This is a genomic window from Burkholderia sp. Bp9143 (assembly GCF_003853645.1).
Taxonomy (GTDB): domain Bacteria; phylum Pseudomonadota; class Gammaproteobacteria; order Burkholderiales; family Burkholderiaceae; genus Burkholderia.
The window spans coordinates 1-57,671 of the sequence record NZ_QTPO01000029.1 but is presented as its reverse complement, the minus strand read 5'-3'; the positions used below and the strand labels follow the sequence as shown (position 1 = coordinate 57,671).

General features: G+C 59.2%; 47 protein-coding genes, 2 tRNA genes and 6 pseudogenes. 27 read left to right on the top strand and 28 right to left on the bottom strand.

Annotated features, from left to right (window positions below):
• Positions 1–493: 493 nt before the first annotated feature.
• The 7 genes and pseudogenes from DIE23_RS21930 to DIE23_RS21895 form a co-directional block, all read right to left on the bottom strand.
• Positions 494–981, bottom strand: a pseudogene (locus DIE23_RS21930) (GNAT family N-acetyltransferase).
• Positions 978–1,247 (bottom strand): DUF1778 domain-containing protein, encoded by a 270-nt coding sequence (locus tag DIE23_RS21925; RefSeq protein ID WP_057929526.1) that lies wholly within the window; start codon positions 1,245–1,247, stop codon positions 978–980. Before DIE23_RS21925 ends, DIE23_RS21930 begins: the two are co-directional and overlap by 4 nt.
• Before the next feature lie 316 nt (positions 1,248–1,563).
• The gene (locus DIE23_RS21920) at positions 1,564–4,020 is read right to left on the bottom strand and encodes a TOTE conflict system archaeo-eukaryotic primase domain-containing protein (protein ID WP_124614051.1); all 2,457 of its coding nucleotides are present in this window, start codon (positions 4,018–4,020) and stop codon (positions 1,564–1,566) included.
• Positions 4,021–4,830: 810 nt separating this feature from the next.
• Entirely contained in the window at positions 4,831–5,565 is a 735-nt protein-coding gene (locus DIE23_RS21910; protein WP_124614050.1) for a type IV toxin-antitoxin system AbiEi family antitoxin domain-containing protein, read from the bottom strand.
• Between the two features lie 669 nt (positions 5,566–6,234).
• Positions 6,235–6,311: transfer RNA gene (locus DIE23_RS21905), tRNA-Ile, on the bottom strand.
• A gap of 4 nt (positions 6,312–6,315) precedes the next feature.
• A tRNA-Gly gene (locus tag DIE23_RS21900) sits at positions 6,316–6,389 on the bottom strand.
• A 151-nt stretch (positions 6,390–6,540) separates the two neighbouring features.
• Positions 6,541–6,864 (bottom strand): H-NS family nucleoid-associated regulatory protein, encoded by a 324-nt coding sequence (locus DIE23_RS21895; RefSeq protein WP_124614049.1) that lies wholly within the window; start codon positions 6,862–6,864, stop codon positions 6,541–6,543.
• Positions 6,865–7,241: 377 nt separating this feature from the next.
• Between DIE23_RS21895 and DIE23_RS21890 the strand changes: the two genes are divergently transcribed.
• Entirely contained in the window at positions 7,242–7,517 is a 276-nt protein-coding gene (locus DIE23_RS21890; RefSeq protein ID WP_057926889.1) for an HU family DNA-binding protein, read from the top strand.
• 63 nt (positions 7,518–7,580) lie between these two features.
• On the top strand, positions 7,581–8,075 hold the full coding sequence (locus tag DIE23_RS21885; protein ID WP_260436134.1) for a hypothetical protein: 495 nt from the start codon (positions 7,581–7,583) through the stop codon (positions 8,073–8,075).
• A 128-nt stretch (positions 8,076–8,203) separates the two neighbouring features.
• Here DIE23_RS21885 and DIE23_RS39650 read toward each other — a convergent pair whose 3' ends face one another.
• Both DIE23_RS39650 and DIE23_RS40295 read right to left on the bottom strand, forming a co-directional pair.
• Complete coding sequence (locus DIE23_RS39650; protein ID WP_185646512.1) at positions 8,204–9,019, bottom strand: SET domain-containing protein-lysine N-methyltransferase; 816 nt, start codon at positions 9,017–9,019, stop codon at positions 8,204–8,206.
• Positions 9,020–9,562: 543 nt separating this feature from the next.
• A pseudogene (locus tag DIE23_RS40295) lies at positions 9,563–9,859 on the bottom strand (H-NS family nucleoid-associated regulatory protein); the annotation flags it as partial.
• A gap of 173 nt (positions 9,860–10,032) precedes the next feature.
• Between DIE23_RS40295 and DIE23_RS21870 the strand changes: the two are divergent.
• Entirely contained in the window at positions 10,033–10,284 is a 252-nt protein-coding gene (locus DIE23_RS21870) for a hypothetical protein (protein WP_124614047.1), read from the top strand.
• A 40-nt stretch (positions 10,285–10,324) separates the two neighbouring features.
• Here DIE23_RS21870 and DIE23_RS39645 read toward each other — a convergent pair whose 3' ends face one another.
• Positions 10,325–10,486: a hypothetical protein gene (locus DIE23_RS39645; RefSeq protein WP_185646511.1), complete on the bottom strand. Its 162-nt coding sequence runs from the start codon at positions 10,484–10,486 to the stop codon at positions 10,325–10,327.
• Positions 10,487–11,212: 726 nt separating this feature from the next.
• On the opposite strand from DIE23_RS39645, the gene DIE23_RS21855 reads away from it, so the two are divergent.
• Both DIE23_RS21855 and DIE23_RS21850 read left to right on the top strand, forming a co-directional pair.
• Complete coding sequence (locus DIE23_RS21855) at positions 11,213–11,416, top strand: hypothetical protein (protein ID WP_124614044.1); 204 nt, start codon at positions 11,213–11,215, stop codon at positions 11,414–11,416.
• A 517-nt stretch (positions 11,417–11,933) separates the two neighbouring features.
• A complete protein-coding gene (locus DIE23_RS21850) occupies positions 11,934–13,319 on the top strand; it encodes a hypothetical protein (RefSeq protein ID WP_124614043.1) in 1,386 nt (461 codons plus the stop codon).
• Between the two features lie 202 nt (positions 13,320–13,521).
• Here the strand turns inward: DIE23_RS21850 and DIE23_RS39640 are convergent, their stop codons facing one another.
• A complete protein-coding gene (locus tag DIE23_RS39640; RefSeq protein WP_185646514.1) occupies positions 13,522–13,668 on the bottom strand; it encodes a hypothetical protein in 147 nt (48 codons plus the stop codon).
• Here DIE23_RS39640 and DIE23_RS21845 point away from each other — a divergent pair.
• Together DIE23_RS21845 and DIE23_RS21840 are read left to right on the top strand one after the other, a co-directional pair.
• Positions 13,597–13,761, top strand: a complete 165-nt coding sequence (locus tag DIE23_RS21845; RefSeq protein WP_124614042.1) for a zinc ribbon domain-containing protein — start codon at positions 13,597–13,599, stop codon at positions 13,759–13,761. The two genes, DIE23_RS39640 and DIE23_RS21845, sit on opposite strands and share 72 nt — an antisense overlap.
• A gap of 237 nt (positions 13,762–13,998) precedes the next feature.
• Positions 13,999–14,202 (top strand): cold-shock protein, encoded by a 204-nt coding sequence (locus tag DIE23_RS21840; RefSeq protein ID WP_057926883.1) that lies wholly within the window; start codon positions 13,999–14,001, stop codon positions 14,200–14,202.
• Between the two features lie 105 nt (positions 14,203–14,307).
• On the opposite strand, the pseudogene DIE23_RS21835 reads toward DIE23_RS21840, so the two are convergent.
• The 5 genes and pseudogenes from DIE23_RS21835 to DIE23_RS21810 all read right to left on the bottom strand — a co-directional run.
• Positions 14,308–14,892, bottom strand: a pseudogene (locus DIE23_RS21835) (sigma-70 family RNA polymerase sigma factor); the annotation flags it as partial.
• 395 nt (positions 14,893–15,287) lie between these two features.
• Positions 15,288–15,485, bottom strand: coding sequence for a hypothetical protein (locus DIE23_RS21825; RefSeq protein ID WP_124614086.1), 198 nt, complete (start codon positions 15,483–15,485; stop codon positions 15,288–15,290).
• A gap of 176 nt (positions 15,486–15,661) precedes the next feature.
• Positions 15,662–16,012, bottom strand: coding sequence for a TIGR01841 family phasin (gene phaP, locus DIE23_RS21820; protein ID WP_185646510.1), 351 nt, complete (start codon positions 16,010–16,012; stop codon positions 15,662–15,664).
• 370 nt (positions 16,013–16,382) lie between these two features.
• Complete coding sequence (locus DIE23_RS21815) at positions 16,383–16,946, bottom strand: hypothetical protein (RefSeq protein WP_057929532.1); 564 nt, start codon at positions 16,944–16,946, stop codon at positions 16,383–16,385.
• A 408-nt stretch (positions 16,947–17,354) separates the two neighbouring features.
• Positions 17,355–17,582: a hypothetical protein gene (locus DIE23_RS21810; RefSeq protein ID WP_260436133.1), complete on the bottom strand. Its 228-nt coding sequence runs from the start codon at positions 17,580–17,582 to the stop codon at positions 17,355–17,357.
• A gap of 895 nt (positions 17,583–18,477) precedes the next feature.
• Between DIE23_RS21810 and phoU the strand changes: the two genes are divergently transcribed.
• Positions 18,478–19,185 (top strand): phosphate signaling complex protein PhoU, encoded by a 708-nt coding sequence (gene phoU, locus DIE23_RS21800; protein ID WP_124614038.1) that lies wholly within the window; start codon positions 18,478–18,480, stop codon positions 19,183–19,185.
• A 116-nt stretch (positions 19,186–19,301) separates the two neighbouring features.
• Positions 19,302–20,963, top strand: coding sequence for a Na/Pi cotransporter family protein (locus DIE23_RS21795; protein WP_124614037.1), 1,662 nt, complete (start codon positions 19,302–19,304; stop codon positions 20,961–20,963).
• Positions 20,964–21,413: 450 nt separating this feature from the next.
• Here the strand turns inward: DIE23_RS21795 and DIE23_RS21790 are convergent.
• Positions 21,414–21,976 (bottom strand): annotated as a pseudogene (locus tag DIE23_RS21790) (tyrosine-type recombinase/integrase); the annotation flags it as partial.
• A gap of 787 nt (positions 21,977–22,763) precedes the next feature.
• Between DIE23_RS21790 and DIE23_RS21785 the strand changes: the two are divergent.
• The 4 genes and pseudogenes from DIE23_RS21785 to DIE23_RS40855 all read left to right on the top strand — a co-directional run.
• Entirely contained in the window at positions 22,764–23,456 is a 693-nt protein-coding gene (locus DIE23_RS21785) for a type 1 glutamine amidotransferase domain-containing protein (protein WP_260436132.1), read from the top strand.
• Entirely contained in the window at positions 23,453–23,761 is a 309-nt protein-coding gene (locus tag DIE23_RS21780) for a putative quinol monooxygenase (protein ID WP_124614036.1), read from the top strand. Before DIE23_RS21785 ends, DIE23_RS21780 begins: the two co-directional genes overlap by 4 nt.
• 338 nt (positions 23,762–24,099) lie before the next feature.
• Positions 24,100–24,546 carry a heme-binding protein gene (locus DIE23_RS21775; RefSeq protein ID WP_124614035.1) on the top strand — a complete coding sequence of 149 codons (447 nt, stop codon included), beginning with the start codon at positions 24,100–24,102 and terminating at the stop codon, positions 24,544–24,546.
• A gap of 55 nt (positions 24,547–24,601) precedes the next feature.
• Positions 24,602–24,769, top strand: a pseudogene (locus DIE23_RS40855) (ISNCY family transposase); the annotation flags it as partial.
• A gap of 242 nt (positions 24,770–25,011) precedes the next feature.
• On the opposite strand, the gene DIE23_RS21770 reads toward DIE23_RS40855, so the two are convergent.
• Positions 25,012–27,051: an FUSC family protein gene (locus DIE23_RS21770; RefSeq protein ID WP_124614034.1), complete on the bottom strand. Its 2,040-nt coding sequence runs from the start codon at positions 27,049–27,051 to the stop codon at positions 25,012–25,014.
• A 936-nt stretch (positions 27,052–27,987) separates the two neighbouring features.
• On the opposite strand from DIE23_RS21770, the gene DIE23_RS21765 reads away from it, so the two are divergent.
• The 4 genes from DIE23_RS21765 to phbB all read left to right on the top strand — a co-directional run bounded on the left by DIE23_RS21765 (position 27,988) and on the right by phbB (position 30,270).
• Positions 27,988–28,185 (top strand): hypothetical protein, encoded by a 198-nt coding sequence (locus DIE23_RS21765; RefSeq protein WP_082664909.1) that lies wholly within the window; start codon positions 27,988–27,990, stop codon positions 28,183–28,185.
• Between the two features lie 157 nt (positions 28,186–28,342).
• Positions 28,343–28,903, top strand: coding sequence for a TIGR01841 family phasin (gene phaP, locus DIE23_RS21760; RefSeq protein ID WP_124614033.1), 561 nt, complete (start codon positions 28,343–28,345; stop codon positions 28,901–28,903).
• Between the two features lie 119 nt (positions 28,904–29,022).
• Positions 29,023–29,286 (top strand): hypothetical protein, encoded by a 264-nt coding sequence (locus DIE23_RS21755; protein WP_124614032.1) that lies wholly within the window; start codon positions 29,023–29,025, stop codon positions 29,284–29,286.
• Between the two features lie 240 nt (positions 29,287–29,526).
• A complete protein-coding gene (gene phbB / locus DIE23_RS21750; RefSeq protein WP_124614031.1) occupies positions 29,527–30,270 on the top strand; it encodes an acetoacetyl-CoA reductase in 744 nt (247 codons plus the stop codon).
• A gap of 108 nt (positions 30,271–30,378) precedes the next feature.
• Here the strand turns inward: phbB and DIE23_RS40850 are convergent, their stop codons facing one another.
• On the bottom strand, positions 30,379–30,609 hold the full coding sequence (locus tag DIE23_RS40850; protein WP_124614030.1) for an ankyrin repeat domain-containing protein: 231 nt from the start codon (positions 30,607–30,609) through the stop codon (positions 30,379–30,381).
• 130 nt (positions 30,610–30,739) lie between these two features.
• Between DIE23_RS40850 and DIE23_RS40280 the strand changes: the two genes are divergently transcribed.
• A complete protein-coding gene (locus DIE23_RS40280) occupies positions 30,740–33,796 on the top strand; it encodes a DNA methyltransferase (protein ID WP_260436131.1) in 3,057 nt (1,018 codons plus the stop codon).
• A 732-nt stretch (positions 33,797–34,528) separates the two neighbouring features.
• On the opposite strand, the gene DIE23_RS39895 is transcribed toward DIE23_RS40280, so the two are convergent.
• The 3 genes from DIE23_RS39895 to DIE23_RS21725 form a co-directional block, all read right to left on the bottom strand.
• Positions 34,529–35,512 (bottom strand): HNH endonuclease, encoded by a 984-nt coding sequence (locus DIE23_RS39895; protein WP_221623355.1) that lies wholly within the window; start codon positions 35,510–35,512, stop codon positions 34,529–34,531.
• Positions 35,513–35,668: 156 nt separating this feature from the next.
• Positions 35,669–36,067: a hypothetical protein gene (locus DIE23_RS21730; protein ID WP_124614029.1), complete on the bottom strand. Its 399-nt coding sequence runs from the start codon at positions 36,065–36,067 to the stop codon at positions 35,669–35,671.
• Between the two features lies 1 nt (position 36,068).
• On the bottom strand, positions 36,069–36,461 hold the full coding sequence (locus DIE23_RS21725; protein WP_124614028.1) for a hypothetical protein: 393 nt from the start codon (positions 36,459–36,461) through the stop codon (positions 36,069–36,071).
• Positions 36,462–37,679: 1,218 nt separating this feature from the next.
• Here DIE23_RS21725 and DIE23_RS21720 point away from each other — a divergent pair.
• The 4 genes from DIE23_RS21720 to DIE23_RS21705 all read left to right on the top strand — a co-directional run bounded on the left by DIE23_RS21720 (position 37,680) and on the right by DIE23_RS21705 (position 41,378).
• Positions 37,680–38,591 (top strand): hypothetical protein, encoded by a 912-nt coding sequence (locus tag DIE23_RS21720; RefSeq protein ID WP_124614027.1) that lies wholly within the window; start codon positions 37,680–37,682, stop codon positions 38,589–38,591.
• Positions 38,592–39,048: 457 nt separating this feature from the next.
• Entirely contained in the window at positions 39,049–39,873 is an 825-nt protein-coding gene (locus tag DIE23_RS21715; RefSeq protein ID WP_124614026.1) for a PGN_0703 family putative restriction endonuclease, read from the top strand.
• A gap of 499 nt (positions 39,874–40,372) precedes the next feature.
• The gene (locus DIE23_RS21710; RefSeq protein ID WP_124614025.1) at positions 40,373–41,137 is read left to right on the top strand and encodes a DNA/RNA non-specific endonuclease; all 765 of its coding nucleotides are present in this window, start codon (positions 40,373–40,375) and stop codon (positions 41,135–41,137) included.
• On the top strand, positions 41,112–41,378 hold the full coding sequence (locus DIE23_RS21705) for a hypothetical protein (protein ID WP_124614024.1): 267 nt from the start codon (positions 41,112–41,114) through the stop codon (positions 41,376–41,378). Before DIE23_RS21710 ends, DIE23_RS21705 begins: the two co-directional genes overlap by 26 nt.
• Before the next feature lie 564 nt (positions 41,379–41,942).
• Here DIE23_RS21705 and DIE23_RS21700 read toward each other — a convergent pair.
• Both DIE23_RS21700 and DIE23_RS21695 read right to left on the bottom strand, forming a co-directional pair.
• A complete protein-coding gene (locus DIE23_RS21700; RefSeq protein WP_221623354.1) occupies positions 41,943–46,961 on the bottom strand; it encodes a hypothetical protein in 5,019 nt (1,672 codons plus the stop codon).
• Positions 46,962–47,276: 315 nt separating this feature from the next.
• Positions 47,277–47,918 (bottom strand): hypothetical protein, encoded by a 642-nt coding sequence (locus DIE23_RS21695; protein WP_124614022.1) that lies wholly within the window; start codon positions 47,916–47,918, stop codon positions 47,277–47,279.
• A 674-nt stretch (positions 47,919–48,592) separates the two neighbouring features.
• Here DIE23_RS21695 and DIE23_RS21690 point away from each other — a divergent pair.
• Complete coding sequence (locus DIE23_RS21690; RefSeq protein WP_124614021.1) at positions 48,593–48,985, top strand: DUF2471 family protein; 393 nt, start codon at positions 48,593–48,595, stop codon at positions 48,983–48,985.
• 476 nt (positions 48,986–49,461) lie between these two features.
• Here DIE23_RS21690 and DIE23_RS39635 read toward each other — a convergent pair whose 3' ends face one another.
• From DIE23_RS39635 to DIE23_RS21675, 3 genes are read right to left on the bottom strand one after another with little or no spacing between them, the layout of a single operon-like run.
• A complete protein-coding gene (locus DIE23_RS39635; protein WP_185646509.1) occupies positions 49,462–49,734 on the bottom strand; it encodes a hypothetical protein in 273 nt (90 codons plus the stop codon).
• Positions 49,721–49,924 carry a hypothetical protein gene (locus tag DIE23_RS21680; RefSeq protein ID WP_124614020.1) on the bottom strand — a complete coding sequence of 68 codons (204 nt, stop codon included), beginning with the start codon at positions 49,922–49,924 and terminating at the stop codon, positions 49,721–49,723. The genes DIE23_RS39635 and DIE23_RS21680 overlap by 14 nt, the downstream gene beginning before the upstream one ends.
• 13 nt (positions 49,925–49,937) lie before the next feature.
• Complete coding sequence (locus DIE23_RS21675; RefSeq protein WP_124614019.1) at positions 49,938–50,192, bottom strand: hypothetical protein; 255 nt, start codon at positions 50,190–50,192, stop codon at positions 49,938–49,940.
• Between the two features lie 116 nt (positions 50,193–50,308).
• Between DIE23_RS21675 and DIE23_RS21670 the strand changes: the two genes are divergently transcribed.
• The 4 genes from DIE23_RS21670 (at position 50,309) to DIE23_RS21655 (ending at position 56,683) form a co-directional block, all read left to right on the top strand.
• Positions 50,309–51,121 (top strand): TnsA endonuclease N-terminal domain-containing protein, encoded by an 813-nt coding sequence (locus tag DIE23_RS21670; RefSeq protein ID WP_185646508.1) that lies wholly within the window; start codon positions 50,309–50,311, stop codon positions 51,119–51,121.
• On the top strand, positions 51,118–53,301 hold the full coding sequence (locus DIE23_RS21665) for a hypothetical protein (protein ID WP_124614017.1): 2,184 nt from the start codon (positions 51,118–51,120) through the stop codon (positions 53,299–53,301). Before DIE23_RS21670 ends, DIE23_RS21665 begins: the two co-directional genes overlap by 4 nt.
• Positions 53,301–54,767 (top strand): ATP-binding protein, encoded by a 1,467-nt coding sequence (locus DIE23_RS21660; protein ID WP_124614016.1) that lies wholly within the window; start codon positions 53,301–53,303, stop codon positions 54,765–54,767. Before DIE23_RS21665 ends, DIE23_RS21660 begins: the two co-directional genes overlap by 1 nt.
• A gap of 110 nt (positions 54,768–54,877) precedes the next feature.
• On the top strand, positions 54,878–56,683 hold the full coding sequence (locus tag DIE23_RS21655; RefSeq protein ID WP_185646507.1) for a TniQ family protein: 1,806 nt from the start codon (positions 54,878–54,880) through the stop codon (positions 56,681–56,683).
• A 220-nt stretch (positions 56,684–56,903) separates the two neighbouring features.
• On the opposite strand, the pseudogene DIE23_RS21650 reads toward DIE23_RS21655, so the two are convergent.
• Positions 56,904–57,128 (bottom strand): annotated as a pseudogene (locus DIE23_RS21650) (transposase domain-containing protein); the annotation flags it as partial.
• Positions 57,129–57,671: the final 543 nt, after the last annotated feature.

The following is a 57,671-nucleotide window of genomic DNA, read 5'->3' as shown; positions in this document are numbered from 1 at the left end:
TCAGACGGGGCATTTCGTAGTCCTTGTCCCTCCGCCGGCCCACAAAAAACACAGCCGCAGTCGGGTTCGCGTGTCGGCTCGATGCCGTCACGACGCCACTAACCGCCCCAGAAGCACAAGAACCCCCAACATTGAGTAACCAGACACTGGTCGGAAGTGCACTGGAACTGGAACTCCTCGGCGCCCGCCGGTGCGACGAGCCCGATTAGCATGGCGGCCGTCAGCCAGCCGAGCACGACCCTCTTGATGCGGCGCATGATGCGCTCTCCTTGATGGTGGATTGGCCCTGCCGGCGCGCGTCCCGATACCGACGAAATACCTGACGGAAAGCCATCAGCAAGCCTAGATGATGCTGATGGATCGTCAAGCCGCGCGATGCGGCCACCGCCGGCAGCGTGTTGTGCCAGGATCGCGCGATTGACGGCGCGCCAACCCGGCGCCAGAAAACCGGCTGCGGCCGACTTGACGTCGTCGCATGAGGCGGCGGCCCCGCCTACTTCACCGTCGCCAACGGCAGAAACAATGCCAACGGATCGTGCGTGAGGGACTGGAAGCCGAAGTGTCCATAGAACGCCGCGGCGCCCTCGTCCTTCGCGTCGACGGTCAACCCGACGGCCGGGATCTCCGAGCGGGTGGCTCGTCGCAGGGCATTGACCAGCAAGGCCGCACCCAGCCCCCTGCCCCGGTACCGGCGATCGACGGCCAGCCGACCCATGCGCACCGCCGGGATCGCAGGATAGCAGAGCAACTTGCACGCCACCTCACGGGCAAATCGGCCGAGGCGATGCTGGCGGCACACCGTGCGTAGTAGCCTACGACGACGTTGCGATCGAGCATCACAAAGCACGCGGCCACGCGGCGCCGAACGTCCTGCGTCACCGTCTCGCGCAAGTAGCGGTCAAGCGCCGGCGTACCACATTCAAAACCGGTTCGATCATGGGCCTCGCCGAGCACAGCCACCGTCAGTTGCGGACCGATTATTCGTTACGCAGTAGTTGGTCGTGACGATCGAGTGCACGCTGCAATGCGTCCGTCGGCTGGGCGGGCGACAGAATCGCCGCGGCGAAGCGCGCCGAATCCGCCACCGACAGGCGAATCACTTCCGCGTCGGAAATGGCGCGTTGCGCGGCTTCGTGCGCGGCGGACACGACGAAGTCCGACATCGTGCGCCCCTGGATCTCGGCCGCCCGGCGGATCACGGCCAGCACGTCGGTCTCGACGCGCGCTTCAAAGCGGGTAGTAGCCATAGGTTGTTACCTCCTCGCGCTGCTGTACGGAAAATTGTCGGGTGCGTTCGGGCATGCAGCGTGGACACACGATGCGACGCGCGATCAGCCCGCTACAGTCCACCGCCAGACCGGCACGCCAAGCATTCTCTCCGCACCGCGGAGAAAATTCAGCCGCCACGGCCCAAGCACCATCGGCGCCCTGCCCGTGCCAGGTGCGGCGCGCCCTCGACAGCGTCGACGCGGCCGGACAAGATACCGTGTCGATGGTAGGCCAACGCGAACCGACGGGCTCGTCCATCGGATACTTGGACGCAATACCGATGCAGCCTTTTTACTATAAGCCTGTCGGATTTCCGCCGAGCACCAGCTGGAGCGCTTCCCCGCATTCGTGCACACGGTACCCCATTGCCCGGTAGCCACGCTGGCGCTTCTCCCACATGCGCAGCAGCGCCGGATGTCCCCCATCGACAAAATCCAGCACCCGTACGCCGGTCTTGGCCACGTGCTCTCGATGCAGCCGCCCGGCATACTGCTGTAGAGTCCCCTTCCACGAGATCGGCATGGCCAGCACAAGCGTGTCCAGCGCCGGATGGTCGAAACCCTCGCCCACCAACCTCCCGGTCGCCAACACGACGCGCGGCACATCATCGGCCAGCGCGCCAAGCGCAGTCAGTTGCGCCTCGCGCGCCTTCCTGGCCAGGCGCCCATGCAGCACGAACAGCGGATGGACCGCATCCTCCAGTGCCTGATGCAGGCTCTCGAGATGGTCCGTTCGCTCGGTCAGCACCAGCACATTTCGTCCCTGTCGGTATTGCTCGCAGATTGCATCGGCGATCATGGCCGTGCGTGACGCGTCCTGCGCCAGACGCGCAAACACCTCCTGGATCGGCGCGTCGGCCGCGACCTCCACCTCAGCGGTGAGCCTTTGCGGGAGAACCTCAAGCAGCTGCGGCGCGTTGGCCGGTGATCGTGCCACATGGCGCACCGGCCCACATAGCATGAACATCACCGGTTGCTGGCTATCACGCCGGACAGGCGTCGCCGTGAGGCCCAACACATAGCGCGCGTTGACAGCCTTGAGCACGGCTTCAAACGAGTCGGCCGAGACGTGGTGACATTCATCGACAATAACTTGACCGTAGCACCGCAACAGCTCACCGCGGGCACCGTTCGGCGCGACCGACTGCAGCATCGCGATGTCGATCAGGCCCGTTGCTTTTGACTTGCCACCGCCAATCGTCCCGACGATGCGCGGATCGAGTGCAAGAAATGATTGCAGACGCTCACGCCACTGGTCGAGCAGCTCCCGGCGATGCACAAGCACGAGCGTGTTGACGCCGCGCCGCGCGATCATTGCGGCTGCCGTCACGGTTTTGCCGAAGGCCGTTGGCGCATGCAGGATGCCAATATCGTGTTGCAACAGGTCGGCTACCGCTGCCTGCTGGTCATCGCGCAAGGTGCCGGCGAACGAAACCGTAACCGGCTCGCCAGCGCAACGCTCGTCCCGAATATCGCAGGCGATGCCGTTGTCGCATAGCAGCGTCATGACGTCGTCGAGGCAGCCCCGCGGCAACGCAATGTGGCGCGGGCAATTCTCCGCGCGGCCGATGATGCGCGGCGTATCCCAGACACTAAAGCCGCGCGCCTGAGCCCGGTAGTATTCCGGATTCTGGAAAGCCGCCAGCCGGATCAAACGGTTGAGTAACGCCTGCGGGAGCGAGGCCTTCTCGAGATACAGCTGATTCGCGAATGTCAGCGTCAGTGACTCCGGCATCGTTCCGGCCAACCGCTTCGGCTGGCTGCATGGCGGCTTCCACGGTTCGGCCTGGTCCTCCTCAGTGATAAACGTAACGTCGAGTGGGTGCGCGCCACCGGTGGCGCGAAAGATCACACCCTCGATGTCGCGTCCGTCCATCCCATGCACGGACGCCAGATAGCCCCACTGGTCAGCGTAGGGCTGGAAATCGTCGTCGACGAACACACTGTATCCATGTTCGCGCGGCTGCTTCTGCAGCGGCAGCGCAATCAGGTTGCCAAAACCGCCTTTGGGCAGCAGATCCTGATTCGGAAAAAGCCGGTCGTAAGACGACAGTTCGAGCTGCCGGGTCTGGACACAGGTGTGGCTGATGATTGCTGAGCCCATGCGTCGCGCGTCGCGCGCAGCGATTGCCGACGAAAAGAAAATCCAGGCGTGCGCGCCTTGGCCTGAGCGGGAGATTTCAATCGACACCGGGACTCCCAGCTCCCGGCATGACTGGCGGAAGGCTGCCGCATCGCTGCGCCAATCTGCCTCATCAAAATCGACGGCGAGCAGGTAGCAAGTGCCATCCGGCATCAGCGGATAAAGCCCCACCGTATGATCGCCGGCCAGATGCCCATAGATCACCTGGTCATCGAGCGGCAGCAGCACGCGATGGCCGCAGTCCGCGCATCGGATGCGGGGTTTTTCACAGATCCCTGCCCGCCATTCATTTGCGCAGGCCGGCGCATAGCCCGATTTGCCAGAGGTCCGGCTCTCCCAACGAAGCGGATAAACATCGGTGCGCCCGCGAAACAACCGCCGGAAGAGCTGCACCTTCTGCTGCGGCGACAGCATTGGCGTGTCCGGGTTTCGGGCGGCCGCAGATGGCTCGCACGGAGCGATCCGTATGGGTTTGTCCGGCGATCGGACCTGTGACGGCAACAATGCGGCGAGCCTCGCGTTTTCTGCCTGAAGACGCACCAGTTCCGCCAGCAGTTCATCACGCGTGAGAGTGTTCCAGTCATCACGCGGTGGTTTTTCCTCGCCCATCACCACGTTATCCGTTAGCGCCTGCATCCCGATGGCGCTGGCAGGCCGGTGCGCAAGTCCGTTGTCGCATATCGCTATATCCCCCATGCTGATTCGATGATTGTATCGAGCTCGGCCAGGGAGTGATGCATTTCGACCGATGCACTCGTGTCCAACGATTGACGTGGCGGCGCACACTTTCGCTGAGATGGTGAGCTTCGATTGCGGGGCACCACACTGAATTCGGCCGACGTATTCCCGCCTCGGCACTCACCACTGCATCGTTATCAAAACAGCGATGTCTGACGCGGATCCCGTGGGGGTGAACTGGAGTTTCTCACGGGTTTTCCGGACCGCATCGGCTTGCGACGACGGGGGACACGTCGCAGGTGCGCGATGAGACGCACGGATTCGCCGTCTGCTGTCAGGCACAGACAGAACCTCCCGATCTCACCCGGGGCGCAGGCTTCGCGCGCACGTAGCGAGAGTCGCAGGGCATGGCGACGCGCGCGAGCAATGAGTTGTCCCCGACTCATTCCGGGCCAGCAGTCGGCAACCATCGACTTCACCGCAGCCGGCAACGCCTCCGGCGCGATGTCGGGCGGCAAGGAGATGGCAACCAGTTCGAAAGTGTCCGACATATAGGTCGTTCCAAGAGGCACGCGTTGTGTGTGACTTCAATTACGTCGTCGCATTGTTTCCAGAGGACCAGACAGAGGTCCCGACGCACAATCAAAGGTCAATGGGCAACACTGCGAGCAGCATGCGTGAGCGGCAATACGTCGGGTGCGATCAAGCGGTGCGACCGGATCGTATCGAGGTATGCATCGTTCATTTTGGATTGAGCGTAAGGCGCTCGCCGTCTTTGTTCACGTTGGACCACCGCTTCCCAGCGCCAACCCGGTCAACGTGTCGTTGCAGGTCTGCCCCCCAGGAATAGTCGCCGCTCCTCCCCAGATCCCGAACCAGCCGAAGCACCTTGACGCGCTTGCAGTGCGTCATGAATTGCTCGAGGACGCTAGGCCGAATGTTTCTCAGCGAAGCCATCAGGTTGACCGCTTCCTCCATCGATTGTCCTTTGCCAATATCACTGGCGAGTTCGAGCAGTGCGCGCTCCGGAACGGAAACGAGCACATGCGGATTCCCGTTCGCCAGTGGCTCGAGGCCCACCTCATACGGCAGCGCGTCGTCGAAGATCTGGGTGGTCTGGAACGCGTAGCGCATGTGCTCCTCAACCCACGACGAGATCTCATAGGGCTTCCGCGCCCATAAGATGGTCTTCGCACGAAGGTCGATGTTGTGACGTCCGCCTTGCCAGTCGAGCGCCGTCTTGCCCCCGACATGCAAGCCCGGCACGCGTCGACTCAGGTACGCGACGATTCCTTCCCGGCTCGGGCTATCCCCCGTGAGCAGGTAGGCCCCCTTGGAGAGTCGCTGCAGCCACCCCGCCTTGACCATGTAGGTTGCGAGCGCCGGGCTGACGCCCATATCCTTCAGCATTTCCGTGTCTAGCGGTTGTCCGCGCGGCGCCTCCTCCATCAGGCGCTGAAGCGTCTTGCTCGCCATACAATCTCCAATCGCGTGGTTTATTTGGCGATTTCTCGCGAATGTTTTTAGTTTACCAGAATATTTAACGATGAAATGAGGAGCGCGCAGCTCGGTGAGCCTACATTGCTCCCCTGCCCAGAATCCTGTTCGGAATCGGATGAGGTCCAAGCGCGATAAGGTCGAGGAATGTGGAACGGCCATCGGCGGTCGAGCCATGCGCGTCGATGTGATGGACGCCCCCAACACAGATTGAGCACCCGCATAGCACGCCGGCGCGAACGGATACTTGTAGTCCACTTCGCGCTTCTGAAGCCGTAGCGCATCGGCAATACCGCCGGCCGGCGCGTGGAATCGGAGGTGTACAGCGTCGACCGCGGCTGAGTCACGCTCGTATTTGTATCGGAGGAGGCGAAACTCCCCCGCGCGCGGCCGAACGTGTCGTTGGGGCCGCCGTCGAACAGACGCGGACGCATTGCCGCGGAGTTCTCGTCGCCACCGGTCGATGGTGGTCGCGTCGCTCGACGTCGTGGAGAGTTGCCCGTCGCGGATAGGTGGTCACAACGAGCAGGTCGCCATTCGCATTGCGCGATAGCGCCATACAATGGCTGATTGCGCCTACATCCCGCCGCCCTCTAAAGTCGCACTTTAGGTCAGCAGTGTCTACCGCGTTCACCATCCGGGTTCGTGTGGTGGGCCTGGCCGGACTTGAACCGGCGACCAATCGATTATGAGTCGACTGCTCTAACCAACTGAGCTACGGGCCCATGGTGGAGCGGGTGAAGGGAATCGAACCCTCGTCGTAAGCTTGGAAGGCTTCTGCTCTACCATTGAGCTACACCCGCAGCGGCACGCATTCTCGCACAATTGAGGGCGCCAACAGGATACTGGTTTACGTCGATTGGCCTCGGGGCATAGTGGCCAATCGCTGTAGCAGCAGCTTTGCCGAATACGCGCAATTGATCACTTTGCGAGCGCAAAGACTGGTCTTGCCTATCAGTTTTCCCCTGGCCACCAAGGCTTTGCGGCCGGGCGGATCAGATAGTCATCCAGGTTTTTGCCAGCCAGCCACTTCGGACACGCGCCGCGTCCCGTCCACGATTTGCCAGAGGAAGGATCGTAGTATTTGGCTGGCAACTGCTTGGGCTTGTCTTTCACAAAGCCGGCCGCACGGAGCAATTCCACCTCCGTGATGCCGTACTCCTTCACCTGCTCCCGAATCGCGGAGAGGACTGCCGCCTTTTCCTTCTTCCGTGCCTCATCAAGAAGCAAATTGAGGTGGCCAAGCTGCTGGTGCAGGGCCTGAATTTTACTGGTCATCGTAAATAATCTGCTGATTGATACCGTGCGCTCGCAAAGCATGCCGGTCGCGGTGCGATTTCGAAGCCTGTTTGGCCACTGCAATCATGATGGCATCTTTTCGGGGCAACTTGCCGCCAACATACTGCTCGCATTACATGCGTCAGCAGTCCCGGCCCTTCCTCGTCGTCCATTCAGATCGCAGCATAGCGACACTTCGTACATGGCGAGCGATGCGTGTAATGTCTGCGCGTACAACTCGGGCAATTCTCCCCCGGTTGACCTCGGTTGAGCAAATTACAATTGCAACAAAGATCCAGAAGTTGCGTTGCCTGCGGTAGATGTTATAGGGTAATGGCCAAACCCGCTTTTAGCGCACATGACTGAGGAATCCACGAATGAACAAGCAAGAACTCATCGACGCTGTTTCGGCTGCCACCGGCGACACCAAAGCCAGCACTGGGGCCGCCGTTGATGCCATTCTCGAGGCCGTGACGCACGCAGTCACCCGCGGTGATACGGTGCAATTGATCGGTTTTGGCTCCTTCTCCACGGGTGCCCGCGCCGAGCGGACCGGCCGCAATCCCGCTACCGGGGAGGCCATCACGATCGCTGCCGCAAAAACGGTCAAGTTTACCGCCGGCAAAGCATTCAAAGATGCCGTGAATACCTGATCGGTATCGAGACAACAGCCTCACCCAGCGAGAAGTTTCTCCAGCAGGTCGATGTGACGCAAGATGAGTTCCAAGAAAAACTGCGGACGGCCCGCCGCGCCGCGACGCACCTTAACAAAAACCATGTTGTTGCCGCTGGACAAAACGGCGGTGCAGACACAGTCCTTGTCACATCATCTTGCGCTGGCGGCCTGTCGGGACGGCCAAGGGAACGCGTATCTTTTCAACGAGCTGATACGCACCACGTATATCGCGTGGTTCCTGCAGCAGGCTGGCTACGGGGACGAACCTGTTGAACGCTACAAGGCAGTCGAGCATGCGGTCGAGGCCACGCACATTCATGCCGATGAGTCGAATGAGTGGATCCTCGCAGCGGACGCCGTGTCGGCATTTGAACGGCTGCTCGTGCTGCATGATTGGCAACTGAATGTCGCGCCACGTTACAAGGTGATGGACGCCGAGCAGCAGCTGAAGCGATTCCTGGCCGGAACGGCCTCGTCTCCGATTCCCGATCTCCGTCAGCGCGGCACCGTGGCCACCCGTCCAAGCCATATCTAGATCATCCCCGTTGCCGCATGCAGGATCGCCCGCGAAGCGCGCATGTGAAGGGCGAACAAAACAACGGTATCACGGCCGTGTAACCTTAAGTTTAGTTTGACTTGGTAAACTCGTCGGCAACGACATCGTCACGCCGCCTCGTCGATGGGAATGTGCGCAACACTGTCCGCGCAGATGCGCTCAGCCTGATTGAGCGGTACAGGTGAACCTGTTGGCTGAAATACGGCATCACCACGTTCGTAAGCCTGTCCCGACACCACGCAGATTCCGCCAGCACTCGCCAGCTCAGCAGTCCAAAGCTGCTCGCTGTAACACCCCCGCCCGGCCTGCCGCCACGACACGATGAGGCGGTCGGATCCCGGCCGCTCCAGAATGCGTACCGTTGACCGGACCGCGTCTGGAGGCACGGCAGACGGCGGATAACACACACCTTGCGCCGTATTGACTAGGCTACCCTCATGCGCCTGCTTACGGCGCCTCCGAATGCCCAGCATGGTGCCGCGGCATATCGACGCGCCACAACGGCACGCGTATCGGTCGCGCATCGAGCGCGTCACGCGCCCGTCAACCGCGAGCGCATAATCAATGCTAATTTCGTCACCTGCATCGATCGCACGCAGCGCTCGAATAAAAATCCGGCCGCCTCGATCTTCTGCCTCGCAATTCGGCGCGCACGAATGATTGATCCAACGCGACGAGTTGCCCGCTGCCGCGCCATCGATGACGCGCCCATCGCCGAGATCGAAGAAGAAGGTGTGATCCGGATTGGCGGGATCGGCTGGTGGTCTGTTAATGGCGACCTCCCAATCGATACGCTCACCGACGTATTCGAGGAGCATTTCACCAGCGGCCAGGTCGCGACGAGCAAATACGCCGCGGCCATGGATCGGAGAGCGCCGCACAACGATGCGGGGGACGTGATGGGATGCCGGATGCGTGGTCATCTTAGGAAGTTGAATCGGGCCGATCGGACTTCACACTTCGAGGGGGCAAAACCATCCGAAGATCGTGTCGCCAGCGGGCCAGGTTCATCCGAAACAATGTCGGCATCCCAAACCCACCTACACAACTGTGGCGGCATCCAGGCCCTGGGCCGACTTTACCCGGATCAGATGAAAAACGATACAACGTCAGCAGGAACAAACAATAAAAGCGAGTGGCAGGGAACAATCCTTTCCTTGCCACCCGCCTGCCTGACCACCGCCGTCTTACTCGCCCGCGGCTTCTGTGATGACTTCCGGCTTGACAGCGGCGCCTGCCGCCTTTTTCACGCCAGGAGTGCGCCGGCTTCTCGTCTTTTTTGCAGCAACAGTAGTCGACGGGCGCCCTCTCTTGCGAGCCGCCGTCGCGCCGGCCGATTTCACGGATTTCGCGGATTTCGCGTCGCCCTTTCGGGTCTTTGCGGCGGCTTTCTTTGCCGCAGCTTTCTTGACTACGGCCCCAGCTGTGGCATTGCCGGGGGCACTCTGTGTCTCGACCGCTGAGCCAATGAGAAAGCGAGTGCGGTCCTTCACGTCCTTGATCCACGCCGGCGCGCGGCCTCGACCGCTCCAGGTTTCACCCGTCTTCGGGTTCTGGTATTTTGCCGCCACGTGACCGCCGACCTTCTTGCCCTTGGCTACGCGTTGGCGGCCAAAAATCTGCTCGGCCGTGATTCCGTATTCCGCCACATTTGCGCGCATGTCAGCAACCAATGCCTCCAATTCCGCAACGCGTGCCGCTTCTGTTTTTTCCTGCAAAGCGTCGAGTTGCGCCTTCAACGTCTTGTAGTCGCTATTGGCCATGTTCTGTTCTCCCAAAGTTGTCGGTTGCGAGAGATCGCAACGCTCGAATTATGCCACTCATCGAGATAGTCGGAATTGAAGATTACCCTGCAAGCCACTTTCAACCAGCGCTTGATCGATAAAGCCCCATCTACACGTCCCTCCGACTCAAACCAAATCAAGGAGTTCAAAACATGCGTTACGAACTCGTCGGCGATACGCAACTCAAGGATGGATGGAGAAAATCCATTGGCCCGGCTAACGTCCGGTTGCAACAAGCAGCCAAGGTCCAGGAGCTGCAGCGCTCAGCCGCTCATCGCATCGACCCATTTACACCTCAGCGAACGCATCAGGTTGATCGCCTTCTCCAGCGGCTGTCCCTTGCCGATAGAGGCTGCCAGCCGAATTCGACAAGGAAGCGTTACTCGCGTGCACTGCCGCCCTGACTTTCGCGTGTCGCCGTCACAACGGCCGATCTGATCACGGTCAATTCAGTGTAAACAGCGAGTGCAACTCGTGGTCGCTGAGATTCCCAATCCATTGCTCGCCTGTGCCAATAGCCAATTCGGCCAGTTCGCGCTTGCCTTTGATCATGTCGTTGATGCGTTCCTCAAACGTCGCCTCCGTAATCAGGCGATGCACCTGCACATGGCTGCGCTGTCCTATGCGGTAGGCGCGATCGTTCGCCTGGGCCTCGACTGCAGGGTTCCAACTGAGGTAGAAAACGGATGACGCTCGAGGCGGCCGCCAGGTTCAGCCCGGTGCCGCCGCCCTTGAGTAAGAGCAGGAACACCCGCTCGGTGCGATCGTGCCGGAGGTGCACAACCACATCGTCGCGCTTTTTCCGCACCACACCGCCGTCTACGAACTGCGGTGTGTGGCCGTAACGCTCGCCAAGCCAGCCGCGTAGCAGTGCGTCCCGCTCTCGGAACTGGGTAACGATGAGCAACCGTCTATGCGGATTCGTCGCCTAAGTCTTGAAGCCACCGGCGCTCGCTAATCGAGCGCTCGCCAAAGTAGCGCCGGGCGCTGCCGCACATCCAGCAGCTACATAGCGTCGGTGTGTCGATCAGCCGCCCAAGCTGTCTGTCGGTTTTGGCGCAGTCGCCCCACCACGCGCGCCGCTTTTTCCGTAGCCGAGCCCGATCGGCTCGACGTTTTGCGCTGCTTGCCATATCGCACCTCAATTCATATGCTGAATGTGCGAGAGCCCGCTCGAAGCGGGCTGATTGACGACAATGAAAATATTGCTCCCTTGGAATCCAAGGTTTGTATGCGGTGCAGTCCTATGAGGTCGCTGAGCTTTTCATTCTTGGGGCCAGTCGGCCGCCGTGTCGTCGCCGTGCAAAATTGAGGTGAGGCGTGACAAATCGCATGTTCATGAAGCGAGCGAACGCGCTGAAGCTATTGCTCAATGCACGCCAATCTGCCATCGACCAGGCTGCCGGAATGACAGTCGACGATACTGACGCAAAGCTTGAAGCGCTGAATCGCCTGATATTCGACGTCCGTGCGTGCCGGGTAAATGAATTTCAGATCGACCCGGCCGACGAGATGGAGATCGTCGTAACGGACTAAGCCTACGGTCCCACGGCGGCCTAATCATGAATTCTCATCACCTGGAGGCGCCGTCCGAATGGGCAGATAGCCGCGCATCCCGATGGACTGTCGATCTAAGCGCACAACTTGTTCACACCCCTGGAAGCATCGTGACAGGCTGCATGAAACGTGGGGATTCGCCGTATTGGCGCACGAGCGCTCCGGCAAGCTGTCGCTCAACGCCACGATTCCGTGAAGAATCGGAAACTATCTCGACCTCGAGCTCGTGAGCCGAACGTGGACCGGCGCGCATCGATCGTGGATGCGTTTCCTCTCACGGGCAGCGCAAGAGACTATGGGATACCGTACAGGCGAAGCTTTACGGGATCGCGGTGGATTATGCGAGGACTGGTGCGATACGGTGCGGCGACCTGACGACCCTGTTGAATCGCACCCAGGGCGTACATTTTCGACCGTGGAGCGACTGACGCTTCGAGTGCCAACATCGGCCCGGCTATAATGCAAAGTTCAAAGTGATCGCATGGAGCCCTACTTTATGAGCCAAGCCCGCGGGCGATATGCGGGATCTCGGGACAGCGGCCAACGTCAACCTCGCCACGTAAAAAAATCCCCGTCCAATCGGCAGGGACAACCGTATGTGAAGACGCCTCCTCGAGATGCCGCCCAGACTGCCTCCATTTTCAAAACACGATCGTTTCAGTTTCTGGTCGATGCGGTAGGCGCAGAAAATATCGCGATAGCGCTTGAATCGAACATGACGCGAGTCGGCGAACTGATGAAGGGCGAGAGGTTCACACCCGAGACCGCTTTTCACATGGAAACCACACTTGGGTTGCCGCATGGTTTTTTTGACCATCCCAATCCCGCGCTCGCGGCCGAGACCATCGCTCGTCTGAAGTCACCGCTCGACTTCATTCAAACGGACGACGGACAAGGCGCAGAGTCTGAAGCACTTAAGCCGTCTTCGGGTCGAAGCGTCGATCAACAATCAGTTCTTAAAGATAGTTTGTCCGAGGAAGCGAAAATGCCAAAGAAAGCAGCTGGACGAGCGTCCAGGGCCGTCAAGAACCGTCAAAGCGAAATGGTCGAACAGCCTAAACCCCACGCGCCGCAGAAAGCTTCGCCATCGAAATACAAGCGTTCTCCTAAAACGCCCGAACAGCAATCGCTGGCATTGAGCGACAGCGCCGAGGTAGAAAACATCCGACGCGCTAACCTCCACGTTCTCACCAGTCGCAACGGATCGAAAATACGACTTGGTGTGGTCATGGCGATGAGTGGATCCAACATGGCCCATCGGCTACATGGCAAGAAACGCATGGACAGCGTGGAAGCAAACCGATTCACGGAGCGACTTGGATTGCCAAGTGGCTGGTTGGACACCCCGCGCTCCGAAGCCGAGATTCCAGAGTCGGTGTCGAGGTTGCTCACGCCTGCATCGCGCGGTCGCGTATCCGTTCAACAACACGAGCCGATTGCGGTCGCAACAGGCGATGGCGTGTCAGCGAAGCTCGTCGATGAGAAAGCGCACAAGGGGGGCGCGCGGGTGGGCGCCCTGGGCGAATCGGCAAGCCCTTCACCTGTTTCAGCGGACGTCGCAGGAGAGAAAGAGACGTCCGTCGTCAGCCCTCAAAATCATGTAAGAGATTTCTCCGACGACCTTGCCGGTCGCACACTTGAAGTAAGTACTGGCGAGGCGCCGGCTGCTACACCGGCAACTCTTGAGTCGCTCCCCGCCTCCGCAATACCGCAGCGAAACCCGGTACCGCCACCCTTCTCTTCCGTGGCCAGCCTGGACAATCTTGATGGTATTGCACCGATTGCGGAAGCGTTGATCAAGACGCTAGCAGGTAAAGCACGCACGGGTCGACTGGACGAATTGAAAGCGCTGGAGCTTTTGCAGCAAGCGGTTCTGTTGTAAGTCGGCGGCAGCATGCCACGCTCCCCTCGTGCCATGACGCATAAAGCGCATCGAGGTGGGCTGGGCCCGGCGCACCATGCAACGCCTCAACACCCCAAAACGCTCGATCGCCCGTGTGCCCGGGGGCATGAACTGGTGACGGAGGTTCGTGCGATCGAGCGCAGTTGCAGTTCAAGTCCCTCGCAATCGCATTAATGCGGGTTCACTGCAATATCAAGTTCGCGCCGCCACGAACCATACTCACATCCTCGGGCAGCATCGATACCGGAGGAATGCCATGCCGACCTACCAATACCGTTGCGAGAAGTGCGGCAAAACGTTCGAGAGCGTCGAGCATCTCGCCGAACATGCATCGACTCATCCGCCTTGCCCTCAGTGCGGAAGCGAACAGGTTCAACACGTACCGACGCCATTTGTCGCGAAGACGTCAAGAAAGAGTTGATCCAGGCTGTCGACTCTAGACGCTATTTTCCCGTTCGCCAGGCGCTAACGCCGAAATCGCTTACGAGGCAGCGCGTCTGGTTCAACGAAGATTTTGAGGGGTTTGCATCGGCGATGCCGGCGTGGCTTGCCAGAAATCTGGATTGTCAGTGGCAGCCCCCTTGTGATACAAGGTAGCCGCTGTCTGGCGCAGGCCAGTCGCATCATTTACAACCGATTTCCTTGGAGCGTTCAGAGTATGGCAACGGGTACCGTCAAGTGGTTCAACGATACGAAGGGGTTCGGATTCATCACGCCGGATGACGGCGGCGAAGACCTGTTTGCGCACTTCTCCGAGGTTCAGGGAAGTGGCTTCAAATCGCTTCAGGAGGGCCAGAAGGTCAGCTTCGAGGTCAAGCAGGGCCCCAAGGGAAAGCAGGCCGCCAGCATCAAGCCGCTGTAAGTTTTCCCGGCAGCGAACACGTCCGGTCAGGACGACGATCAGGCCGACGCGTGATCGCTGCCAGTCTGGAGTCGGGCGTCGAAGGGATACTACGCCCGGCTTGCCTCAGCGCTCAAGAAAGGGCCTGAGCTTGTCTGCACGGCTGGGATGCATCAGCTTGCGCATCGCCTTGCTCTCGATCTGACGGATTCGCTCGCAAGTCACGTCGAACTGCTTGCCGACCTCTTCAAGCGTGTGATCGGAGTTGGTGTCGAGCCCGAATCGCATCCGCAGAACCTTGGCCTCGCGCGGCGACAACCCGTTGAGCGCCTCGTCGATCGCCGCACGCATGTTCGCGTGAATCGCCGCCTCAGCCGGCGAACTCGCCGACGCATCCTCGATCGTGTCGCCAAGCGTCGCATCGCCATCGTCACCCACCGGGTTTTCGAGCGAGACAGGTTGCTTGGCGATCTTGAGGATACCGAGCACTTTCTCCTCGGACATCTCCATGCGCTTTGCGAGCACTGCGGGATGCGCTTCCTGCCCTGTCGGTTGCAGGATTTCGCGCGATATCCGGTTCAGCTTGTTGATCGTCTCGATCATGCGGACCGGCACGCAAATGGTCCGCGCCTGATCGGCGAGCGCACGCGTGACAGCCTGCCGGATCCACCAGGTCGCGTAGGTCGAGAATTTCCAGCCGCGCCGGTATTCGGAGAAAATTGAACCGGCAGTGCGGACATCAAGCGTATGGCCGGATTCTACTTCTTGATTTCTTTTGTCAGCGACCAGCGTCTCATCGTTTCACTGCCCTTGAACTGACTCGATGAGCATGTGTCCATCGACACCAGTCGTGGTGATCCAGGTTTCTGAGCAATTCGGCGCGACGATGCTCGCGCCGATAGTGGCTCGCGACGGCAATCGCCGCGAGGGCAAGCACGAACGTCCCGACCACAATTCCAACCCATGATCCGTCCATTGTTGCCTCCGTCATTGCGTCCAGTTCTTGAGACGGGCAACTCCCACCAAGCCTGAGAGTTATGGTCGATTATCGCGCTGACCCGCCTGTTTGAATAGACCGGACCGGCGCGCCGAATTCCCCGCTCCGCTTAACGAATGCGCGAGACCGCTTTCAGGACGGCATGACCTTCGGCCGTCACCTGAATATGCCGATTATCGGACGCCAGCGGATCGAAGGCGATCAGTTGACGCTCCAGTAGTGTGACAAGCTCGTCGCGGTCGGATCCAATCTGATCCGGGGCGTTCCACGCCATCATCAACGTGGAGATTTCGTGCGGACTTAGCATCGTCTGCAAGGGTCCTCGCATCGAATTCGGGTGATGGATGCATGCGCCGACGCATGGCACCACATCGCTGTGGTGCCAACAAAAACGCGACGTATGTCAATGACCGCAGCTGAAACAACGCAGTCAGCTTGCTTGCCGTAACGTTCGCGCGGGGTGGTGTATGCCTTGCACGACGGTTAGAAGCGCGGAAGGCTGCGGGAATGCAATTCAACTTGCGATCCTACGATCTTCAACCATTCGGCGTGGGTGTTCGACGCAATGGCGACAAGTTGACCGCCGTACGACAGCGCTTTCTCCGTGCTCGACTGCAAGAGCTTCGTGTGGTGCGCGACGACTTGCTCCGGAGCCTTGTACGACAGTGTTTCCGACCAATACGAGCCACTTTCGGTAAGTGCCTGTCGAGCCGCATGCAGGTTGAATTGAATCATTTGCTCGCAACCGTGGAACGCCTGATTTGCAAGCGCAAACATGGCGGTCGCGGTGGCTTTGCTTGACGCAACAAGTTGATCCGACGTGAAACCCGTCATTCTTATGCTCCCTTGTATGGTTCGACGCAGACTTTGCATTTGCCTGTCTGGAAGACTCAAAGGCAAGGGCAAGTCCGGCTACGTCCAACTATTTCCCACGCAAAGACAATGCTCGTTTAGCGCGTGCATTTTATCTGTTTAGTATTGAATCCGGTGCGCCGCTCTGTAGGTAGATGCCCTAGCTCGGAAGCGTAACCAGTCGCCTCGATTGAGCAGACGCACGAATCCATAAGAAAATTGTGCCGCCCTTTGCTCCCTCGTCCGGTCAATAGTTCACGATTGGCGGCAACTCGCAGCGGCATGGATGCAGGTGGAGTTAATCGGGATCCTTGTCCAGGAGTGGACACGTGCAACACGCTCAACGAAGCGCTCACTCGACGTTGTTCTCTTCATAATATCGCTGCAGCGCGAGATCGAGCGCGGCGATCTTGCTTTGATAGCTTGCAATGCTCTCTGCGCAGCCCGCGAATCGCTCGCGATAGGATGCCAGTGCGGCGACAGCGTCAGCATGACGCTTAATGAGCTGCCCGCGAGTGACCCACTCGCGACAGTCTTCCATGCTCGACGTCTTGATCAGCTTAAGGGTGCCGTCGCGCAGAGCATCGGCGGGTGCGTGTCCATTGATGAATGCTGCATAGTGCCCTGAGAAGATCCTTTCCCACTCGTCGGTATCAGAGTCGATCCGATATGCGAACAAATACCCATCGAGATCGATCGCATAGCCATAAGAGAGATCCTTGTGCACATCGAGAGTGGTTAGTTCGAACGCCTCGTTCGCTCGATAGAACCTGTCAGCTAACGACGCAAGGGCATCCGACAGATGCGCCGCGAGCAGATATACAGCGGCACCTGCTGGATAGCCACCGCTCCGGGCGTAGAACGTCGCGTTGCCTCCGTATTGCAAAGCGAACGTGAAAGTCGCGGGCGTGCTCATCATGATTTCCCAGTGGCGTTCATGAGGAACGTCATCTCCTGCACGAATTCAGTAAACCTACCGAGAAGCCGTTTGGCACCTTGATCGCCCAAGGAGGGCAAACCATTGCAATAGTCGGAATCATCTCGAAACCTGCAAAGCCATTCACCAGCGCACATGGTCCTTAACGCAAGTGGCATGCCAGCATCGTGTTTTGGACGGTCATCGCGAATCGGAGCCGCGACGTTCGGTCGGATTCGTACCGCCGCTGAAACACTTTCGCCATCTAAAAGTAGCTTTTTCGTATCGCAGCCATTGCCGCTGAGCGTGCCGCGTCATGTTTCCCTCCACTGGTTGGTTGCAAAAGTGAAATCATGTCGCGATAGATAGTGACGCATTCTTCTGACCACAATGTGGCGACGGTATCTCTCAAGCAGCTCTTGCACGCACAGACGCGTAGGCGGCACTGCTCTGCAGCACCGCCGTTACGCCCAACCCGCCGAAGAAGGCAGGGAGTCGTCTGTCAAGTACCCATTCGAGCAGCGACCGCAGACCAGCGCCGAATGGGCGCTGCATGCCGGTCTGAAGCAACTGCGTGCCGAGCAGCACCAGCGCAATCGAACCAGCAAGATCGATCAGCGTGAACGTGAATGTCATGATTCCGGCTCCCGACGCTGATCGGTTGCACTTGCAACTTTTTATGTACAGTGATCCACTCGCGCGCCGTGGTTCCTGAAGGACATGCGAGTCCGACTGCGTGTTGTTGCGACGGAGAAAATTCAGCCGCTGACGAGACGCACTCTACTGGTCTAATAGGTTTGGTTGCGCATCGTCGACAGCGCTTGTCACGCAAGCATCATTCCTGCTTAGGTACTTCATTGCTTTGCGGGGATATGCGAGGCTAATTATGTAGTGAGGATGGCAAAATCAACTGAATGCGTTTCAGAATTGAAACGCTTTGCCGCAAGGTGAATCTGTCCCCGTACGGACCACGGCCGAATTCATTTCACGCAAGAAATCGCTATACTGTTTGTACAGTATTGTCAAAATTGCGGGAAACTATGAAGCACCGGGTCAACACGGAAAAGAGCCGGGAAGCCCCCTCGTCGCGCAAGCGTGCATGCGACGGGGAAATACCGGAGTCCGCTGCCGAGAGGCAATCCGCTCTAGTGAAGGCTGGAAAGAGGCGAACAGCCCGTACTGAGGTGGATTCCGTAGAGATTGCCCCGCAGGGAAAGGAGCGCCTGGAGACGGAGAAAGTTGTCCGCGACACATTCACGATGCCGCGATCGGACTACGAAAAAATCACGGTGCTGATCCAGCGGTGCCTCGATGCGGGCGTATCGGTGAAAAAGGGTGAACTTCTTCGGGCGGGCCTGATTCTGCTGGCGTCCGCTCCGCAGAAACACCTACTCGCAGCAGTCTCCGCGGTCGAACGAGTCAAGACTGGCCGGCCACCCAAATCGCGTTAGGTCGGTCTTGTGGTTGCCAGAACCGGGACTTGCGAAGTGCACCCACCCGGCCCCTGGTTTCGGTTAGGGAGGAACTTCTCGTGTCAGACAAACACATAACTAGCCAATTCGACACTGACCTTCACCACATTTCGTCCAAGGTACTCGAGATGGGCGGACTCGTTGAGTTGCAGTTGACCAATGCGATGCAGGCCCTCAACCGCTTTGACCTGGGGTTGGTCGATAAGGTCATCGCCGACGAGCATCGGCTCAATGCGATGGAAGTCGAGATCGACGCGGAGTGCGGCAACATCATCGCGCGGCGCCAGCCGGCGGCATCCGATCTGCGCTTGCTGATGGCGATCTCGAAGGCCATCACCAATCTCGAGCGGGCAGGCGACGAAGCCCACAAGATCGCGAAGCGGACTCGACGAATCGCAAATGATGATGCGGGCAAGGCCATCGACATTGCGGAAATCCAGTTATCCGGTCAGCTGGCGGCCGCCATCCTCCATCGCGCACTCGATACATTCGCGCGACTCGATGCCATCGCTGCAGCCCAGATTGTCCGCGAGGACGAAGCAATCGACGAGCAATACCGTGCTTTCGTGCGCAAGCTGGCGACATATATGCCCGAGCATCCCCACAGCATCGCGGCTGCGCTGGACTATCTGTCCATCGCATCGGCGATCGAACGTATCGGGGACCATGCAACGAATCTGGCGGAGCTCGTCATTTATGTCGCCAAGGGCACGGACGTACGCCACCTTTCCTGGGAGCAACTTGAGCGTGAAGTCCTGCGTGATTGAGCACCGGGCCGCGGGGAAGACCGATCAAGGTCCGTAAGGACTCGAGGTCCGGAATACCTGGCACGCCCCTGGTGAAAGTCACATGAGCAATCGCTCGGCATGGAGGGCTCTGGGTAATGGGATTTACGTTCACGCTGATTGATCTGGCCGGATCCGTTGCGCTGCTGCTCTGGGGCACCCACATGGTTCAGACCGGCATCCAACGCGCCCTGGGTGCCGGACTGCGTTCACTGCTCGGGCGGGCACTGCATGGGCGACTGCGCGCCTTCCTGGCTGGACTAGGCGTCACAGCAGTATTGCAAAGCAGCACGGCGACCGGGCTCATGACCGCGGGCTTTGCCGCAGGCGGGCATGTCGAGCTGGTCCCTGCGCTAGCTGTGATGCTTGGCGCCAATGTCGGCACGACGCTGATCGTGCAGGTGTTGTCTTTCGATGTTGCGGCCGTCTCGCCGGCGCTGATCCTCGTTGGCGTGCTGATGTTCCGCAAGGTATCGAACACGCGTGCACACGACCTCGGTCGTGTGCTGATCGGCTTGGGCCTGATGCTACTCGCACTGCACCAGCTGCTTGGTCTGATGACGGACTATGAGGATGCACCCAGCCTTCGTATGCTGCTGGGTGCCGCATCTGCCGTGCCGCTGGTGGACGTGCTGCTGGCCGCGGGACTGACCTGGGCCGCACATTCGAGCGTCGCAATCGTGCTGCTGATCATGTCGCTGTGCGCACAAAACGTCGTGCCACCCGATACCGCGTTTGCATTGGTGCTGGGCGCGAACCTGGGCACCGCAATCAACCCGGTGCTGGAGGGAACGGCGACCGCCGATCCCGCATCGAAGCGCTTGCCGATGGGCAATCTGCTCTCGCGGGCAGTGGGTGTGGTGCTGGCGCTCGTAGCGCTCGGGCCGATCGGTCGTTTCATGGTGATGATCGAGCCGGATAATGCACGGGTGGTGGCCGATTTTCATACGCTGTTCAACCTGATTCTTGCCGGCCTTTTCCTGCCCGTCCTTGCTCAGTATGCGGGACTGCTAAGTCAGCTGCTTCCGCAGCGCACGGACCCCACCGATCCGTCGCGGCCACTGTACCTGGATCCCGCCGCGCAGCAAATTCCGATGGTGGCACTCGGCAACGCGGCACGTGAGGCACTGCGACTGGCTGATGTGCTCGGCGAGATGCTGACCGGTGCCCGTGCAGTCCTGGTGGATGGCGATCGTAAAATGATCGAGGAAACCCGCCAGCGCGACGACATCCTGGACAGCCTGAATACCGCGATCAAGACCTACCTGACGTCGCTTGACGCCGAGCAACTCGATGAAAACGATCATCGACGTATGCATGAGATCCTGACCTTCGTCATCAATCTCGAGCAGGCTGGCGATGTGGTGGATCTTAATCTGCTCCCCCACGCCACGAAGCGCCTGAAGCGCGGGCTCGCGTTCTCGAAGGAGGGGGAAGCCGAACTACTGGCCATGCTGGACCGCCTGACGGCCAATCTGCGCACCGCAGCGTCGCTGTTCATGACCGAGGACACACGTACGGCACGCATGCTGGCTGACGAGAAAGTGACCTTCCGGGAGGCGGAATCGACCGCGACCACGGCACACTTTGACCGACTGCGCTCCGGTCGCGTCGATAGCGCCCAGACGAGCGCGCTGCATCTCGATCTGCTCCGAGACATGACGCTCATCAATTCGCATCTCGTGGCCGCGGCCGCCTACCCGATTCTTGAGCGCACCGGATCCTTGCTGCCCAGCCGGATTGCCTCGGATGAGATGTAGTCCCGACATGCCGCTCATCGTCCGGCGGACGGCGCGACGAGCACTCGCGGCGTCTGGCCCTGGGCAATCAGGCAGCAATACTTCGCGAAAGCAGTCAAAGCCATCGTGGCAGATGCACCGACGCTGGCCGACGAGTTGGGACGGGAGAGTCCAAGCGGCGCATACACGCCGCGATCAGTGCGCGTCAGCAATTTCCGAGCATCGACGACGACTCGGCGCCGGCCGGCATCGGACAACAGCGTGTGCTTCAGGCGCGTGTACGAATACGGCGTGTCGCCACAAAGTCGAACGTCCCAAATCGCGACGCCGCTACGCGACGCCGGACCAATTTCCACACTTTCCCTCGGATGCATAGGCATGGTCGACGCGCTCAGAAGCTTGCCTTATCGTGCTACTGAGCCGCCAGTTCCCAAACTATGTGCCGCTAGGCTTTCAGTATTGAGTCAGTGGCTAGCCAGGTTGTGGCTCGTCTTGCGATCCGACGGTGTGAATGTGACACCGGTCCTCCTCGGCATGCAGGTAGATGCCGGTCGTTTCGATCGAGGCGTGCCGCAAGTTCTTCTGGATGAAGCGGATATCGGTGCCGGCATCGGCCTGATGCGATGCTGCGCTATGTCGCAACCAGTGGGTCGAAGCGCGTCGCAGCGTGACCGCACCGACCGGATCGGTAGGCTCCAGCGTGTCGGCTGTCCGGCGGAACACTTCTTTCGCGATCAGGTAGACAGCGGTAGGCGTCATATGCCTCGCCGTGTCGCCAGCAATGCTCATTACCGCCGGCGTGGTTTCGTCCATGCGTGGCGCGGCCGGTAGCCCGTGGAAGACACGGTATCGTGCGAATTCGGTCATCAATGCGTGGCTGACCGGTACATCCCCTCTACACCACCCTTGCCGACGACATGCAGCCACCAGCGCCCGCGTCGCTGGGCGAAGTCCCCGGCCTTTGCGTGCACGGCCTCGCTCACGCGCAGCGCGGTGTGATAAAGGAAGCGCATCGTCCAGCGGCTGCGCTCATAGGGGTGATCGTACCTTTCGTGTGGAATCTGGCGGTCTGGGCGCAAAAGCCATTGCGAATAAATAAGTTCAATATCGCTGTTCGTGCGAAAGGCGGAAAGCGGCAAAGCCTTGCTGCAGACGGCTCCACGGTTGATCACCGCCACTCTTTGCACGAAAGATACGATCACCCCACCCCAAGCGACCTGGCCCCATGCCGGCTGAGACTTCGGGACGGACATCGCAAAGACCAGGGAGAGGTTGGCGGCGAATGAGACGGATGCGCCCTTGGGTCCCAGTACATCAGCAGCATTTGCGCCGAGTATGACAAACGCTGCGCCCGGAATCCAGGCAAGAACACCGTTTGGATGAACCGCGTAAAACAGTACGGTGGCTGCCGCGCTGGCGATGGCAACCGCCAACACTCGTCGCGCGACCCTGTCGGTGGTCCTCACGACATCAGCCAGGCTCGTGCAGACCGCCATGGCAACGGCGGCTTGAGCCGCCCCGTGGACCTGCCAGGAAACTGATCGAGCACAGACCAAGCGTCACGGTCGCGCCATTGACCACCCATCCCCGCAAATGGCGCAGCGTCATTTCGGCTCGGCCTGCTCCGGGTTAAGCCTCTGGAGGAAGGTTGACTGCAGGAGGCTCATCGTTGCCCTGTTCGCGCGCACTAGCAGTACTTGACACGTCTCGACCGCAACCCATACTTAAGCGTGCGTTGTCAACAGTGATGGAGGTCAGCTATTAGATGCGCGGCGGTGTACACATAGTCACCCTTTACCTGCTTGCAGGTGATTCCCGTAAATGGAGATCGAGATGAGTGTCCAGCATGTTCTGTTCATCGTCACCAACACAGCCGAAATCGGACCGCGCAAGCGCCCCACAGGATTTTTCTTTCCTGAAATTGCTCACCCGTTCGAGGCCTTTGACCAGGCGGGCATCGCAATTGAGTACGTGACACTCTTGGGGGGAAAGCCGCACGAGGACTCCTATGACGAGAAGGATTCCGCTCAAAGTGCATTTCGCCAGAGCCTGTCCTACAAGCGAATGGGCCGGAGCCGCAAGTTGTCTGAAGTTGACGTGCTCGATTACGACGCTATCTTCATTCCGGGGGGACTTGGCCCGATGGTGGACATCGCCAGAAATCCCGAAGTACAGCGCGCTATAGCACGAGCGTGGGAAGCGGAGATGGTTGTAGCCGCCGTATGCCACGGGCCCTGCGCGTTTCTTGGTGTCAAGCTGGAGGACGGCTCATCACTTATCAACGGACGCCGGCTCACGGCCTTTTCAAACGCTGAGGAAGACGGCTACGCATCGGACGATGTACCGTTCGCGCTGGAAACCGCTCTCGTGGATGAGGGAGCGAAGTACGAGTCGACAGCCAGTTGGCAACCGAATGTCGTAGTCGACGGTCGCCTCATGACAGGCCAAAATCCTGCCTCAGCCGGGCCCCTCGCTGCGGCGATGGTGGAGGTGCTCCAGAAGGACAAGCGATGAGCGCTCAGGGTGAGGTCATCGTGGTCGCGCGGTGGCAACTGGGCGCGGGAGCTGTCGAGGAAGTCTTGAATCTCGTAGCCGATCTGCGCGACCACACTCTCGCAGAACCCGGGTGCCTGGGGTACGACGTATTCCGAAGTGTGGCGAACCCCGGGATGCTGTTAGTCCTCGAGCGCTACAAAGATGAAGCGGCGAACAATGAGCATCGCGCGTCGGAGCACTACCAGGAACTGGTCGTCAAACGCATCTTGCCCTTGATATCGGACCGCAATGTTGAGTTGCTGCAGACGATTACGCCATCCTGAAGGGGCAGCATTACCGGAGTGGCGCTGCTCGACGGCGCCACTGACCGGTCCCATCGGTTACTCGATACCTGGCAGTGTTCGGGGGTACTCCGCGATGCTCCATTGGCGCTTCCGAAAGTCAAGTGCCCGATACAGCGCGCGCTCCTCGGAGAGCGCGCTGTTCACGCGCACCTATCAATCAGCAGTAGCATCCCGGAGTCCGCGGTTGAGCTATTCACCGGAACCGGCTCTACTTGCCAAGAAGATGGCAATGATCTCGGGAGTCGGACTACCGGAGTTCGACTCCTGATCGGACCTGACCATAAAATTTTTTTACCATCACGTTGCGAGAGGTCCCTATGCCAAGATCGGTCGAGACACTCACGCTGGAAGACGCGAAGCGCATGTTGGCAGCTGCGGAGGCCAAGGCAGTGAGCATCGGAATTCCCTACAACATCGCCGTCGTCGACGCTGGGGGGCACTTGCTGGCCTTTGTTCGTCAGGACGGAGCGCTCATTGGAAGCATCGACCTGGCAATCGGCAAAGCTTCAACGGCCAGGCTCTTCGACAAGCCCACAGCCGTTCTGTCGAAGCTCGCGCAGTCGGGGCAGCCTCTCTTCGGAATCCACGAGAGCAACTCCGGCAAGGTTGTGATCTTTGGAGGTGGTGCTCCCATCGTCGTGAACGGGCAGATCGTTGGTGCCGTCGGCGCCAGCGCTGGCACCGTGGAACAGGATATCGCCGTCATCGAAGCAGCGGCGGCGGCGCTGTCGCAGGCGGGTCCGGTGCACGGTGGGGCATCATGAGTTCCTGCAGCGTGCCTTTCATCCGCTCCACGCGTCCCTTGGCCTGACTCGTGTCGGTATCAGTTCGATGGAGGCAGCCAACGCGCCGCCCTTCATGGCCGACTTCAACTCCCGCTTCGCCAAGGTGCCGCGCAGCAGCTTCAATGTGCACCGGACGCTGTGAGGCGACGAGGATCTGGCACGGATCTTCAGCCGGCGGGAGTGGTGCAAAGTGGGCAACAGCGATCCTTCCAGTCGGTACTATGTATGGGAAAAGATTTTGCGCCCTACCCTGGATTGGCACTCGCCCGCTTCCAGCCTGCGCCGCTGCCCTACTGGCCAATCTTCAAAGACACAAATCAAGCACAAACTGCACGTCGAGAATGGCAGAGCAAAGCCTGGGCATTGCAGTGTAGAGGCCAAATCAGAATGCCCCCTTCTCTGGCAGTCGTCTACGAACTGGACCCAAGCCGCCCCAAAAGCAGGTCAAACGGAGACGCGCTGTCGTTCCGAAGCGTTGCCCACGTAGACATCGAGTGCCGTCACGAGATGCTGGATCGCTTGTTCGAGGTCGTCCGCAGGCATTTCGATGGAGAGAACTGGCTGCATGGCTTCGCTCGACGTCAGCGCTTCCAGCATCCCGGCGGCCATCGCATCGTAGCGATTGGCCCTTTTCCGGTCTTGTGTCTCGGGTTCACCATTTCGTAGCACTTCGATCACTGCGGCGGCGCCGCAGACTGTCCGCACCGCGACGATCACGTCCCGGAGGCGCGCGAGCCCCGCCGACCGCCACTGTCCCTCTAGCAGCATACGCTCTCTCGCAACTTCAAGGCGTGAGCTGGCCAGTCCGGCGTCGCTTTGCAGCCGATCTAGCGTGGCCATGACACCGTCATCTCCTTCACCCATCAGAAGGACAGCGATCGCGAACGTCATGTTGGCCGAAATCGCGGCCGAGACTGCGGCCGTCAGCACGTTACTTTCCTTTTGCGGCCACAGAAGAAAGCTCGCCGCCACACCCACGCAGGCGCCAACGAATTCATTGGTCAGGCGAGCAACAATCAACCCCTCCGCAGGATGAATGAAGTTCGACATCAACATGAACATGGGCGTCAGGAAGACCACGAACAAACCGTAGTTCACCAGCCGCAGGGCGACGGTGACTGCGGAAAGCGCCAAAATGGCCAATGCCATTGCCATCGGACCGGACAGGTTCGTCAGAAGCACAGCGGCGATCATGCCGCCAACGAGCGTGCCGCATGCGCGTTCCAGAACCCGCAACCATGTATTGGCAGAGATCGGCTGGGTCACGACTATTGCAGCGATCGCGCCCCAGTATGCAAACGTGACGCTTAGCGTGGTGCCGATCATGAAAGCGAGCACCGATGCGATCGCCACCCGCAGCGCATGGCCCCAGACTAGCCTGTCGAGCCTGATCGCGCCAGCCGCGGCCTGTGGGGAAATCTTTGGGTCAACTGCGAACGCCTGTTGACGGTCCGCGAGACGGACGATGGCCCTGACTGCATAGGCCAAGGCGCTTGCTGTCTGATCCTGTCGAGCCGCGGCCTGCCGCAACAACGAGTCTGCCTGCGCGATCAGCGCGTCGGGCATTGCCAGTCCGTGCTGCGCCCGCTCGGCCACGCCTTGCAACAACCGTCGGAGGCATTGAAGCAATAGCCGCGATTCATCGCCGGCTGCCATTGCGGCATTGCGTTGGGCGTGGCCGATAGCGATCAGCGCGGAAAACACCCTGCCCGCGGCATCGAGGCCAAGGCCGAGATCGGGGCTGTTGCGCGCATCGTGCGCCGCCAATGCCCTGCCGCGCTCGATCGACATGCGCACCCCACGGCGATAAACCGTGTCGAACTCGGCCCAGCCTTCTCTATCCATTTCAGGCCGGGAATCCAGCGACTCCAGAAAGGCAGCCATGTCGTCCAGCCTGCCGAAAATTGTCGAGAGCGTAAAGCACGCGGATTGCGCGAACGGGATGGGCCAGAGAAAGATGCAGAACAGCATTGTCCATGCCGACCCTAGCAAAAAATAGCCCGCATGCTCAAGTGCTCCGGCGAGCGACTGGGGCGACGCAATGCCGATAACGACCGCTAGTGAGGCAATCAACCCCGCCTGCGCCGGCATGGGCCCGAGGGAGGGCTTGTAGGACCGCGTCAGTCCACAAAGGAAGACCAGGACAAACAGGGTGCCGATGCTAACAGCAAAGCCCCAATGTGCACCATAGGCCGCCATCGGCATCACGACAGCGCCCATGGCGGTGAAGATGGCCATTGTCTTCAGGCGTGCCAACTTCGATCCTTGCGGATCGCAAAGACAGTTCCAGAACGCCGCAACGGCCCCGAAGGCGATCTCCGGACGATCGAAAAGCGCCGCCGCGCAGAGCATCGGCGCCATCGCAAGCGAAGCGTGGACCCCTTCCGCAATCGCAATGCGTTCTGGCGTGATGGCGAAGACATGACCTTCCGCCCGCAGGCTCCGACTGCTCACCAGAGATACGAACTTACCTAATAGGGTCATCGCGCCGTCGCCATCTCAGACGTTTGTTTCGGAAGGTAAAGGGCCACGAAGTGGCCACTACCCAATTCTAGGCAATAGCGGGCGAGACTGGCGCTTCGCGGCAGACGGCAGGCGACAAGGACGGCGACAACTTCAAGAACGTATGGCACGGCGTCGTGTTTTACCGGCCGCAGCGAAGGGTCATGGCAAGCGCGAGCTAAAAGGGATGATCGTATCTTTCGTGTGGAATCTGGCGGTCTGGGCGCAAAAGCCATTGCGAATAAATAAGTTGCAATGCCACTGTTCGTGCGAAAGGCGGAAAGCGGTAAAGCCTTGCTGCAGACGGCTCCACGGTTGATCACCGCCACTATTTGCACGAAAGGTACGATCACCCCGATACATGCTCCTCGACAGATGAGCCGATGATCGTCGCGAGCATGGCGCCAGAATGGGTTGCCTGCCGGGATGCGGACGGAATCGTGTACGCACAATAGTCGAGGGCGGGACGCCTCGCGCGAAATCCGTACGCGCAGCTTGTGGGGGGCACGAATGCTACCGGAATGTATTGTGCGGCACAACACATGTGCTCGGCAGCGCATGCTGGGCTCAATGCTTTTGCGCAATAGCCCTGTCTGGTTGCGCGATAGTGCCAATTGGCCACAGATAATTTTTTGGCAGGCCACGGCGACAGACGGATCCGCCTTTCAATTGCGCTGTGCAAAGGCGCAACTTATCTTACAAAGGTTAACTGACCCATCAAAGCGTTTTCATGTTTGATTTTCTTCTGGCACTGCCCCCGATCGCGAACTAACATAACTAATCTGGTCTTGGGGTAAGCGAAATCCGCCATACCAGAAGACAGAGTGGAATAACTTACCCACGCCGGTGTGCCTCCGGCGCGAATGCGGTCATTCCTATCTCCCAGCAACGTTGCTCCCGATAACCTGTGAGACAGCCATGCTGAGTCCCCATGAATTTGCCACGCTGATGCTGGTCAAGTCTGCGCCTGACCAGATTGATCTCGGCCGAGAAGAACTTGACACGCTACTGGAACAGCAACTGGTCGCGCTGGAACAGCTCGCCTCCGGACAACAGCGTCCGCATCTCACTCGCGACGGCGATGCCGTGCTGCAGGCCGTCGCGCGGATACGCTGAACCGAATTCAACCAGATAGTCCACGCGTCGTCCGCGGGTGATGGCGCTGCCACGTGTAGGGGTAGCGCTGGTTCGCCGCCGCCGTGCCGCCACATGTCACGTGTCCCATGTCAGCGGGACAACGTCCGTGCCGGCCAATCCCTACAGGAGTTCCATCATGCAAACGCAGGATCAGCTTGCTGCGACCCAGAAGGCCTATGTCGACATGCTATTCGGCCTGACCAACGCGGTCGTCGCAAGCGTCGAGAAGCTCGCCCAACTGAACACACAGGCGATCCGGTCTGTGTTGACCAATACGCTCAATCAGTCCCAGAAGTTCCTCTCTGTGAAGGAGCCGCGCGAATGGCTGGCACTGCAGGACGGCCTTATCGCCAACAACGCGGAAAAGGTGCAGACCTACCACCGTCAGTTGTTCGACATCATGACGGCGATCCAGACTGAGTTTGCGCAGGTCGGGCTGGCTCAATGGGAGGCGTACGCGAACCAGACTCAGACGCTGATGGCAACCCTCAGGCAAAGCGCGCCCGGAGGTTCCGAGACCACCTTCGCCGCGTTGGATTCCGCGATCACCGCCGCCAACGCACTGTATGAGACGCTGCAGCGAAGCGCTGAACAGGCGGCCGAGATCACACGAGGCAACCTCGACATGGCCGTGGTAGCGGCCTCGAAATCCGTCAAGCGCACCGTCGTGCCGGCGGCACCGGCCACAAAACGATAAGCCTGACGCCCAAGCTGAGCGGGAAAACCGAGCCGTCTTTCGGCGGTGACTTTCCGGTATTCGACAGCGAGACGGTGTGTCAACGAGAACCGGGCGACGCGCCAGTTGGGCACCGTGTAATGGCTGGCATCCAGCACGGACGTCGGCGCCACACTGCGCATCGCGGCAACGGTCGGCATCCGGATGACCGGCCGGCCGGGTGGCTCAATGCCGCGTTGAAGGAAATGACGATGGACGAAAGCCGGGTAAGCGTGGTGATGGGTTTGGCGGTGCTGCTGATCGCGTTCATTTCCGTGGTTAGCCATTATCGACGGGAGCAGCGGCGCGCCCAGATGCTGCGGCTGCTGGATCAGGCGCACCGCCCGCATTCGCCGCGGGGTTGACGAGACGTCCCGCGGGCGTGACCCGTCAGTCGATGTCGGATTGGGAGTCGCGCCGGTCCTTGTCCCGTTTGATGGTGGCCGTTGCCGATGCGCGCGAACTGCACGTTCACGCTGGTCCGCACTATGAATAGGTTCGGTGAACAGCTGAACGCCTACGACCATGCCACACAAAAATTAACGGCCATATCTGCAGTCACGGAGTGATGAGTACCACTAAATCGACAACCAGGGACAGACATCATGACGAAACGCATTGCGGTGGTAACAGGCGGCATGGGCGGATTGGGCGAAGCCATCAGCACGAAGCTGCATGACGCGGGTTACGACGTCGCCGTCACCCACTCACCGTCCAATACCGGCGTGAAGGATTGGTTAGCTGGCATGCAAGCGCACGGACGCCACTTCCGCGCGTATGCGGTCGATGTGGCCGACTACGACTCGTGCCAGCAGTGTGCGGCGGAAATCCAGCAGGCGGTGGGTCCGATCGACATCCTGGTGAACAACGCCGGCATCACGCGCGACCTGACACTCAGGAAACTCGACAAGGTCAATTGGGACGCGGTGATCCGCACCAACCTGGATTCGATCTTCAACATGACCAAGCCGGTGTGCGAAGGGATGGTCGAACGTGGATGGGGGCGGATTATCAACATCTCGTCGGTCAATGGCTCGAAGGGCTCGGTCGGCCAGACCAACTATGCCGCCGCCAAGGCAGGCATGCATGGCTTCACCAAGGCGCTCGCGCTCGAAGTGGCCCGCAAAGGCGTGACGGTTAACACTATTTCGCCAGGCTATCTCGCGACGAAGATGGTCACGGCGATCCCGCAGGACATCCTCGACACCAAGATCCTGCCGCAGATTCCGGTTGGTCGCCTCGGCAGGCCTGACGAGGTCGCGGCACTGGTTGTATACCTGTGCTCGGACGATGCGGGTTTTGTGACTGGCTCGAACATCGCGATCAACGGTGGCCAGCACATGCATTGAATGGCGCCCAGTCACGCGTGAACGCCTCGCGTCCGGTCGATGCCGAGGGCGGACGTTGAACGGCTCATAACGCACACGGCAGCTTTCGTTCGGCCAGCGGTCATCCACTCATGCGACAGAGCACAAACTAGCCACCACTTCCTTCGAGCCAAGAGCGATACACAGACAGCTCTTCCCATTTGCGTCACTCTGGAGCGGGTCTCCGCCATATCGAAGCATGAGATCGAGAGACTTCTTGCAATCGCTTTCTGCGGCAAGCATGAGTGGTGTTCTGCCCGCTGCCGGAAGATCATGCGGTGCATTGGGGTTCTCGTGCAATAGCGTGATCGCAAGTTTCATGGCAAAGTGGGCGACGACAGGTGGGACGAGGCGGGATCTGTTGAAAATTTACCATCCAGGGTTGAAAACCGTTGACTCAAGCGAATTGCCTTAGTGAGCATGCCATATCAACGACCGTGGGAGATCGTCCGTGGCTGCAGAAAAATTACGTGCAAGGCGGCATTCAGGGATACCGGAAAAAACGGAATACTCCGCAAGCGCCTTTGTCGCCAAATGGGGGCCAGGCGGTACGGCGTACCGCCTGGGTGAGCGCGCAGGGGCCCAGTCGCATTTCCTCGACTTATGCCGGTTACTCGAAGTTCCGACACCGGATGACCCCGAATCCTACTGTTTTGAGAAGGGTTTCCCGGGGACTATATCTCGCCGCGGATTTGCAGATGTCTGGAAACGGGCTTGCTTTGCATGGGAGTACAAAGCGCCGGGAGGTAATCTCGGCGTTGCGCTTACGCAACTGATTCACTACGCGTTGCCTCTTGAAAATCCACCGTTACTCATAGTAAGCGACCGGCTCACGGTAGAAGTTCACACGCATTTCACTGGTCATCCATCCACCGTGACCTCCATCACCCTTCAGGACCTTCTTGATCCGGCGCCTCGGGATTTACTTCGTTCCGTCTTTACAGATCCATATCGATTCAAGCCGGAGAAGACTGTCCAGCAGCTCACTGCGGAAGCTGCAAGTACGGTTGGGGCAATCGCGGATCAGCTTCGGGGAAGAGGTGTCTCCGCCCGCACGGCGGCTCATTTCTTGACGCAATGTTTATTTTGTTTTTTTGCGGACGATGCAAATCTTCTCCCAAGCGATATTTTCAAAAGGTTGATAGAGAAACGAATAAAACCTCGCAATCTACAAAAGATGTTGACCGAGCTGTTTGAAAAAATGCGGGTTGGCGGAAGTTTTGGTGTCGATGATATTCCATGGTTCAACGGAGGATTATTTAAGCAGATCGAGGTTCCGGAATTGACGGAGAGTGAAATTTCGACGCTGTCGCGTGCCGCTTCGAATGACTGGAGATTCATTGACGCGGCGATCTTCGGCACACTCTTCGAGCGTGGACTCGACCCGTCGAAGCGCGCGCAACTCGGCGCACACTACACGGATACCGACACGATCATGAAGCTGGTAGAGCCTGTGATTCGGCATCCGCTGGAGAGGGAGTGGTCGGAAACACTCACGAAAATATCAGGCATGCTCAGCAAGCGAGACTTCCAAAGAGCTCGTGCGAAAGGCATTCCAAGCTCGACATCGACACTGAAAACGCGTTACGCGAGGATTCGAACTCGCGCAAATGAGGACGAGCGCCAGGCGCAATCGCTGTTTTCCGGTTTCCTGCAACGCCTTCACGCGTTTCGCGTGCTCGACCCGGCATGCGGTAGCGGAAATTTTCTGTATATGGCGCTTAAGTGTCTCAAGGACATCGAACACGTTGTAAATGTTGAGGCGGAGCAGGCCGGCCTTCAGAGGCAACTACCTGTCACGGGCCCCCACAACGTATTGGGTATTGAGATTAACGAATATGCCAGCGAGTTAGCAAGGGTGACCGTCTGGATTGGTGAACTACAGTGGCTCCGTGAGCATGGCTATCCGATCAACGAAAGACCGGTTTTGCAGCCGCTGGATCATATCAAAACCGGAGATGCCCTGATCGCTGCGGATGGCAAAACGACCCGATGGCCAGAGGCCGAGGCTATCATCGGCAATCCACCGTTCATTGGCAACAAGAAGATGCGCAGTGAACTGGGCACTCCTTATGTCGAGGCTTTGCGTAGGGCATACGAGGGCCGTGTCCCTGGCGCTGCGGATCTGGTGTGCTACTGGTTTGAGAAAGCGCGTGAGCAGATCGAATCTGGCCACTTGCAAACCGCAGGGCTTGTTGCCACGAATTCCATACGAGGCGGCGCCAATCGCAAGGTTCTCGAACGCATCATTGAATCATCGCGCATATTTATGGCGTGGAGCGATGAACCGTGGGTGAATGACGGAGCAGCTGTACGTGTTTCCCTTGTTTGCTTCGGCCGGTCTTCTGTCCCGGCTGTGCTAGACGGATTGCCAGCCACAACGATCTTCCCGGACCTAAAGTCGGCCGGTGGGTTCACTCACGAGAATTCAGATTTAACGCGTGCATCGACTCTCGCGATGAATACGGGTGTTGCCTTCAGCGGAATTACGAAAAAAGGCGCGTTCGACGTTGAAGGAAATCGTGCGCGGCGAATGTTGCTGGAGACGGGCAATCCCAATGGCCTGCTGAACTCCGACGTGCTTTACCCTTGGAAAAATGGTGAGGCTATAGTCAATAGGGACCCAGACAAATGGATCATCAATTTTGGCGAACGAAGTGAGTTCGAAGCCTCTCTTTTTCCCGGGCCGTTCGCAATAGTCGAAGACCAGGTAAAGCCAGCGCGATCGGTTTCAAATGCTAAGGGCGAGCGTGAGAATTGGTGGAAGCTGGCTAGACGCGCTCCTGATATGTTCGCGGCGATCCAGGGTCTTCGTCGCTTCATCGTTACGCCCGAAGTCTCAAAGCATAGAGTTTTCGCGTGGCTAAGCCTCGGTACGGTGCCCGACAAAAATTTGGTCGTAATTGCGCGAGAAGATTTTGTGACATTTGGAGTGCTCCACTCACGAATGCACGAACTGTGGGCATTGCGAATGGGCACGAGCCTAGAGGACCGGCCGCGCTACACCTCTTCCACGACGTTTCGAACGTTTCCGTTTCCGCCCGGCCTCACCCCCGAGGACACCTCGCATCGGAGAACCGAAGTCTTGTCAGGTGGCGCGCTGATTCCGGCAAGCCTGTCCGCCGCTATTCGGACACATGCAGCAACAATCGCCAGCGCCGCAAAACGGCTCGACGATCTACGCGAGGCGTGGCTCAATCCACCGGAATGGACGATGCGCGTCTCGGAAATTCTCCCCATGGGAATGAAAACCAGTCCCTACCCGGATCGTATCGAAACCAAGCCTGGCCGCGAGAGAGACCTTGCCAGGCGCACGCTCACTAATCTCTACAATGAGCGCCCGTCGTGGCTGAATACGGTCCACGAGAATCTCGACAAAGCCGTGGCCTCTGCTTATGGCTGGACGGATTACACACCAACCATGCCAGAAGAGATAATCCTGGGTCGTCTGTTCACGCTCAATCTGGAGTATTCTAAAAAACACCGGCCAGTGACGGGACGGCGATGAAAACGAGGCAATCGCGCAGACGGCAGCAGTAGGCCGGTGTTGCCAGATGCCATGCGCGCGCCCGAAAGCGCAGCGCCTGATCGAGATGACGAAGGACGGCTTCTGGTTTTGGTGCTGGGCTTCATCGGCGCCGGGGCTGGACGTCGACGCGGAGGTGCCCACTTATGCGAACCGTCGTGCCTACAGTGTAGCGAAAATGGAACGCGTTGCCGCGTACCGAGGCGAGCGCATAGAGAACTTTGGACTGTAGATGGATTTTCGTTTGCCGATCAGGGCATAGCCGTTAGCGGGCGAACAAAATTCACCCGCTGGTACGAGGCGCATTGTTTGTCTACCGCCGTCCGCAAGGTTCAAGCGCAAGTTTGCCCTGAGCGTCTTGACCGCATGCCCGTTTAGCGGGTGGTAGCGGGCATCTGAGCGTCGGATTTACGATAGAGACGAACGACGCTTGATGGCCTCACTCGGTCGAAGGGTTCGCCCACGCAGGAACGTGTTCGCTCCGCTTCTGTGCTTGGCTGGAATAGACCCATGCGAATGACGCGAATCGATATCCTGAGAATCGTATTCGCCGGTTCCCTCGTCACACCGACGGGTTGAACATACTGCAAAGGATCGATGAAACGCTCGTGAGAGAGCTCCACACTGTTCGACTCTGCGAGTCTGCACTGCTCGCGAATGGTCGCTATCCCCTGCATAAACGGAGCTTCCCCGCATTCAGCCTTCGTCGACCGCTCAGACTGTCACTTCGACCATAGCATCCCTTATCGCCCTCCACGACCGAGTCCGCTCGAAGATAACCTCGCGATGGATCTCGAGATACCGTCGCTGCCCCGCATTGAACCCGCCTACGTTGACAACCTCCGGCAAGCCCCACGCCCGCATGATCGACCGGTCTTGAAAGCGGGAGATCAGCATCGTCCCGTCATCCGCGAACGAGATCCTTCCCTTGTCGAACAGGTGGTCCACGTGTGGAGCAAGTAAGAGACCGTTATTGCCGTCCCAATGTTCGTCACGCTCGCATAGCCTCCACGGCTTAATGTGGCTGGCGATCAGGTGGGTTTTGTCGGTGATCCCTGTGACGCGACAGCGATGCTCGACGCTCAGCAGGTTCGTGCGGTAACGTCCTTGACCTATGCGCGCTTGCCGGATCGCTTCGCGGTCTTTGGGGGAGAGAAGGCTTCGCTCAATGTCCAATTCTTTCGCTTGTTCGACCTCGGCACGAGCGATTTCTGCCTGCTGAGCCCATCTCGGGCTTCGCTCGCGCAACTCGTACAGGAAGTCGTCTCGCCCATTGCGCTTCGCTCCCCTTTCCACGAGCGTGTCTCGCACGTATCCCGTCTGCCGAAGCACTTCGGACGTTGAGCAGGTGACGGAGGTATCCCACTCAACCTTGATGCGCTTAACGACCTCGTGCAGTGGGTAGGGACCAAAATCGTCCGAGCAGCACTCGAGAGATGGCTTCTCCAACACCACGCCGAGAGCCAAGATCCCCTTGCTGTCTTCGTAGGCGAAGATCGGGTCGCCTGCTTCGATCATTGCCAGAACACCGTCGTATTTTCCTGCGGGGGTGGGCGTGAAATAGGCGGCATTCGCGGGCAGCCAAAACCGGGAGAAGGCGCTTCCACCCTTATCTCCCGGATGGTCCTTGTTCCGATAGGACTGGACGTCGGTGTTCACCCAAAATAGTGGATCGGAGCTCGGTTGCATCTTCGGCATCGCGTGGACCGACGTTCGCTTCGTCGGTTCTAACAAGGGAATGGTGGGATGGCCCCCAAGGGTCTGGCCGATCGCGGCTCATTGAGAACAAGCGTCTCTCGCACCTTGCAAGAGCTCAACGAACCCAATCACCGTTTCGTGGGCGGTCGTCGTGGGTCAAGTCGTGAGGGTGAACCACTCGTTCTGGAACTTGCTGATCGACTGCGCGAAGCAAGTCAACGTGTCTTTGAGGTTACCCGCCACGATTCCATTCGACACAAGCGTCTCATGCTTCATGGCGTAACCATCGGTGAATGGAATCAAAGTGCCCATGAAGTTATACATGTTCCACTTGTTAGAGAAATCAACTCCGCCTGGCTGATCGCTCTCGCGCAATCTATACATCAGCTTGAGGCATTGATTGTGAATCGTTGCCATAAAGAGCGTCCTTCCGATAGTGACGGTCAGCACCGGCACACCATTCTCAACACCCTCGATGGCTTCAATTCCTAACTTCCGGATCGCTTTGTCCAGTGAGCGCAAGTCAGAAACTTGGATGAAATCGGACGAATCCATGTCAAATTGCCCTCAGCGTGTTCGCACCAATAACACTCACCAGCTTAGCCAGTGCATCCTCCGACAACGTCAAGAGCGATATGAGCGTTTGCGGGTCAACCCCGTAGCGGGCTGAAACATGAGCCTTCAAAATCCCGGTGGGCGGTTCGTCGTGAGGCGTGAGGTTGAACAGCTGGGTTTCAGCGTTGAATTGGACAATCTCTTCCGCAGTCAACGGTCGAGTTAGCCCGAAGATCTTCACGAGGTGGAAGTATCCGCCTCCGAACCCCACTGCGGACGCGACACCGGATTTGCTCGTCAGTGCGCGCTCCATTGAAATGCCGAACATGTCTATAGGTTTTCGGTCTTCGAATGACCAGCCCGCATCCGCCAGATGGGGCCTAAGTTGGTTCATGTCTCTTACGAGGCTAGGACTCGGCGCGGGGCTGCTCTTACCGAACAATGACCTAAAAATTTTTCTTCTCCCGGAGATGAACGCGGATCGTTGCTGTTATCGCTTTGTCAGGAACATGGGATTCTAAAGCCGGCCTTGCTTAGACAGTGTGAAATTTTAGTGCGCGGTCTTTCGCTGAGTTACCCGGCGGCACCGCCTTCCGACCGTGCGGCTTGACGGATGACGCCTCTGACCGAATGCAAAGTCTGCGGCGCTCAGTTGAAGACACTGGCGCGGAAGGATCACTTTCGCATCCCCGATCCGGGCGCTCATCCCGAGATCATTCTCGCGATACGTCCTCTTATGCCGATAGGTCGTTTGCTGAGGCGCGGATCTCCCAACTCCGGCGAGCGATGGAAAGCGCCGATCAACCGTGCTTCGCCTCACGTGCTGTCACCACCGCATTTCACCAACTGGGTTCCGCGCGCCACAGACACTCCCGCATCGTTGGCGATCGCCCCTGCCTGCGTGGGTGCAGGAACGCGCCACGACGAACGGTGGCGCATGTGTGCGCGACGAACGCCGTATCTGTAGCGGTATGGCGCACCGTACGTGTTGCTGGGCGTTTGAAGCATTGTTCGCCCGGCACTTCAGCCGCTCCGCGCTTTCGACCGTTCAGCGCGCGGTTGCCTTGCGGGCGGACCGCCCACATGACGCGCGTTATCGGAGCAGGCTTCGTGGTGCTGTCTCGGATCACTGTTCCTAATACGCATTGCATGACGTCGTCGGCGTGGCCAGGCCTCATCCGTGTCAGGTGCGTCAACACGGCCCGCACATTCGCCGAACGAGCAACACCGTTTCACCAACTCGCCCGGCTCATGTTTCGAAGCGCGCCTCCGGACACGTTGCGTAGTTGAAACATTCATGGAGGCTCTGCTGCAATCCATATCGTCGGATTGAATTTGTGCCGCCGATGCGCTGTTCCGCTTTTCCGTCCGATCCTTACCTGGTCTTATATTCCGCTCCGATCCGGAGATCCGACGTTACTCGATTGAAACAAGGCCGCCTCCCGAACGTTTCACCGCCATGTCGCTGGTGACCGCGCCGCCCCAGCTATATTGGCGTTTCCCGAACTGGTCCGCAACTTGCGTCATTGGTCGTACACACCAGAATCCGCACGACCAGACGGCTCGATGCGGGCGACAAACAGCTGCCATAGCTTCGGGGGACGGGACAAAAATGACGATAATCATGCGCGCCCTACGAGGCGAGGAACGGTTGTGGAAGGTCTGGTGGCTTGGCGGACTTGGATTCACCATCGCGAACCTGATGTGGTTGAAATACGTCGTTAGGCCCGGAGCTATTTGGTCAAGTGACGAAGGCACCCGGAACACCATCGTTGCGCTCTACCTTATGGTGGTCGTGGCATCCATCGCGCTGCAATTCGCATCCTGGCAGTGCGCGTTTAATGTGCGATGGCGCGGTTGGGGGTGGATCGTTCGGGCCTCGATCGTCATTGTCACACCCATTGGGTTAATGGCGAATGGTTATTTCGTTTACATGGTGGAAAACGCGCCAGCGGTACTCGCGTCTAGCCTTTCGAAAGAGGGCAACAGTAGTCAACCCGAGATCGCCAACGACACAAGTGATTCAGGGTCTTCCCGGACCACAAACGCGGTAGCTGGGAGCGAGCCCGCATCCGCCGATTCCGGCCCTACGCCGCCCGGCGTTCCGACGTCGCCGCCGAGACATCTTGACGACCGTTGGCATCGGGTGCCGCCGAAGCAGACTGAAGCCCCAGGCCGCATCTACGCGGTGTACGCCGGGCGAAAGGAAAAGGCTGAGATCGGAACGGTGCAGTGGTCCGGGTCGGTAGCCGACTTTGGCCCGCGGATGGTCGCACGACTGACGGGTTTCCATAAGAATGGTCTGCTCGATGAAGGAACCCTTCTAGGACAACGCGTGTGGGGCGTGCCGATGGCTGGCTCCATCGACGGGGTGCCGTATGCTGCCGAGTTTTACGCGTTTCACGATGCGAGCGGGCACCTATGTTGGATATTCGCCGTAAGTGCCCTTCCTAATGACCGAGGATTTGAGGATCGCGCCTGGAGGCTCGCGGAGGCGACCTATTACGGCGAGTACCCGCGGTAGCCGAAATTTGCCCGGCGGTCGGTGCAAACCACGACGAGGACGCTACCTGGGAACGTCCTCGGGAAAGGGGGCGACGACTTCGTCACATCAGGCGCGAAACTTTGAAGTTTAATGGCGCTCACCGACATTGTTTATTGGATGGCTGAAGCCGATGAGGCGGGTCTCTGCATGTGGCCGAACTCGGTCCGACGACAAAGGTCGTGCCCAACGTTGGGGTCTGGCCGTCGACGACGGATACCGACCCACCGCCATCATTCGTGCCACCGCCGCTGCGGCAACCGCTTCCAAGATGCAATGGCCATCGCGGTCGACTCGCTCCCTATGTAGTATCTACCGACATGTCGACGACGTGGAAGCAGCAGGTTTCGGCACGGCAAGTCGAGTTGACAGCTTTCGGGCAGAGCAGTTGTCAGCCCGTCCCGCTCGAAAACCGAGTGTGGGGTGTCGAGCAGTACATATGGCCGAACCGACTCGCGATTGCCTTGCTAGCTCCGCCGTTTGGCATATTCGTCAATCCGATGCGGGGGAATGCGTGGACGACCAACCATTTCTATCCGGAATTCCCGTCAATCATGTGCTTGACCGCCTCGCGAAAGCCGGAGGCAAAGAGATTGAATCCGGCAAGTTTTCGAGTCCCGAAAGCTCCGCGGCACTCGCGGTCAATTGTTTTGGCTGGTTCATTGAGCGACCTCGCCAACTGCCGCCACTGAAAGGCCTCGAGGACACAGGCATTCCGGAGCTGGTAGACATCGAATTCTGTGCGCGATTTCCTTGGGCCGGAGGGCGCCATCCTTGGCTCGACGCCGTGGTGCAGACGCCTAGGTGCCTCATCGGAATCGAGAGCAAGCGTTTTGAGCCTTTCCGGGACGTGAAATTGGTCAGCCTGTCAGACGCCTATGACCGCCCCGTGTGGGGCGCCAATATGAAGGGGTATGAAAGGATGCGAGACCGATTGCGCTCCGGAGATGTGAGGTATGTTCACCTCGATGCCGCGCAACTGGTCAAGCACGCGTTCGGTTTGGTGACCGAAGGCGGCCGACGCAATCGGGCGCCCGCGTTGTTCTATCTTTTCGCTGAACCCGCGGCGCGGGGCAGTCTTGCCATCGCTCCGGATAACCTCGCCCGACACCGGGACGAAATTGCCAGCTTTGCAGCTGCGGTGGCAGGTGACGCAGTGACGTTCCATTCCGCGAGCTACAGGGAGTGGCTTGGGACCTGGTCTCTGCTTGACAGCCGAATCGCGGCACATGGACAAGCAATCATCGAAGCGTTCGAACCATGACAGTAACGCACGGAACGCATTGCATCACCACCGCCGTTGAAATAGCGCAATCGGCCAAGTGCAGCCCGACGATGCAGTCACACCGCATGGGCAACACGGGATGACGGGTGTCGACGGACGTCCGCCTTCGGTAGTGGTCGTTCGTGTCGCGATGGTCAAACAGGCTGCTCAGGATCGATAGCCGTCCCCGCACCGAGCTGCTAGCGGCCACAAACGCACCGGCCGCCCATCAGCCCTCGCCCGCCTTGCGGGCACTTGCGCTCGTCCTCGTGTCTTGCATCGTCTGCCTATGCGTACGACCGCCGTCATCCTAGGATCGATGCCACAAAAAATGAGTCGTTCGATACTTATATTGATAACCCTTGTTATCATAATAGCCTCATTTTTCAGAAAAACTGGTGGGTAGCCAAACGCGCCCCGTCTCGTACCTGCAACGACGCCGCTCCCTGCGCACCGGTTCGGTCGTATACTTCCGGCCCCACCACTCAACGTCAGTTTCATGCGGAAATACCTCGCTGGCTTGCTGATCGCCGTCGCGTCACACGCCTTCGCTTCCGACTCTTGTTCGCAACTCAGCCCGCAAGGCGAACCTCCGGTCCTGGTCAATCCCAGGATGGCGGCCAAGACCCGCCTGCTGTGCTATTCGGATTTCGAGGTACTGCACTCCGGCATCACGCATGGCCCGCTATGGTCGGCGGAACACCTCACCCGCGCGCACCTCGCGGCCGCCAAAGACGAAGTCCGCACCAACCGTTTCTTCGAAGAACGGCGCCTGCCGGATGGCGAAGGCGCGCGGCTCGCGGATTACCGCAAGAGTGGCTATGATCGCGGGCACATGAGCCCGGCGGGCGACCGCTGGAACGACGAGGCAATGGCCGAATCCTTCTCGCTCGCGAACATGGTGCCGCAGAACCCGACGAACAATCGCCGGCTGTGGGCGCACATCGAGGAGGCCGTGCGCCGGATCGGCATGAGCGCTGCAGACACGTACGTGGTCACCGGCCCGATGTTCAAGGGCGCGGAACTGAAGACGATCGGCGCAACGGGCGTGATCGTCCCGACGCAGATTTTCAAGGTAGTCTATGTGCCCACGCAGCGCCTGGCGTTCGCCATCGTCGTCAACAACACGGCGGCGAACCGCTACGAGATCGCGACGGTGCACGAGCTCGAGGCACAAAGCGGTTTGCGATTCCCCGGCATCCCGGAGTCGCTGAAAGACACACGTATCGGAGGGCTGAATGGCGTTCAAGGCGTTCGAGGATGACACGTCCATCCTAAATATCCAAGGTGACGCGTTCACCGTGACCAACGACCCGGAGCGGGTGGTGCTGTCCGGCACGCTGGAGGTGACGCGCGACCGAGCCGGCCTCGCCGCCGCGCTTGCCTTGCAGCAAGCCATCGCGAGCATCGTCGACGCGCTGCAACACGATCCCGCGCTGCCCGAGCAGGTTACCGAAGCGCCGCCCGCACCGACCGGCAAGATCAAAAACCCGTTCGCGGGATGAGCGGCGCCCCGACGGGATCTGACATAACGCGCTGGAAGTGAACGAATGGGTCAGTCGGGCCAACCACCGAGTGCTGGGTCGGGTGATTTATCCGTGCCTCACCGAAGCGGCGCGAGCGCTGCTTCGTCCATGCGAGGTGGCGAATGACGCGCCTGGAGCGCCCCTCCTCGCTGAACGTGTCGACATGCATATCGGCACGCAACGAGGAGGCTGGCGGCGCGGTGCGTGGCGAATTTGACAAATGACGGACAGGCAACAGCGAGAATTCGTCCGGCGTAGCCGACACCATACCGCCATTCCGGTCAGCGCGACGGCAAGGACCGTTCTCAACGTCATTCGCGCATACGCTGACGTGACATTGCCGTCGGCTGGACGGCCTTTGTATTCGGGGGGAGTGACTCCGTGGAACGGCTACACGGTGTTCTTCGGACCCACACCTGACTGGGCGCCCCTTGATTTTTGCCCGGCTTGCCAATGTAGCCCGATCTAGCTGCGACAAAGCGTCGCGGCTCGCCTACACTCTACGGCGACGAAATCAAAGTGATCCGCACGTCCAACAAAGAACTAAAAGGGCTCGATAGTCTTTGTAGGCGAAGTCGCTAAGTAGTCGCGGAGCTGAAACCCGAGCGACGACCCGGCGTCGACGAGCCGGTCCAGTATGTCGAGTGTCGCCCTGCGCAGGTTTACGTCTCGAATCAGAGTCTCTCGGTGTTCATGCACGGCTACTCGGCAGATAGTCTCCGCGTGCCACAAGCAGTTTCCGTCGTCGAACAAGTCGACGGGAGATCTGCCCAGAGCATCTCGCAACTGGGGCAGCGCCGACGGCACTGCGGACACTCTGCCAACGCCAGCCATCAACCGCAGCAAGTTCTCTTGGCCTGCTCGAGTGTCGCCAACGGCGGTGAGGCAGTTCGCGACGAAGTGCGGACGAGACTTGAGGAGCTTCAGGTCATGCCACGTTTTCGGCCATGGCATCGAGCACAGCAGCAGCGTCGTGAGCACTTTGTCGAATCGGCTGTAGGACCTTCGGCTCTTGGTTCTCAACGAATCCTCGTCAAAGACCTTGGCTGTAGCCCGGTCCCACACTCGCCAGAAGGCAACTACATTTGCGAACTCCTGTTTCGTGCACTCGCCCAGTGCTGCTACCAAAATCCTTTCACTCAGCTCAGGCGCTTTCTCGAGACAGTAGTCAAATGTCTCGAACAGTGGCGAGTTGTCATCTGGCTGCGCCATGAGTTCAGATGCTAGTACGTCACCCAACTCCGACCGCGCTTCGAAATCGACATAGCCGGGGTCATGCTGCTTCACCCTAGGCCCATCCTCCTGATCCGCCATGAGAGTTGCTAGAGTTACGAGCGACTGAACTCGCCAAGTGCTCGGCGTTTCGTTGCGCGCGGCGTCGAGGGCTATCACCCACTCCTTGACGGCAGCTAAGTTTCGCGGCATCGAACGCAAGCCCGGCTTCATCTCTCGCAACGCCTCACCGAGCGCTTTGACAGTAGTCGCCCGAGCCTCATCGACGAAGTCTCGAGTCCATCCTCGCGGGCGCTCAATCGTGGAGTTAAGTGCTTCGGCGTAGTGGGCAAGGCCGGTAGTCAGTACCTCAGCCAAGACAGGTTGTTTGTGCCTGAGCTCAACGGCGATTGCCTTGGACGCACCCCGGCGCACCTTCCACACCGGCTCGGTCACGATGTTGACTAACGCTTCAACCATCCCGGGTAGAGACGGAGCTACAGCGGCAAGCGAAATGACCGTACGTGCCCGCAGTTCACCCATTGAAGTGTCTCGGTGCAACCATGCATCCTTGTCTTCACGAACCGCGGTGCGTTCAAGCAACAGGGATCTGGCCCACTGAAGCGCCGGCGAGGTGTCGGTGGGCCACTTAAGAATCAAGGCGCACGACAGTTCGTCTTCCAGACCGGCTAGCATGCCGATCTCTTGTTCTTCAATCTCGTCGCAGAGGCGTAAAAATTCCACATATGGCTCAGTGGGTAACGAGAAACAGTCTGCAGTTCGCGGCTCCGCGGTCGAGAACCGCCCCGTGACCGCCGCAGCCCAGGTACGCACGGCACCGACGCGGTTCATCCGCTGCATGTCGACTTGCGCTCTGTCGCTGGCTTGCTGTAGTTCAGGTTCTAGATTAGCGATCTCGAGTGTGGCCCACTTGCCATCAGCGACAGGTTCCCCGAGCCTTAGGCCACGGGCGTCCATACGCTTGAGCGCCATGCGCCACCCATCTGGCACCTCCGCAGCGCCCTTCAATGCTTCTAAGTGCTCGTCCAGAATCCTGTAGATAGCCTCGCGAAGATCTGGACGGTTGAACTGCAATTGAAGAGCCAGGCCTTCCAAGTGCTGTCGCCGATGTGGCAGCCGATTGCTAGCTACGCGCTCCCGCTGCCTTGCAGCGTCCAAGCCATCGTTGCCCCCGTAGATGGCCATCGCAGTCGCCTCTTGCACGCTGCGAGAAATGTCGTCGGAAAAAAATTGCGGGCACTTGAAGATGGAAAGCAGCTTCTCGGTTGCGAGCTCAGGGTGGGCCATCAAGACGCCTGCCACCATTCCGGTAGTGAAGCTCGACTCACCCAGATTCAGGATGACCTCGAGAACCTGCGAGATGATCTTGGGCTGCGCCTTAGCTTCGATGAGCAGGCGCTCTTCCAGAGCCATCAATGCCGCATTAAGGACGTAGCTGGTGACTGAGTGCCCACGATAGGCAGCCCACAGGCGGAAGTCGTGAATGTGCGACCGGCCGTTGGGGCTTTGCCCTGGCAGAACGATCGACACCTCACTAGCGCCCGTTGTGGCAAGTGAGGCGGCCGCATGGTTGCACAGGTCAACCACGCAGCGCACGCTCTTTGGCCAAGCGTAAAGCAACAACGAGCGGAATGGCCCGTGTAAGACCGACGGCGGGAAGAACCCATGAGCAGCACGATTGCTCAGCCCAAGTTCAGCCTCCCACCTAGTCATACCGAAGTCTCGGTCAACTTTCGGCTCGGACTCTGTGTAGAGGGCCCAGAACACCTGCCACGCTAGGTCCGGGGCGAAGTAACTCGCCTCGCGGCAGTTCTTGAAGTTGACGAGGAACTCAAGACGCTCCTCTGCATAGGAGTCGCGTCTGTCATGGTCAACTAAGAAGCTTTGAAGGAGCGCCTCGATCAATGCCGTGAATCGGCGCAGGTCCGCACCCGCGCAGCGGCACAAGAGCGCATAGAAGCGCTTGCCGATCGATTGATCGCGGTACCAGCTCTCTTGATCGCGCCGGCAGAAATGCTCAGCCATGTTGAACACATCGAGCACTCTTTGGGTAGGGTTGCGCCAGTTCTCGTCGTGAGACGTTGCGTCTTCCGCGAGTTGTACGACCCACGAGTCGCATTCTGGCGGCATGCTCGGGAACGCTTTTGCAACCAATCCGACGACCAGGTCCCATGCTTCGCCAATCGGCGCAGCCATCGCGAGCCGCAGCACGATCTCCTTGTTTTCCGGATCGTCCGCCATGCTCGAGTAGTCGATAGACGTCGGCCCTTTGCAAGCAACGCGCAGCAAGTGGCTCAGGCGATGAAGGAGGCCGGCGCTGTCGAAGGAGACGCTGCACCCAAGCTTTGCGACGATTTCGTTGACCCGTTCTGAACGCAGCAGGCCAATGGCTATCTCGTCGCGCCATAACTGCGGGATGGTCGAGTCTTGTCTGAGTGCAGCTTCGAGCAGTGCATAGGCATCTCCATCACCTTCGGCTGAACGCTGCGCTGTCCATGTGCGTAGAGCCCTACGCATGCCCGCGTGTGAGCCGAGCTTGCCAAAGAGTATGACCCAGTCGCGTTCGGAACTTCGTATCTCCCGCTCGACCCTGAAAAACAGCGACCAGTCTTCCAAGACGTCGTGGGTGGGAGCTACCCGGTCCGTCGCGTCCTTTGCCAGCACCGCGTCTTGCACCAGCGAGGCTACGGCCTCGGCGTCATTTGGCGCCTCGACAAACTGAGCAAAGCGTTCCGTGCGCGCATAGCAAACCTCGTCGAAAACTGCTCGCCGGCGTGCGGCTAGCCCTGATGGCAAACCTTTTCCGGGGGCAACTCGCTCTGTCCATAGGCGCAAGCGCATGTCGTTTCCGGCAGCACGGGGGAGAGCCGCTCCGGCCGCAGTGTAGTTGAAGGCAAGGCGCAGATAGTAAGGCGATCGAAGTACCTCTCGCACGCCGCCATCCTTGGCTGCAATGTCCTCAAGAGCTGTCCCGACCACTGCCGCAGAGATCTCTGCGTCTGTCAGCAAAGGGACGTCGACGACTTGGTAGGAGAAATCAGACAGAAAGAGCGAGTAAAGCGCGTTAAGAGCATAGGAGCGGGTCGTGACGCAAAGCCTGACCCTCTTGTTCCGACGGACCAGCGCCAGAAGCTCCTCAAGGGCGCCTGGGTTCCTTCCTTCGAGCGCTTTTTCCAACGAATCGATGACGACAGTCGGTGTGCCGCTGCACAAGAGGGTCGCCATGCTCAGCACCGCATCAGGCATGCCGCTGAGTGACTGAACCGCGGCTAGGCTAGGCTCGTCGAGCTCGTCCGCTCGGAAAAAGAACAGAGGGCCGGACTCGCGAAGCAGTGGTGCGAGTTCCGCGATGACCGCTGACTTACCCGCGCCCGGTCCGCCTGTGATGATGACGAGTTTCCGTTCATCGAAGGCAGCCAGCGCTTCGACAACGCACTGGCCGCGGGGGATGTGCGTGCCGCTAGGAAGCGTCGTTGAGATGAGTGAGAGCTGAAGACTTGCTCGATCGGTGAAGCGCCCGGCGATGTGACCAAGCCCCCATTTCCCGTTGAGGCAGTTGACGGCTTCCTGGATGCCTTCCTGCGCAGTCGTCCTCCAAGTCTCACGAGTGATAGTGCCGACAGTGATGCCCTGCTCGAAGACATATGAGAACAGGCCATTCCATACCTGCTCGCCGGAGTCTTCCGGCTGGCCCGAAGCCAACAACGCTTGGACGAGACTTAGTTCCTGCGAGCTCTCATTACCGAGGTCATGTATGTCGACACGCAGCCGTCGCAAGAAGTCGAAGACGAGTTCGTCGCTGTACTTGTCGACTAGGGTGTGCTTGGAGACCTCCTTAAAGGCGTTCCACGTGCGCTTATGTTGGGCATCAAAGAGCTTGGACTCAACTTTATGGACAAAGTCGGTCAAGTTGAGAGAGGATCGCGATAGTTCGCATAGGCGCTTGGCCGCCCGATTAGCCGGTGTTCCTGGGGCTACCGTCGCTAAAACCAATACATCACTGGCCTGGTCGAAGGGGCTTCCTTCTATGCAAAGGAAGTCTCTCCAGGCCCCTTGCAGTCCATCGACGAATTCGGCGTTGCCGGGCGTCGCGTCAAGTCCTCGCTTGCATTGGATGAGCTGAAGCCGGGAACCCTCTTTGTCACGAAGCTGACAGTAGATGTCGTCTGTATGGGCGCCGGTGTAGCGGGCTTCGAACCGCAGCGTCTCGACCCTAGCGCCATGCAGGCCGAAGGCAGTCGGCGCCCCTGTCAGCATGTTTGCAAGATACAGTGCCCCAACCCGCGCCTGAAACACGCCTCCTCCACCGCCAGTGGCAACGGTGCTCATGACTTGGGTTCCCTGAAGTGGGGCGCGGCGGGACTTGTCTTCTTTGCTCATTGGGAAAACTTTCGCCGTTGCTCGGCGCCTCCTGCTGGGGAACATGAATGGTTCTTTTATAGAACAACGACGTTAGCCTCATGATCATCCCGTCGGTTGCGCGAGGACCTAGACGTCATCCGACGTAAGCTAATCCAGGGTGATTCCCCATCGCATTCTGGGCAATGGCCGCTGCCGGTCCACTTCCGGTCTCCCTGCCAGCAGCACGTATTACATTCGGCGGTAACTGCCCGTTTGCTGTTGGTCACGACGCTTTTTGTTGATTCAGCAATCGGCTGCGACCTCTTCGACCGGCTGGGCGACCGTAGCGATTGCGCGAGCCAGTTCGTTTCGGAAGTGAATCGCGGCTTGGCTCGCGGCCGAATGCTGCCATGCGAATCCGCCGCCGATTGCTAGACCAGCGGCCCATGCGCCGAGCGAAAACGGAATCCCGACTACGGTCAGGATGCCGCCGCAAACGAATGCCCCAGCAACACACAGGAACGAGAGCGGGCCCGCTCCGAGGGTATGCAGCAGAGACAGCTTGAACAGTCCAACGCTCGGCAGTCGCTGATACTTATTGAAGGTCTCGAAGAACTCGCCAGTAGTCAGGTTTTTTACCGCAACAAGCGCTCCTCGTTCGGCACCTTGGGCGGCGAAAAACGCCTGCAGCCGATGTCCGTTTCGCATTGGAATTGCAACACCACCGATACTTAATCGCACCTCTTCCCCGCTGTCCATCTCAAGCCAGATTTCCTGGTGCTGTTCGGTCGACATTTTGACCCGCGTCAAGTTTCCGTAGCCGTTGCGCGTCGACTCGACGTGCGAGGTAGTCCGCTCCGCCTTCTCTTTGACTATTCCGCTCAACGTTCGCAGGGTTAACTTGGTTCCCATGAAATCAATGATCCCCGCATTTTGCAACTTCATATTTCCCCCGTACTGTGGCCTTCTGTTTTTCTACGCTCCACCTTATTCGCACCTGCGAAGGAGGATTCCATCGGTTTATAACGAGACGCTGGCACATATCGCGTCCAATGATACTCAAGTCTGATCCGTCCGATATAACGGCATTCGGCCCGTTGTCTTTACCTCGGAACGGAAGGATTGCCCTCGCAATGTATGCGTTTCGGACCCCGGTATAACGGCTTCGCCGAGATGCCGGATATCGACACTTGAGGCCCGGAAGTGCTCGGGTCATAAGAAAAACCGACGCCATCCATCAACTGCGGCCTTCTGCGGTGCACCACCTGTACGCGGCAACATGCTAATTCCGTTGGGTTTTACCGGCATCAGAAGGTCGCTGTATCCTGTTCTGGTGCCGGCGCCTACTGGGGAATGAGGACGTGCTACATCCGCCAAGATTCAACCGACAAGGCGCGGAAACGTCGTCCCGCACAGGCACGCTATCGCGATCCCGCCAGTAGCGCGACGTGGAGACGCCGAGGCCGGCTCGTCTGGGGCGCGCCGGCGCAATTTCAGATCCGAGGCCATGCCTCCCGTTCTTGAATTGCACCCGAACACTGGATATATTTACAGTACCTAAAACGCGGCGAAGGGCATGATCGTTGGGACCCGGCCATACCATCCAAGCGCACCTCTCTATGGGACTTTCAGACTCCAATTCGACGGCCGATCCGGAGATCGATCCAGTGCTTTTCGAGCACGCGCTCGCGCGCGCGTTGGAAGATTTGCGCCGCATCGCGTCGTCGCTCGCGGAGCGCAATCTGAAGGTAGGACCGGAGCACGGCCTAACCTGGCCCGTGCTGCTCGAAATTGAAGAGCAAGCCTTTTCGGATCTCGCGTTCCAGAGCAGGAATGCGCCGACCGTCGTCGATGCCCTCCCCCGAATCGGACCGGAAACATTGCCTGGGGTAGATCTCAGTGGCCTTGTCGACTGGACCTTGGCAACGCCATCGTTGCCTATCGTCTACCTCTGCGTCCGGGAACAGCTAATGACAGTCGCGGTGTCCGGCTCAACCCAGACAGATACATGAACGACCGTCGAACGCCTCGGCTCGTGTATGGGAACCTGGCGCAGTATCCTGCGGGTGCTTGTTGGCGCTGTTGCGATTCGGGTGCGTGGCGAACTCCGGCAGCGGCCGAATTAACGGGTTCGGATCGTCTCTTCCCACTGCCGGCAAAAGACGCGAATCGTCGATTCGCGTTATGCTTGGGGTGCCCGATATTCAGTATATAAGATCGAATGGACGAACCGACTATCTGGCTGTCGGCACCGGCCGAAGCACACCAGCAGTGGCAACGCACGGAAGCGGCCGGAGCCGACCGGCGCGCATTCTCTCCGCGGTCGATCGTCCAGCATGAAGCCATGTTCGAACGCTTCATGCGCCACCTCGCGTCCTCCCATCGGACGCTGGGTACCTTCGGCCCTGATCATCTCGAATCCTTTCTTGCCGACCTCGATCGACGGTGCAAGCCGGGCACCACGACCCGCCTGCGCGACCAGAAACTCCTAGACCGGCTCGGTCGTCATCTCGGCGACGTCGGAGTTCGACAAACCAATCCCGCCGCCGTCTATACGCTGGCGCAGACGTGGCCAGAAGACGAACCCGTGCCGGTCTACCTGCTGGAGGCTGATGATCGTCGGCTGCAGGAAACGATCATCGCGGTCGTCGGGTTGCTGCTGTCGACGGGCATCACCGCACAAGAGATACGTCAGGCGGCCGCCGTCGAGCTCGATCTGGCGCCGGCACGTCCACATATCAGGCGCGCTAGATTTCGGCATCGGGCGCTTGCCGTATTTCCGGCTCCTTTTCCTTTAGCAATTCCTCCATCACCTGAATCGCGCCGCCGATGCGAAGCAGAGTCTGCCGCAACTCCTCCCGTTGGGCGTCGAGCCTGCGCATCCGCACCTCACCCGCCTCGTAGCTGTCCTTCAGCTCCTTGAGGCGATCTGCGATTTGTTTCTTGTCCACGATGTTTTCCGTCCTACTGTAGCGAGGGGTCTGACTTGAGCGGTCCCATTACCTTATGGATCGCGGTCCAGACGAGATAGGCGGTCCACGTCGAGCCGTCAGCCGTGCAGTAGACGAGATATTCGTCCTTATCCTGACTACTCGCTCGGTACTTGAACTCGCCGCAACCTTGCACCTTGTTCGATGCGAGACTCTTGGAGATCTCTAGATTGAAATCATCATGCCACGGTGCCGGATAGCGCTCGGCGACCGTTACAGCAGCGGCCATACTGGTCGCTCCACTTGCGACGGACAGCGCGCCAACCAAGATTGTTGCGGAAAAATAAAGTTGTATAGTAGCAAAAATAAAGTTGTATAGTGACGGCTTTTCAGGGTGGGTTCGTCGTGGGCAGATATCGTGCAGCCGAAACACGGGAGGTTCGCGAGCGACTGATCCGACAGGGTCGAGGGCAAGGTCACGGCGCGAGCTATCAACCCTGGATCAGACTCGGCGAATTCCCCAACCGCGGCAACTCGTTTCGCGTGCAGTCGCAGTTGACCGGCCGTACACATCACTACCTTTCGAACCTCGAATACCGGCATCACCTGCTCTGTGAATATCTGGGCAACGTGATCGACATTCGCGAGCAGTATCCGATCCATCCCATCACCGAGACGCTCGCGCTGGCCCATGAGCTTGGTATCGCGCATCCTGAATTCGGCGGGCACATCTGTTCCTTGACGACCGATTCGCTACTGACCATCGACGACGGCGACGCCAGGCGGCAATTGGCGAGGAGCCTCAAATACACATGCGATCTGACGGATCCCCGAACGCTGGAGAACCTCGAACTCGAACGGCAGGCCTGGCTCATGCGCGGCATCACATGGGAACTGCTCACCGAACACGACCTGCCGGACGTGCTGGGCCTAAATTTGCGTTGGCTTCGCGGCTGGAATAGAGACGGTCGTGTTGCGCCATCTGCGGTGCTGCAACAGTATTATCTAGCCGCACTGGGCGAACAGTCCTTCTCAAAGCCGCTCGGCTTGATTCTGGACCTCGTGGCCGAACAGTTGCGCATCGCCCGTTTCATGGCGATCCGCGTATTCCGGTATCTGGCGTGGCAGCGGATTCTCGACGTTGACCTGTATGTGCCGTTACACCTGACCAGGCCACATCCGGCGCTCGCGTCGAATTTCCGGAAGATAGCCGCATGATCAGGCTGAAGATCAATGCTGTTCTGGTGCCGGTGGGCGATGAACCGCTTGCGGGTCCGCATCGCATCCTCGCCCGGATCGCCGATGATCTGGTTCTGTTCAAACTCGACCAGCCGCACGGCCGGCCGTTCGTCGCTCCTCGCCCCGTCGTAGCCCAATGGGTCGCCGATCAGCTTGTTTCGATCGGTCCGGACCCTGCGCCCGACTACGTCCGTCGTGCCGATAACGAGATACCTACCGCGCATCGTACGAGGCGCGACATGCTGTGGGCAGCGATAAGGCCCCTCGTCACCGGCGAGGATGCCGGGCTGATTTTCGACGAGGGCTACCGCTGGAAGGCGCTGACACTGCGGGCGGCCGAAGTCAGCGTCACCGTTGCCTACCTGTACCGCATGCTGCAGCGATACTGGCAGTTCGGGCAGATCCCCAATGCGCTCCTCCCTGCATATTCAAACAGCGGCGGCGCTGGCAAGGTTCGGGCCTCAGTCGAGGGCAGCAAGCGCGGGCGACCGCGAAAAGTGCTTGCTGCAGGACACGACCCAAGCGCCGTCGGCGTCAATGTCACCCCCGACGATCTGAAATTCATCGCACTGTCCGTCAAGGTCTATCACCTGCGGCGTGGTATGACGCTGAAGGAAAGCTACGACGAGATGGTGCTGCATCACTATTCGACGCGTGAACTGTTTGACGGCGAGGTGCGCAAGATCCCGTTTCCGTCGAACCGGCTTATCCAGCTCCCCACGTACCGCTACTGGGCGACCAGGCTGATGGATGACATGAGCCTTCAGCGGGAAGTGCTCGATGACCTGCTGTGGCGCAAGCGCCTTCGGGGCCGCGCTGGTCGCGCCCGGGACACGACGATCGGGCCAGCCGACATTTTCGAGATCGATGCGACAGTCGGAAACTTCTATCTGGTTTCGGAATTCCATCGCAATCACCTCATCGGCAGACCCGTGATTTACTTCGTGGTCGACCGTCGATCCACCATGATCGTAGGGCTGCACGTTGGCCTGGTCGGGCCGTCGTGGAATGCGGCCCGCATGGCGTTGCACTGCGCATTCAGCGAGAAGGTGAGTTTCTGTGCTCAGTACGGCATCACGATTCGACCTGAAGACTGGCCCGCGCAGGAACTGTGCAACCTGGTTGTTGCCGACAATGCTGAACTTCTTAGCCGTCACGCCGAGAAGTCCCTGCAAAACCTGTTGCATATCGACTGCAACATCAACCCCGTTGGTCTACCTGTCGCCAAGGGCACGGTCGAGAACAAGTTCGCCACAGTCAACGAGTCCGTGGCCTGGGTGCCCGGCGCCTGGAAGGCCCGGGCGCTCGAACACGATGCGCGCAATGATCTCGATCTGCGCTGGGACGCCACTCTGACGCTTCGGGAATTTACGCAGGTGCTCATCGACGAAGTTCTCTATCACAACAATGCGATCGCGATCCCGGATTTCCTCACCAAAGAGATGATCCAGGCCGGCGTGAAGCCGTATCGACGGGATATCTATCTTTGGGGCCTGGAGCACGAGTCTGGCGAACGGGCCCGCCACCCCGATCCGGCCGCGCTGTACAGGTGTCTTCTGCCGTCCCGCCGCTGCTCGATCACCGAGAGCGGTCTGAAGGTCGACGATATGTATTACCTGCCTGAAGGGGGGCGCCATGAACTGTTGCTCGCGCAGGCGAAACGGTCGCGCCGGTCGGTCAGCATCCACTATGACGACAACAGTACCGATTTTGTTTATGTCATTGCTCCGGAGACGGGCAAATGGTCTCGCTGGCAACTGAACACGTCGTCGTCGGCGCGTTACGCCCGGCTGCGGTTCGAGGAGATGCTTGAGATCCAGGCGTCGCTCCAATTTGCAGCGCACGACGCCGCCGATCATGAGAACACGCAAAAGGCTGTCAGGAAACAGAAACAGCAAGCCGTCGTGGCCGGCGCGAAGTCAGCGAAGCACAAGGCACCGCAACTTACGACCAAAAAGGAATACCTGAATTCCACCAAAACCAACCGGCAGCGGGAAGTGGTGATGCAGAACGTCATCCAGTCGACGGAGCCATCCACACTGCAGAGTGTCGCGACACGTGAACGCGAGGCTGCAACAAGGCACCGAAGCGATATGCGTTCACGACGTAACAATGTTGTTGCCCTGCGGCGATCAATGACCAAGCCGGGAAAATCCTGATGCCGCGCGCACCATTGATTCAGGCCATCTACCGGCCTACAGGAGTGATCGCGTACGACGGGAATCCCTTGATCGAGGCACTGCCGCCGATCCATTCGACGGCCGATATTGCGTCGATGATCGAGTGGCTACCACCAGCCCCGCAGAACCGTGAGCGCGAGACGCCCGCAGAGTTGCGCATTCACTCATTGCCGTCACTCAGAAAGCTCGTGTATCTGCTGCCTGAATATGGGCTTTACAGTTCGATCTTCTCTGTCGTGCTGCGCGAGGGTTATACGACGCGCAATCCCGTCCGAACAGAAACGTGGCAGCACCTACACTACGTCAACAGCGGCGGCGAACACGCGTATGGCGCTCCGGAGCCGGCAGCGCACCGCTCATCCGGCATCCTGTTTTCCGGATTGAGCGGGACCGGTAAATCAACGTTCATCAACCGGCTGCTGCAAACGTATCCACAGGTTATCCAGCATACCAGGTACGACGATCGGCAATTCATTCATCCACAGCTCGTCTGGATCAAGATCGACTGTCCGCACAACGGCTCGCTATCCGGCCTCGCCCTCCGATTCTTTACGGCCGTCGATAAGGCACTGGGCACCTCGTACGCGCGCAACAATTTTCCGGCAAGCGGTCGTTCGCCGAAGCTCGCCATGCTCCTTGAAGAGATGGCAGCGGTTGCTGCAAACCACTTTCTCGGGGTGCTGATCATCGACGAACTCCAGAATCTCAGCCGCGCAAAGACGCAAGGCGATGAAGGGTTCTTGACGTTCCTCAGCAGCATGGTCGAGCAGATCGGCATCCCGATCATCGGTATCGGAACGCCTGGCGTCACGAAGGTCTTTCGCAAAACACTGCAGGATGCGCGGCGGGCAGCGGCGATGGGCTACTATGAATTCCAGCGTTTTGCCGAAGATGAGGATGCATGGGACGACTTTGTGAGCACAGTTGCGCAGTACAACTGGACGGACCACTCCATTTCAGACGATCCCGCCTTCAAGGCAGCGCTCTACTATCACACGCAGGGCATTACGGCGATCGTCATTGCACTTTTCATCCTCGCCCAGTTTCGCTGTCTCGCAGCCGGCGAACCGCTGACAACCAACACCCTGGACAGTGTATCGCTGGGTGAGCTTGCACCCCTTCAGGCCGCCTTGCGCGTACTTCGCTCGGGCAGCGCCGATGGAATGCACGAGTTCGATGATCTTGCCACTGACAAGGCCTGGGCCGAGGCGGTTGAAAACCTTGACCGCGCGGTTCTGGATTTCGTAACAACGCGCAGCCCGCGCAAGTCGTCGAAGCCAAACGCGAAAAATACCGGTCCCAGGAAAGCTAAGTCCCAACCATCGGACAATCCTCGCGATCTGCGGAATCTTGAAGACACCCCGAACCTGCATGAGCAGCTACGCGAACGCGGCCTGACGCCCGTCAACATTTTCGCGATGGGTAAGGATGCTGAACTGGACTAACTACAATGGATGCCCCCGCGAATCCAGGATCGAGGGGTCCGTTAACAACGTCCATCCGCTGCTTTTCGGGTCGACTGTCAACGCCAGCTACTCATAGCCTCTCCCCGCACATGACTTCCGGTTCGGACCTGCTCCTTTTCCCTGCATCACTGCCAGATGAAGCGCTCGTTTCCCGAGCTAGCCGCTACCACATTTTCACCCGCAACCGCAAAACCCGCGACAGCTTCCTGCAGCTGTTCGGCAAGCCGCGGACAGCGCTCACCGACATAGTACCGCCCGACATCCGGTGTCTGGCATTGCGCCTGCCGGGCGATAGTGGCGAGAACCTCGAACGGCTACTCAACGACAATACGATGTTTCCGCTCGTCACGCTTTTCAATAGCTGGAAGCCGCCGACCGACTGGCTGAGCGCGGCAGCCAGGCCCACTACAATACGGCGGCGCACGATTGGCCTCGCAAGCTTGACGAAGATATGCGAGCACTGCCTGCGGGAGGATTTCAACGCCGTCGGATCGACCTATATTCACCGTGCACATCAGGCGCCGGGCGTGATCTGCTGCTGGAGACACGGAACGTTGCTGATCGAGCGGTGCCCGGAGTGTTCCTGTCCGTTCGAGCAACCTCGCGAACTCCTTGAGGTTCCCTGGAAACCATGCGCATGCGGATATCGCCTTGGTAGCGACGTAGATCCCATAGACGAAGCGACCAAAGGGGCAGACGCCGCGCGTGGCTATGCCGTTTTCGTCAGGGATCTGTTGCTCGCGGCACCGGGCTCATATTCCACGTCGGTGATCGCCTCGACGTGCCGGAGAAAGCTGCTGGAGTTAGGTCTGTCCCGGGGGCAACGGAGCATCGACCGTAACGCAGCCGCTGCGGCGTTGGAAGACTATTACGGCACAGACTTGCTCCGACAGATGGACCCCGCCTACGCTGCAGGCAAGCGCGATCAATGGTTCCGAGTGGGGAGCAGGAGCGGCACGCCGGATCTCCCACTCAGCCGCCATCTGCTCGCCACGCATTTCCTGTTCATCGACGCGAGCCGGTTTATACAGGCGCTCGACATCGGCGTATCGGAAGCTCCGACACCACCGACGCAGAGGCAGGCCACGCTGGAGGTCAGTAGCGACGCTCAAAAAGCGAATGACAAGGTTGGCCGTGCGGTCTCCGAGCTACGCCGAGCGCTGGAGGAAAATCCGCGCCATACAATCGAAGACCTTTGGAGCCGGTATCGCGGCACGCTCACGCGTCTGTTGAAATGGGACCGGAAGGCTTTCGCACAAATTCAAGACTTCGCACAAACGTCACGCAGCAAGCATCCGGCCGCCGAGCGGATCGTGTCGCCGCATCGGCTTGACGGGGAGCGCGCCGATCAGCTTCGGAAAACTGCGCTCAGACTCTACGCAAGCACCGATCGGCCCGCCAAAATTTCGCGGTATAGCATCGGGCGTGCTGCAAAGCTCGCCCATGTGGTGTGCGCGCGCGCAGCTTACCCGCAGTGCAACTTGGTGCTTGATGAGTTCGCCGAGACGCAGTGGCACTTCTATGCGCGGCGTTATTTGTGGACGCTGGCGCATCTTCCTGACGGGGCGTCCACTTCGGAGGTCAGGCTTCATTCTGGCGTTTGGCACTACAAGTTCGTTGAACTTGACGCATATTTTCGGACGAGATGCATCTCGCAGGCCGCACGCCTTCAGGAAGGACAGATTGTTTCAGTCCTGCGTGAACACGGTGTCGACTTCAACTGGGAAGGGCCCTGTCCGGACAAGACATTTGCCAGATCGGGACGTGCGTACGTTAAAAAAGGCACGACAACGTCCAAGTCAATCCCTCACACTGATCGGCACGCAGCGGAAGAACGAAACGAATCCAATGTTTCTACCATCACCCTCGAACCGCCTCGACGAAAGAGCGCATGACCTGATACGTGCGACCAAACACACGAACGATTGCTCAGTAAAACAGCAACTCCACTTCTTATTGTAGGGCCGGATACGACCCGAAGCAGGCTATCGCGCCGTCCATGCAAATGTCCGCTATCCAGCAGCGGACTCAACGCTTGCAAGGGTGAAAAATTCTGAGAAACGTAAGCACTCGACCAGCACCGTAGCGTAGGTCGTTGACGACGGGAGCGCGATGCTATCGGATGGGTTCGACGTGGGCAGTAGACGGCAGCGCCGACGTCACGTTCCACGGCAACAACTCGTCGATGCGGTTGATCGGATGGTCAGCGATGCGCTCAAGAACATAGGCGAGATACGCCTCGGGATCGAGGCCATTCAGGCGTGCCGTGCCGATCAGGCTATACATCGCGGCGGCACGTTCGCCACCGGAGTCGGCGCCGGCGAACAAGTAATTCCGTCTGTTATGCTGATCTGAGCATAACCGGTCTTATGCGCACTTCGGGATTATGGCGAGCATGATCCGTCCCGGGATTCCCGGCTGAGCTTCCAAGGCGTCCAGCGAGCAACGCCGAGGTGTTCCAACTCAGCATAATAAACCGTGGTGTGATGGTGTTCCGCGAACCTGCCTGCGGAGACCATCATGTCCACCGACGCATGCCTGAAACGTCTCGCTCGACGAGACTGGTTGATCTATGGGCCACTGAACCAGTTCCTCGATTCGTACATTGGTGAGTTGCAGAGACTACGTTATGCACGAGGTACTGTCGGAGCATACCTTCGATGCCTGGCCCATTTCAGTTATTGGATGAGACGCGAGCGGCTTTCTGCCCGGGATATTGATGGAGCGCTTGTCGAACACTTCATCCGGCATCACCTACCAGTTTGCCGCTGTCCAGAACCCTGCCGATCAGTTGTGTCGGAGATGCTGTCACGGGGCGGCGTTATGGAGCCAATCCGGGGGCGGCGTAATGAGGCCACCTGATGGGCGGCGCAATGGAGCCAG

Bases quoted from the DNA above. Each gene is read 5' to 3' on its own strand.
- DIE23_RS21925 (WP_057929526.1), bottom strand. From the start codon at position 1,247: ATGGCTACTACCCGCTTTGAAGCGCGCGTCGAGACCGACGTGCTGGCC.
- DIE23_RS21920 (WP_124614051.1), bottom strand. From the start codon at position 4,020: ATGGGCGAGGAAAAACCACCGCGTGATGACTGGAACACTCTCACGCGT.
- DIE23_RS21910 (WP_124614050.1), bottom strand. From the start codon at position 5,565: ATGGCGAGCAAGACGCTTCAGCGCCTGATGGAGGAGGCGCCGCGCGGA.
- DIE23_RS21895 (WP_124614049.1), bottom strand. From the start codon at position 6,864: ATGACCAGTAAAATTCAGGCCCTGCACCAGCAGCTTGGCCACCTCAAT.
- DIE23_RS21890 (WP_057926889.1), top strand. From the start codon at position 7,242: ATGAACAAGCAAGAACTCATCGACGCTGTTTCGGCTGCCACCGGCGAC.
- DIE23_RS21885 (WP_260436134.1), top strand. From the start codon at position 7,581: ATGAGTTCCAAGAAAAACTGCGGACGGCCCGCCGCGCCGCGACGCACC.
- DIE23_RS39650 (WP_185646512.1), bottom strand. From the start codon at position 9,019: ATGACCACGCATCCGGCATCCCATCACGTCCCCCGCATCGTTGTGCGG.
- DIE23_RS21870 (WP_124614047.1), top strand. From the start codon at position 10,033: ATGCGTTACGAACTCGTCGGCGATACGCAACTCAAGGATGGATGGAGA.
- DIE23_RS21855 (WP_124614044.1), top strand. From the start codon at position 11,213: ATGTTCATGAAGCGAGCGAACGCGCTGAAGCTATTGCTCAATGCACGC.
- DIE23_RS21850 (WP_124614043.1), top strand. From the start codon at position 11,934: ATGAGCCAAGCCCGCGGGCGATATGCGGGATCTCGGGACAGCGGCCAA.
- DIE23_RS21845 (WP_124614042.1), top strand. From the start codon at position 13,597: ATGCCGACCTACCAATACCGTTGCGAGAAGTGCGGCAAAACGTTCGAG.
- DIE23_RS39640 (WP_185646514.1), bottom strand. From the start codon at position 13,668: ATGTTCGGCGAGATGCTCGACGCTCTCGAACGTTTTGCCGCACTTCTC.
- DIE23_RS21840 (WP_057926883.1), top strand. From the start codon at position 13,999: ATGGCAACGGGTACCGTCAAGTGGTTCAACGATACGAAGGGGTTCGGA.
- DIE23_RS21825 (WP_124614086.1), bottom strand. From the start codon at position 15,485: ATGCTAAGTCCGCACGAAATCTCCACGTTGATGATGGCGTGGAACGCC.
- phaP (WP_185646510.1), bottom strand. From the start codon at position 16,012: ATGACGGGTTTCACGTCGGATCAACTTGTTGCGTCAAGCAAAGCCACC.
- DIE23_RS21815 (WP_057929532.1), bottom strand. From the start codon at position 16,946: ATGAGCACGCCCGCGACTTTCACGTTCGCTTTGCAATACGGAGGCAAC.
- DIE23_RS21810 (WP_260436133.1), bottom strand. From the start codon at position 17,582: ATGACATTCACGTTCACGCTGATCGATCTTGCTGGTTCGATTGCGCTG.
- DIE23_RS21795 (WP_124614037.1), top strand. From the start codon at position 19,302: ATGGGATTTACGTTCACGCTGATTGATCTGGCCGGATCCGTTGCGCTG.
- DIE23_RS21785 (WP_260436132.1), top strand. From the start codon at position 22,764: ATGGAGATCGAGATGAGTGTCCAGCATGTTCTGTTCATCGTCACCAAC.
- DIE23_RS21780 (WP_124614036.1), top strand. From the start codon at position 23,453: ATGAGCGCTCAGGGTGAGGTCATCGTGGTCGCGCGGTGGCAACTGGGC.
- DIE23_RS21775 (WP_124614035.1), top strand. From the start codon at position 24,100: ATGCCAAGATCGGTCGAGACACTCACGCTGGAAGACGCGAAGCGCATG.
- DIE23_RS21770 (WP_124614034.1), bottom strand. From the start codon at position 27,051: ATGACCCTATTAGGTAAGTTCGTATCTCTGGTGAGCAGTCGGAGCCTG.
- DIE23_RS21765 (WP_082664909.1), top strand. From the start codon at position 27,988: ATGCTGAGTCCCCATGAATTTGCCACGCTGATGCTGGTCAAGTCTGCG.
- phaP (WP_124614033.1), top strand. From the start codon at position 28,343: ATGCAAACGCAGGATCAGCTTGCTGCGACCCAGAAGGCCTATGTCGAC.
- DIE23_RS21755 (WP_124614032.1), top strand. From the start codon at position 29,023: ATGGCTGGCATCCAGCACGGACGTCGGCGCCACACTGCGCATCGCGGC.
- phbB (WP_124614031.1), top strand. From the start codon at position 29,527: ATGACGAAACGCATTGCGGTGGTAACAGGCGGCATGGGCGGATTGGGC.
- DIE23_RS40850 (WP_124614030.1), bottom strand. From the start codon at position 30,609: ATGAAACTTGCGATCACGCTATTGCACGAGAACCCCAATGCACCGCAT.
- DIE23_RS39895 (WP_221623355.1), bottom strand. From the start codon at position 35,512: ATGCCGAAGATGCAACCGAGCTCCGATCCACTATTTTGGGTGAACACC.
- DIE23_RS21730 (WP_124614029.1), bottom strand. From the start codon at position 36,067: ATGGATTCGTCCGATTTCATCCAAGTTTCTGACTTGCGCTCACTGGAC.
- DIE23_RS21725 (WP_124614028.1), bottom strand. From the start codon at position 36,461: ATGAACCAACTTAGGCCCCATCTGGCGGATGCGGGCTGGTCATTCGAA.
- DIE23_RS21720 (WP_124614027.1), top strand. From the start codon at position 37,680: ATGACGATAATCATGCGCGCCCTACGAGGCGAGGAACGGTTGTGGAAG.
- DIE23_RS21715 (WP_124614026.1), top strand. From the start codon at position 39,049: ATGGCCGAACCGACTCGCGATTGCCTTGCTAGCTCCGCCGTTTGGCAT.
- DIE23_RS21710 (WP_124614025.1), top strand. From the start codon at position 40,373: ATGCGGAAATACCTCGCTGGCTTGCTGATCGCCGTCGCGTCACACGCC.
- DIE23_RS21705 (WP_124614024.1), top strand. From the start codon at position 41,112: ATGGCGTTCAAGGCGTTCGAGGATGACACGTCCATCCTAAATATCCAA.
- DIE23_RS21700 (WP_221623354.1), bottom strand. From the start codon at position 46,961: ATGAGCACCGTTGCCACTGGCGGTGGAGGAGGCGTGTTTCAGGCGCGG.
- DIE23_RS21695 (WP_124614022.1), bottom strand. From the start codon at position 47,918: ATGAAGTTGCAAAATGCGGGGATCATTGATTTCATGGGAACCAAGTTA.
- DIE23_RS21690 (WP_124614021.1), top strand. From the start codon at position 48,593: ATGGGACTTTCAGACTCCAATTCGACGGCCGATCCGGAGATCGATCCA.
- DIE23_RS39635 (WP_185646509.1), bottom strand. From the start codon at position 49,734: ATGCCGAAATCTAGCGCGCCTGATATGTGGACGTGCCGGCGCCAGATC.
- DIE23_RS21675 (WP_124614019.1), bottom strand. From the start codon at position 50,192: ATGGCCGCTGCTGTAACGGTCGCCGAGCGCTATCCGGCACCGTGGCAT.
- DIE23_RS21665 (WP_124614017.1), top strand. From the start codon at position 51,118: ATGATCAGGCTGAAGATCAATGCTGTTCTGGTGCCGGTGGGCGATGAA.
- DIE23_RS21660 (WP_124614016.1), top strand. From the start codon at position 53,301: ATGCCGCGCGCACCATTGATTCAGGCCATCTACCGGCCTACAGGAGTG.
- DIE23_RS21655 (WP_185646507.1), top strand. From the start codon at position 54,878: ATGACTTCCGGTTCGGACCTGCTCCTTTTCCCTGCATCACTGCCAGAT.